The organism is Rhodococcus sp. 06-1474-1B (assembly GCF_002258885.1).
GTDB classification, from domain to species: domain Bacteria; phylum Actinomycetota; class Actinomycetes; order Mycobacteriales; family Mycobacteriaceae; genus Rhodococcoides; species Rhodococcoides fascians.
Genome location: NZ_NOYR01000008.1, coordinates 1 through 56,688, shown reverse-complemented (window position 1 = coordinate 56,688; position 56,688 = coordinate 1). Strand labels below are relative to the sequence as shown.

Here is a 56,688-nt window from a genome sequence, read left to right as displayed (position 1 = left end):
AGGACCCTGCGGTCCCTGCGGGTTCTTGCCCGACATTCCCGCGCTGCCCGACGAACCGAACAGCGGTGAGGAGCCCGGCCCACCCAGACCGCCGCACGGTTCTGCAGAGACGGTCGGCGCAGTCAATGCGCTCAGCCCGCTCACTGCCAATGCCAGGACAGCCCCGACAGCAATATGCCGACCACGTAAGCGCATGAACGAACCCACCGTTCCCCTTGTGAAGCACGATACGGATGTGACTGATGGGACGAGTGTTACGCAAATACACCTAGGCCGCAACAATTAGTTCGTGTCGATGCTTGACAAATCGAACGCGATGAGAATGACACCGATGTGATTAGTGCGCGATCAGGCGGGCGTGCGCGGTGTCGAGCAAGAACAGCGCCGCTCCCTGCACGACGACCGCCGTTCCGTGACCGATCGCCTGGTCAGCGGTGATTCGACGGCCGAAGCTGGGCTTCCGGACGGCGATGTGCGCACCGGCCGCGACGTAGAGCACGTCGAGCCCGGCATTGATCCACAGCAGCTTGCTCAAACTCTTCGACGTCGGGACCGAGGAGTTGAGCGCGCCCGCCCCGGCGATCGCCACGTCGATCGCACCCCAACCCGCCGTCTGCTGGCCGAATGCACGACGGGCAGGCGACGAGCCGCGCACCGCCAACACCGTTCCGGCAAGCACACTCACACCGCCCCACACGGCGAGACGCCGACCGAGTAGTTGGGCTACGGCGGGAGCTTCCATACGAGTCATCGCTCCAGTGTGCCGGGCTCGAACCCGAAGGCGATCCGTAACGCGCGGTCCGTTGCTGCCGATCATCGAGCACCGGGTATTCGTGCTCGAAACGAACGGAGTCACCATGCTGAAGAAGATCCTCGCAGGCGCTGCACTGACGATCGGCGTGGCGGTGCTCGCCGCACCGACGGCATCCGCCGCACCCGACGACAACCCGTTCGGCCCCAAAGACTCCACTTCGAGCTTCGTCAACGCATTCGACCCCGCGGCCTACAGCAGCGCGAGCGAGAAGTCATTGATCGTCAGCCCATTCGGGACCACACGACAAATCGACTGTTCCTCGTTCCATGCCCGCACCTGGTGCACTCAGAACGGCCACGCGCTCACCGACATCCGCATTCCGGCCGGATCGTCGGAATGGGATTACCGAATGCTCTACGTCTACAACCCGTTCTGACAGTCGAATAAGGCACAGCCGCGATTACAGCCCGAGCGGATGCGCGTCGGCCCCGGGCAACCAACTGTGGCCCGGCCCGACCCACCCTCTCTCCTTGATCATCTTCTTCGCCGCACGTCGGTGGCGGCCGAGCAGGCGGTCGAGGTAGAGGAGCCCGGCCAGATGGTCGGACTCGTGCTGCAGACACCGCGCCAGATAGCCCGTGCCTTCCACCGTCACCGGGTTGTTCTCCACATCGACACCTGTCACACGAGCCCAGTGGGCACGCCCGGTCGGGAACAGCTCCCCCGGCACGGACAGACATCCCTCGGTGTCGTCCGGGTCGGGCATCGTCTCCGGAATTCCAGAGGTCTCGAGCACCGGGTTGATCACGTGTCCGCGGTGACGGACCCCGCCGTCCCGCAGGTCGTAGACGAAGACCGAACGTGGGTCGCCTATTTGGTTGGCCGCCAGGCCCGCACCGGGTGCAGCCGTATTGGTCTCGAACATCTCCTCGACCAGCGCTGCGAGCTCGTCGTCGAACACCGTCACGCGAGTTGCCGGAGTTGTCAGCCGGGGATCACCGGCAACCAGGATCGGTCGAATCGCCATGAGATGAGGATAGTTTCGCTCCGAGAGCGGCGAAGCCCTGGGCGACGAGGTTACTGTCGATCTGTGGCCCACTCCCGTCGTACCTCCACCGCGCACCCCGCAGACAAGGTCTGCGCGTCGTGCGGTCGGCGGATCGAGTGGCGCAAGAAATGGGAGAAGAACTGGGATGACGTCAAATACTGCAGCGACACCTGCCGGCGGCGCAAGGTGAGTGCAACAGACAAGGAACTCGAAGACAAAATCCGATCCTTGCTCGACGCCCGATCACGCGACGCCACGATCTGCCCCTCGGACGTCGCACGAGCCCTGTCCGACGACGCCTGGCGCGACTTGATGGAGCCCGTTCGCCGCGCGGCCCGACGTATGGTCGACGCCGGCGAAGTCGAGATCACCCAGAAGGGGTCGGTCATAGATCCCTCGACCGCAAAAGGACCGATCCGGATCCGCTGGAAGCGTTGACGGAAACCTGTCGGTGGGTGGGTATAGCTTTCGTGGGGTGAAGACATGGGGGGATGTGTTCGGGCTCGGGGACCAGGAATTGGTCTCCGAGCTCGCCGATGTGACCTCCCTCGAAAACGCTCTCGCGGCAACGAGATTGACGTTGCTCGCCGAAGTAGACCGCCGCGGCTTGGCAATGAAACTCGGGCACTCGTCCGTCACCCGCTGGTACGCGAAGTCGGTGCGCATCACCGACGGATCCGCCGCCCGCCAGAACGCGCTGGGGTACTGGCTGTTCGATCACCCCACGGTGCTCGACGCCCTCGCCGATGGCCGCATCCATGCCGCGCACGCCGCCGCCATCGCGGAGGGATACGACGTCGTGCTGGTGGCCGACCCGACGTTGGATCAGGACCGCCGCGACGGAATTGTCGCCGAATTGCTCGACACCGCGATGCGCAACACCGCCGGCCACGTGACCTCCCGCGCGCAGGCTTTGGCGCATGCGGCCGCGGACGACGCCCGAGCACGACACGCGGAAGCCGAGAAACAACGCCGAGAGAAAGAACAGCAGGAACAGGAGCGTCGCGCCGTCGACACCGCCACGTCCTCCGACCGACACGGCGACCCGACACCGGATCCGGATCCGCCTGCGCCCGAGCCTGTTCCGCCGACACCTGCACCGCGACCGGTGTCGGAAAACCCGGACCTTAACCGATTCGACCTGCACCCGCTGGCCAACGGCCGCTTCCAGGTCGGTGGCGACATCGACCTGTTGCTCGCCGAGAAGCTGCTCACCGCTCTATCGCCGTTGACGGCACCGCGACCAGGTCCCGGCGGGGAGCGCGACCCACGCAGCCCGTCGAAGCGCCGAGCCGATGCACTCGATCAGATCCTCGACCGACACCTCCGCGGCAGCACTCGTGGGTCGGCGGGCGGGTCGCGGGCGTCGGTGCACCTGATCGTTCCCCTGCGCGACTTGCTCGCCCACGGCGCAAACAAGCAAACAGGCAGCACCGCAACGGAATCGGGCGACACCGGTACGGGCGCGGGGAGCTCCTCGAGCGGCGGCGAGAGCAACGGCTCGCGTCCGCATGGAGTGGCTCGAGGGGATATCGCTGCTCACGGCGAAGCGGCATCCGGATGTGGTGGTGCCGGGCAGAAGTCTGCGTCCGACCCGGGCGACGCTGGTTCTCGCGGCGGTGGCAGTAACGCCGGGGAGAAGTCTGTGCCCGAGAGGGGAGTCGCTGCTGCTTGCGGCGAAGCTTCAGCCGATGGTGATGGTGCCGGGCAGAAGTCTGTCCCCGAGCCGGGCGACGCGGACTGGCCGTTCCACCTCGACTGGACCGGCCCCATCAGCCGCTTCCTCGCCGAACTCGTCACCTGCGACGCCGACCTGACCCCCGTCATTATCGACCACCACGGCGTACCACTCGCGCTCGGACGAACCACCAGACTCGCCAGCGACGACCAACGCATCGCCCTGACCATCCGCGACACCTGCTGCGTCATGTGCGGCCGCCCCGCACAGTGGTGCCAAGCCCACCACATAAGATTCTGGGAACACGGCGGCCGCACCGACCTGAACAACCTCGCGCTCGTCTGCGGAGAATGCCACCGCCTCGTCCACCACGGCGACTGGCAACTGCTCATGGGCGACGACGGACACCCCTACGCCATCCCACCCGAATCCGTCGACCCCAGGCAGCAACCCCTCCCGAGCTACCGTCGACGAAAACAACGAGCAGCCTGAACAACTCAGGCGCGCAACGCGCGCTTGAGCAACTTTCCGCTCTGGTTGCGGGGCAACTCGTCCAGGAAAGTGACGGTCTTCGGCACCTTGAACGGCGCGATCCTGCCCTTCACGTGGTCGATCAACTCCTGCGCCGACACCTCACTTCCGTCCTTGAGCACGACGACAGCAGTCACCGCCTCGATCCACTTGTCGTCCGGAGTCCCGATGACCGCCACCTCGGCAACGGCGGGGTGGGTGTAGATCGCGTCCTCGACCTCACGAGAAGCAACCAGAATTCCGCCCGTGTTGATGACGTCCTTGATCCGGTCGACGACCGTGATAAACCCCTCGGCGTCCCGAGTCACCAGATCACCCGAATGGAACCACCCACCCGAGAACGCTTCCGCCGTCGCCTCCGGCTTGTCCCAGTAACCGTCGCACAATTGAGGCGAGCGGTAGAGAATCTCACCGGGCTCACCGTCCGGCACATCGTTACCGTCCGCGTCGACGACGCGTGTCTCGACGAAGAACACCGCACGACCACACGACGCCGGTCTGGCCTCGTGCTCGGACGGCTGCAGAACCGTTGCCAGCGGACCGATTTCGGATTGCCCGAAGCAGTTGTAGAACTCGATGTCCGGGTATCGCTCACGCAGCCGGGTCAACACCGTGACGGGCATGATCGACGACCCGTACTGCGCCTTCTTCAACGACGACAGATCACGAGAATCGAGGTCGGGGTGATTGGCGAGCGGAACCCACACCGTCGGTGCCAGGAACAACGACTTGATCTTCTCGTCCTCGATTCGCCGCAGAATCTCCGCGACGTCGGGCTTGCGCATCAGTCGCAAGGTCGCCCCGACCGACAGATACGGCAGCATGAACACGTGCATCCCAGCCGAGTGGTACATCGGCATCACCAACAGCGGGTCGTCGTCTTCGGTGAACCCCAGAGCGATCACACACGAGACGTACTCGGCAACGAGCGCGCCGTGAGACATCATCGCGCCCTTCGGTTTCGACGTCGTGCCGGAGGTGTAGAGCAACTGCGCCAGGTCCGTGGAGTCCACGGCCGGCTCGAAGACCGAATCATCCCCGGCAGCGTCGAGCAGATCCGGAAGCGACACCACGAACTCGACGGCGGTGCCACTCCGAACGGAATCGAGAGTGTTCGACAACTCCGGGTCGACGAGCACAGCCCGTGCGCCCGACTGATCGAGCAGATACAGCAGCTCGTCGCCCACGAGTGCGTAGTTGATGGGCACGTGCACCAATCCTGCTCGCGCACAGGCAAGAAATGCCACCACGTACGCGTCGGAGTTGACGCCGTACGCCGCTACCCGGTCCCCCTTGTTCAAGCCCATAGCAACCAGCCGACGGGCGACCCGCGTCACGGCAGTGTCGAGCTCGCGGTAGCTATGGCTGCGGCCTTCGAATGTCACGGCCGTACGGTCGGGAAATTTCGCCGTCGACCTGCGCAGAACGCCGTCGACGGTGCTGACTCGGGTGCCGTTCGTCATGACAACGACGTTATAGGACGTCCAAGCTTCTCGCCTCGACTTCGACGTCGATGGTTCGCTCGCCGATCACGGGGCATTCGGTGTTCCATGACAATCAAACAAGCACTCGACAGCCTCGAGACAGCCTCGTTTCTCGACGGACCGAGCGACGCGATCCATGGCGTACTTGCACCTGCGGTAGCGGACAGTGCCGTCGGATCAGCGCTGCACGGCCGGTGGATCGGGCACCCCATCCACCCCGCGCTGGTGACGGTGACCATCGGCAGCTGGACCAGCGCAGTCGCGCTCGACCTCGTCAAGAACCAGTCCAGGGCGGCGAAAATTGTCGTCACGCTCGGTCTCGCGTCCGCGCCGCCGGCGATAGCGACCGGGTGGGCCGACTGGTCGACGATGAACACAGTCCAGCGGCGGGTCGGCATCATCCACGCGGCCTCGAACGCGACCGGCGTGTTCCTCTTTCTGGGCTCCTACCTCCGTCGGCGGAAGCAGACCGACGGAGTTGCCAAAGCTCTGGCTGCGGCCGGCCTCGCAGCCGCAGGACTCGGCGGACTGATCGGCGGGCACCTCGCCTACAGCACCCCCGGCAGCGAGGCCGAGTCCGAAGCTCGACACCGCCTGCCGAGCTGAAAACCCGTCAACAGTTGTTCGGTTCTCCGATCTTGACCGCCGACAGCACGGCTTCGCCCTCGCCGATGAGGACACCGGGAGCCGGATCCTGTTCGACGACAATCCAGTTCGAATCGTTGACCTGCATCCGGCCCTCCCCCGACGCGTCAGCGCTGCGGGAGTAGAAGACACCGGCCACCTGGATCGCGTTCTGCGCAGACTGCAGATTCATACACACAACCGGAGGCATGTAGGCCGGGGCTGCGGGTGCGGGCCTCGCGACCGTCGGGGTATCGGGAATGACGATCCTCGGCACAACGGTAGAGCGCGTGAGGCCTCCCCCTGGCACCGCCTCGACCTCCGTGCCGACGTCTGCGCTCGGCGTGCTGCACCCCGCCAGCATCGGCAACACGGCAATGCAGGCCGCGAACACATGCCTTCTCGTCGACATTGAGACCTTTCGTAACGACAAACCCCCACCACAGCAGCCGTCTTTGATGGATCGCTCCTTGCGTCGATCCGTTACCGGTGGCGTTTCCGTACACCGTACGGTAGGCTGCGGCGGCACTGCGCGAACCAACGTGGGTGTACGCCCTTCGGGGCGCGGCGAAAGGCAATCGACAACGCGATGACCGAGCCCCAGCTAGTAGTACAAAACCAGCCACCTACCGATGCACTGTCCACGATCGTCGTGCGTGGAGCCCGAGAGAACAACCTGCGCGACGTCGACCTCGATCTGCCGAAACGCTCGCTGGTCGTGTTCGCCGGCGTCTCCGGGTCGGGCAAATCGTCACTGGTGTTCGACACCATCGCCGCCGAAGCACAGCGGCAGATCAACTCCACGTTCACCGCGTTCGCGCAGACGTTCCTACCGTCCTACGGCCGACCGGATGCAGATCTGATCGCGAACCTGTCGGCCGTCGTCATCGTCGATCAGAAGCGACTGTTCGGTGGCCCGAGGTCGACGGTCGGCACCATCACCGACATCGGAGACTGGCTGCGCATGCTGTGGTCCCGCGCCGTCACGCCGAGCATCGGCTACGCCAACGCCTTCTCGTTCAACGACCCCGCCGGGATGTGTCTCGAATGCGAGGGGCTCGGCGAGGCGAAGGTCGTCGACCTCGGCGAACTGGTGGACGAGTCGAAGTCGTTGCGCGAGGGCCCGTTCAAGCATCCCGACTTCGAGGTCGGCAAATGGCCGTACCGGGTGTTCGCCGACTCGGGCCTGTTCGATCTCGACGTCCCGATAGAGCAGTACTCGGCGCGCGAGCGTCACCTCTTCTTCGACGCCAAGCCCGGTGAGGTCGAGGTGACCAATCCCGACGCCGTCATGAAGAGCTACGAGGGCATTGCGTCCAGGTTCCGGCGAAGCTACCTCGCCAAGGACGCAGATGCGCTCAAGGGCAGGGCGAAAGCCGCGTTCGAGCGCATCGTCACGCGCGGCGTCTGCGAGGCCTGCGGCGGTTCCCGCTACAACGACACCATCCGCGGTGCCACTCTCGAAGGACTGTCCCTGCCCGACGCGTTCGCCATGCAGGTTTCCGAACTCGCCGACCGTATCGAACAATGGGACATCAAGGGCCTACGCTCCGTCACCGCCGAAATCGTTACGCAGTTGACCAGGCTCGTCGATCTCGGCCTGGGGTACCTCAGCCTGGACCGTGCGACGTCCTCGCTCTCGGGTGGTGAATCCCAGCGCATCAAGATGGTCCGACACCTCGGAGCCACGCTGAACGACATGCTCTACGTCTTCGACGAACCGACGACCGGTTTGCATCCTCGCGACGTCCACCGTCTGAACGACATGCTGCTCGCGCTGCGCGACAAGGGCAACACCGTCCTCGTCGTCGAGCACGACCCCGAGGTGATGGCCATCGCCGACCGTATCGTCGAGATCGGACCGGGCGCCGGAAAGTCTGGTGGCACAGTGGTGTTCGAGGGAACCTTCGACGAGCTCCGCCGAGCCGACACCAGGACCGGCTCCGCGCTCCGGCGTGATGACGCCGAGATACGGACTCCCCGTACGCCTTCGGGCTGGCTGAGTATCTCCGGTGCCACCACCCACAACCTGCGCGACGTCAGCGTCGACATCCCGCTCGGAGTTCTGACCGCCGTCACCGGTGTCGCCGGTTCCGGAAAGTCGAGCCTCATCCACGGACACCTGCGCGAGGCCGCGCCCGACGCCGTTGTCATCGACCAGGCACCGATCCGGGGCTCACGCCGTTCGTCCCCTGCGACCTACACCGGTCTGCTCGATCCGATCCGCGCGTACTTCGCCAAGAAGACCGGGCAACCGCCGTCGCTGTTCTCCCCCAACTCGGACGGCGCGTGCCCCGATTGCCAGGGCAGCGGTGTCATCTTCACCGAACTCGGATTCACCGATCCCGTGACGAGTACCTGCGAGACGTGCCAGGGCAGGCGCTTTCGCTCCGGGGCAATCCGGCACACCGTCGACGGCGTCAGCATCGCCGACATCTTCGAGATGTCCGTCGGGGATGCGCAGGACTTCTTCGAGGTCAAGAAGATTCGAGACATTCTGCGCCGCTGCCGGGACGTCGGACTCGGCTACCTCTCGCTCGGTCAGAACTTGTCGTCCCTGTCCGGCGGCGAACGGCAGCGGCTCAAACTCGCCACCGAACTGATCGGATCGTCTTCGGTCCTGGTGCTCGACGAACCGACGACAGGTCTGCACCCGTCGGATGTGTCGAACTTGATCGCGTTGCTGTCCGGGATGGTCGACGAAGGCAGGTCGGTGATCGTCATCGAACACAACCTCGACGTCGTCGCCGCGGCGGATCACATCATCGATCTAGGTCCCGACGGCGGCCACAACGGCGGTCTGATCACGTTCACCGGGACGGTCGACGAGTTGGTGGCCTCGGCCACTCACACCGGTAGGTACTTGGCACGGAGCCTGGGGCGTTGACCGCGCCCCGATAGTGTTGGCGTTCGAAGAGACACCGGACAACACAGGAGTGGCAGTGCAGCGTCGATCGGCACGAATGATCTCAGCCGGGTTCGCGGTCGTCGCGCTCGTAGCGATGGGATGCAGCACCACGGAAACGGACGCGCCACCCGCCGCCGATCCGGCACCCGCGGCGAGTGGCGAGTTTCCGAGGACGATCACGTCCGGCTCGGACGGCGGCTCGGTCACCATCGACGCTGCTCCACAGAAGATCGTGTCGCTGAGCCCGACCGCGACGGAGACGCTGTACGCCGTCGGGGCGGGCGACCAGGTGGTGGCCGTGGACGATCAATCGGACTTCCCCGCCGATGCTCCGAAGACAGGGTTGTCGGCGTTCACCCCGAGCCTCGAAGCGATCGTGGCGTACGACCCCGATCTGGTGATCGCCTCCACCGACCTGGGCCTCGTGACGTCGACACTGGCCGAGGCAGGCGTTCCGACGCTGGTGCTGCCTGCCGCGACGAGCATCGACGATGCCTACTCGCAGATCGAGCGCGTCGCGGACGCCACCGGCCACGACGCCGACGGCGATGCCGTCGTATCCCGGACTCGTGACCGGATCGATGCAGCCGTCGCGAGCGTCCCGACCCGCGAGGCGCCGCTGACGTACTTCCACGAACTCGATGACACGTTGTACACGGTGACGAGTGCGAGCTTCGTCGGGCAGATCTACGGTCTGTTCGGACTCACCAGCATCGCCGACGGTTCCGACGCCGGCGACTACCCGCAGCTCGCCGCCGAGGCCGTGATCACGTCGAACCCGGATGTGGTGTTTCTTGCCGACGCCCAATGCTGTGGCGTCACAGCCGCTTCCGTCTCGTCACGACCGGGTTGGGGATCGATGACCGCCGTCCGCGACGGCCGGATCTTCCCGATGGACGAGGACCTGTCGAGTCGATGGGGCCCTCGTATCGCAGACCAGGCAGAGGCCGTCGCTTCGGTGATTCGACAGCTCCCCGCCTGACCCGCGGCGGCGTTCCGACACCCGCTACCGCGGGATCGATCTACACCACGCTGTCGCGTCGCATGGCCTCGATCTCGTCGGCCGTACAGCCGAGTTCGGACAGTACGTCGTCGGTGTCGGCCCCGTGCCGTCGACCGGTGTGCCGAATTCGGCCGGGGCTACCGCCCATCCGCCACATGACATTCTGCATACGGACCGGCCCCAGATCGTCGTCTTCCACGGTCGTCACCATCTCGATGGCATTGACCTGCGGATCCGACAGCAGTTCGCTGGGTTTGTACACGGGAGCGACTGCCGCACCTGCCTTCTCGAACTCGTCGATGACGACGTCCCGCGTCCGCTCGGCGATCCAGCCCCCGACGTAATCGTCCAACAGATCCGCATGCGCGGCGCGCTGCCGGCCGGTCGCGAACCAGGGTTCGTCGAGCACCTCGGGGTGACCCACCAGCACCAGGACGCGTTCGGCTATCGAATTGGCGCTCGTGGAGATCGCCAGCCAATGGCCGTCCGCCGTCTTGTACAGGTTGCGTGGTGCGTTGTTGCTGGACCTGTTTCCGGTGCGCTCCTGGTCGATACCCAACTGGTCGGCGTAGATGACGCCCGGGCCCACCGCGGCCATGATCGGGCTCAACAGGTCGAGGTCGATGACCTGCCCCTTGCCGCCGTTGTTGGTGCGATGCAGCAATGCCATGGACACCGCCGACGAGCCCGCTATTCCGGCGAGGGAATCGGCGAGTCCGAATGCGGGGAGCGTCGGCGGGCCGTCGGCTTCGCCGGTCAGGTGGGCGAAACCACTCATCGACTCGACGAGTGTTCCGAACGCGGGCCTGGTGGAATACGGTCCGGTCTGCCCGAAACCGGTGACACGCAACAGAATCAGGCCGGGGTTCGCCTCGGACAGGACGTCGTATCCCAGCCCCCAGCGCTCGAGTGTGCCCGGCCGGAAGTTTTCGACCACCACATCGGCATCTGCCGCGAGACGCCGAAAGATCTCCGCTCCGCGCTCGTTGCCGAGATTCAACGTCATCGTCCGCTTGTTGCGGCTGATCATCGTCCACCACAGCGGGTGTCCGTCCTTGTCCAGACCGTGTCCCCGCATCCCGTCGGGCTTCGTCGGGTGCTCGATCTTGATGACCTCGGCACCGAAATCACCCAGGATCTGCGCGACGAGCGGCCCGGCAAGGATCGTCGAGATATCGAGTACCTTGACGCCCTCGAGCGGCCCCGTCACAGGTACGGGCGGTGCAGGTAGCGACCGGCGGGCGCGCCGGAGACGGCACCGTCAGCGAGCACACGCTGTCCGCGGACGAACGTGTCGGTCACCTTCGCACCGAGTTCGAAGCCCTGGAACGGCGTGTATTCCTGAGCCGACTCGGAGTCCTCGGGGCTCACGGTCCAGGTGTGATCGGGGTCGACCAGCGCGAGGTCTGCATCCATCCCGACGGCGATGTCGCCCTTGCCCGGCAGGCCGTAGCGCAACGCCGGGTTGAGGGACGTGAGCTCGGCGATCCGGCGCCAGCTCAGCCCGCGCTTGCGGCCTTCGCTGACCAAACCGGGGAGCAGGTACTCGGCCCCGCCGAAGCCGGACTTGGCGGCGAAGATGTCGCCGCGGTCCTCGGCGAACTTCTTCTCGTCCTTGCAGCACGCATGATCGCTGACAACCCAGTCGATATCGCCGGCCAGCAGGTGCTCCCACAACGCTTCGACGTCGTCTCGAGGACGCAACGGCGGGTTGACCTTGCCGCCGAGTCCGTAGGCGGTGTCGATATCTGCCAACAGGTGCCCGATGGTCACCTCACGACGGAAGTTCACGTGCGGGAAGGCTTTCGCCATCCGCATTGCCGCCGTCAGCGCCTTGCGCGAGGACAGGTGCAGCAGGTTGATGTTCGGCAGCTGCGTCTCGTCGGCCAGGAACGACGCGATCGTGACGGCGAGGCCCTCGGAGTGCGGTGGCCGTGACGCGCTGTAGGCGGCCAGGCCTTGCAATGTACCTTCTTCTTCGACGATCTTGGTGTACGCACTCATGATTTCGGCGGTCTCGCAGTGCAGCGACAGCGAGATGTGATCGGCCTTGTCCGGGAACTGTTCGCGCGCAGCCTGAATTCCGCGCATCACGAACTCGAAGTGCGCCAGATCGTAACGCTCACCCTTGGGCGTCATCAGGAACTCGCTCTGGTCGGTCGAGCGCCCGTGCAGGCCGTGGCTGCCGTAGAACATGAAGATCTTGAACGAGGTGACGCCGTGCTCGGCGATAAGTGCCGGGATTTCGTCGATGTGGCCCTTGGACATCGGTGCCAGGTGGTAGGCGTAGTCCACGTACGGTCGGCCCTCGGTGGCCTCGAGCACGGTCGGGAAGACGTCGGCGTAGGAGCCGCCGGTGTTCATGTAGTACTGCCCGGTACGCATGTAGGACAGCGAGGTGGTGACGCCGCCCTGCACGCAGGCCCGCGACTCGATCTCGGCGTCCTCACCGAGCGAGTTGTAGATACCCCAGTGCTGATGCGCGTCGACCACTCCGGGGAACGCAACCTTGCCTGCGGCGTCGATGACCGTGTCGATTCCGGCGGCATCGATTCCCGCTTCGATGCGGGTGAACTTGCCGTCTTCGATGAGAAGGTCGAGGAACTCCCCCTCGTCGGGAGCGTCCGATCCCGGTCGCACGATGCGGGCATTGGTGATCAACAACGTTGACATGATTGTCCTTTCGAGATTTTTCACTAGCTAGGAAGTTGTGAGAGAACTGGCCGCGAGGTACGCGAGCCCGAGCGCGGGCAACAACCCGTTGCCCGCCAGATAACCGGCGGCCCCGTGGCCCGAAATGCCCATTGCCGCGCCGCCGGAGGCGAACAGGCCGTCGATTGCAGACCCGTCGGGCCGCAGTACTCGCGCGTTCTCGTCGACGACGAGGCCGCCCTGCGTGTGAAACAACGCGGGGACGATTTTGATGGCCGCGTACGGTTCGGTCAGGGTGTGCTCGAAAGAGCTGCGGCCGAACGGATCCGGCACGTCGCCCTGTGCATACCCTGCCACAGCCGCGAGTTCTTCTGCCACCGCCTCGGCCGGCAGGCCGGTCGCGTCGGCCAGAGTTGCAGCGTCATCGGCCCACACTGCCGCACCGGAGGCCACCGTCTGCTCGAAGTCCTTGAACGACAGGCACTTGTCGTAGACCTCCCTGTCGATGACGACCCAGCCCTCGGATCCGGGCCGAGCCGCGAGAGCGGCGGCATTTTCGGAGTAGCCGGTGGTTTCGTCACCGAATCGGCGGCCCGTTGCGTCGAGCACGATTCCGCCGTGCATCACAGTGGCCCAGCCGACGAGCGTCGTCGCCTTCTTCGACAGTGCCGCGTGCCCCTGATAGGCGTCGAGGTACGCCGCATCCGCTCCCAGCTTGCGCCCGATGGCGAGAGCATCTCCGGTGGAGTGCTCGCTGCCGTGGTACCGCGCCGACGATATTTCCGGAGCGTGCTGCTCCACGAGAGCCTCGTTCGCGCCGTATCCGTTGGTGGCCAACAGTACTGCGCGAGTAGGGATGACCTCGGTGTTGCCGTCGGGCAGCGTGACAGTCACCGCGTCCACGCCACCGTCGAGGTCGACCGACACATCGGTGAGGCGCGCCGGAACCAGCATGTCGATCCGAGGCTCGGCCGCCACAGCGCGGGCGAGGTGATCGAGCATCGCGCTACCGTGTCGGCCTTCGACTGTGTGACAACGTAATCGGGAGTGCCCCGGGTACGCGAAGTCGGTCACCAACGCCAGCGGAAGATCCAGATGATCTGCCAACCATTCAACCAAGGGAGCGCTGACGTCGGCAAGCGCCGTGGCCAACCGAGCGTCGGCTGTGCCCTTGGTCTTGCGCATCACGTCGTCGACGAACTGCTGCGGTGAGTCGTCGATTCCCGCGTCGCGTTGCCACCGCGAGCCCGCGCCCGGGATCATCGCGGTGGACATCGCCGTGTTGTTGCCGCGCCGGAAGTGTTCGCTCGCCTCGACCACCAAAACGTCGAGACCGAGCTGAGCAGCCCTGAGCGCCGCGACGAGTCCGCCGCCCGCACCTGCAACGACGAGATCGGGGCCCTCCGCGCTCATGCGAGGACCTTCAATTCGCTGCGAAGTCCCAGCAGTCGTAGCGCCGTTGCTGTGGGGTCCACTACCCACGGAGACACCGGAGGATCCGTCAGGTCGACTGCCGAACAGGCGTTGATTGCGACGTCGCAGCGCAACTCGCGCGCGTGCTCGGACACTGCTCGTCCCCACGCCCGAGTATCGGCGATGTCGTGAACACCCAGTCCCAGAACAACAGTGGCCTCGGCGACGAGACCGTAGAAGCCGAGCCTGCGGTCCAGTTCGGCGGCGATGGCCTCGTTTCGGGCCAGAGCGCCGATGCGGCTTCCTTGGGATGCGTGGAACGACGCGGTCAGTCGAGTCAATCCGTACAGGGGTACAGCAAACGAGTCCGCTTCCTCTGCGCACGGATCCAGCACGCAGTCGGGCAGGAAGCCGTCTGCTTCGGTGTCGCGTAGAGCATGCAAGGCCGCAGACAGGACATCCTCGGAACGTCTGATGTCCAATTCTGTGTCGAGCGCATCGGGCGCGTCGGGTCCGATGTTGCGGAGTTCGACGGTGACGCCGGACGGGGCCAACTGGTCGTACCGACGCTGCCGACGAGCCAGTTCGGCCGAGTCGACGTCGATCGGGGTGAAAGCCAAGAGGTGCATGTGCGTGGGGCTCCTAAATGCCGAGGTACGCCGCTTTGACGCGTTCGTCGTGTGCCAGTTCGGAACCGCTGCCGGTCAACACGATCGAGCCGCTCTCGATTACGTAGGCGCGATCGGAGATCGCCAGTGCCTGCGCGGCGTTCTGTTCGACTATCAGCACCGTCACGCCGGAGTCGCGGATGCGCACGATAGCGTCGAGAACCTCCGCGGCGAGTTTCGGTGCCAGTCCGACGGACGGTTCGTCCAGCGTCAGCACCCGTGGACGGGCCATCATGGCTCGTCCGATGGCCAACATCTGTTGTTGCCCACCGGACATGGTGTCGGCGCGTTGTTCCCGGCGTTCGGCGAGGATGGGGAACAACTCGAAGACCGAATCCAACGACGAGCGTACGGTTCCGTGCTTCTGCGAGTAGGCACCCATCTCGAGGTTCTCTGCTACCGAGAGGCTACCGAACAGCGCGCGGTCCTGCGCCACGTGGACCAGACCCGCCTTGACGATTCGGTCGGCACGCATACCGTGAATGGGGTTTCCGTCCAACATGATTCGGCCACCCGAGGTGGTGACGAGGCCGGACAACGCACGTAGCGTCGTGGTCTTACCCGCACCGTTGGCACCGATGAGCGAGACGATCTCGTTCTTGTCGACCCCCAGCGTCAGTCCGTGCAGAATCTCCAGCCTGCGGTAGCCGGCGTGGAGGTCGTCGATTTCGAGCATCATGCGGTCTTCTCCTCACCGAGGTAGGCCTCGACGACTCGTTCGTCGGCGACGACAGTGCGCGGGTCGCCCGAGGTCAACACAGCGCCCTCGTGCATGACGACCAAACGCTCGGACAACGCCATCACCGCTGCCATGATGTGCTCCACGAACATCACCGTCTGGCCTTGCTGATGTACGCTGCGCAACAGCTCGATCATGGGTGCGCGCTCGGCGGGGACGAGCCCGGCCAGTACTTCGTCGAGCAGAACGACCCGCGGCTCCATCGCGAGAGCCCGCGCGAGTTCGAGTCGCTTCAACCCCGCAGTGGACATGGTCGAGACCTTGCCGCCCACCTGATCCGACAGTTGGACCCGGTCGAGCACTTCGAGCGCGTGGCGTCGAGCATCTTTGCGCGACTTACGCTTCGACAGTGCGGCAATGGTGACGTTCTCGAGTACCGACATCGACTCGAAGGGGCGCATCAACTGGAACGTACGCACCAGACCGGCCCGCGCGATCTTGCTCGCCGGCCATCCGGTGATATCCGTTCCGTCGAAGATCACTCGGCCTGCTGTCGGGGGCTGCTCACCCGACAGCAGGGAGAACAGGGTCGTCTTACCTGCCCCGTTGGGGCCGATGATGCCGAGGAATTCGTGCTCGGGCACGTCGAGGCTGACCTCGCGTACCGCGTGGATTCCCGAGAAGGACTTGCTCAGGTTCTCGATGCTCAACAGGCTCATCGGTTCCACCTCTCACGGATCGTCCCGAAGATTCCCTTGGGCAGGAAGATCACGATCAGAATCAGGATCACCGAGTAGGCGGCGACGTCCAAACCGATTGTTCCTTGCAGAAATTCGAGGAATTGCGGCGGATTTCTGAGCAACTGGTTGATCAACTCGGACAGCGGCCCGATGACGGCGGCACCGATCACCGGACCCCAGATCGTTCCGATTCCGCCGATGACCGCCGGCACGATTGCTTCGACGGATACCGCCGAGCCGAAGGCCTGCTCGGGGCCGACGAAGAAGTAGTACTGCGTGTAATAGACGCCGGCGACGGCGGTCAGTGCGCAGCTCGCGGCCACGGCAATGAGCCGATATTTCATGGTATCGATACCGAGCGATGCTGCGGCTGTCTCGTCGTCGCGGGTGGCCTGGACGAACTGGCCTGCGCGAGAACGCGTGTAGAAGATGGTGCCGAGAACTGCGAGAGCAAGTATCACCAACGGGATCCAGAGGTAGTTGGCGCTGCCCTTCTCGAATTGCAGCATCCACCACGAATCACGAGGCAGGATCGGCACATTGAAGCCCTCGGTCTTGTTGAAGACCTCGAGGTTCTGTACCAACAGCAGGAACATCTGAGCGAAGGCGAACGTGGCCAGCGCGAAGTACGAACCGGCAAGCCGGTAACGCAGGCACAGATAGGCGATCAGTGTGCCCACCACAGCGGCGATACACGCGGCCACGATCATCGAGATCCACGGCGACACATCGTGTTCGACGAGCAGGAACGCACCGGTGTACGCACCGATGCCGAAGAACGCGGCGTGGCCGAAGCTGAACATGCCGCCGAAGCCGCTCATGATGTTCCAGGCCACTGCCATGATCGCGAAGATCAACGTGCGGACGGCCACCGTCTGCGCCTGCTCGCCCAGCATCAACGGCAATGCCGCGACGACGACGAATCCTATTGCCAGCGTGATCAGTTGGCGACGAAGCCACGTGTCCTTCAGTCGTGAATCGTCGTGCACCGGGGTGGGTGCGGTACCGGTCGTTGTCATCGGCGAGCTCCGTACAATCCTTCGGGCTTGAGAAACAGGACGAGGACGAACACCGCGAACACGAGGATCAGCGACCCCGTTCCGGGTAGGTAGAGCGCGCCGACCGTCTGGACGAGCCCGATGATCAGCCCGCCGACCACGGCACCGACGACGCTGCCGAGTCCGCCGAGAACGACGATGACGAACGCCAGAATCGTGAACTGCTCGCCGACCGACGGTGTGAGGCTGGTGAACGGCGTCATCAATCCTCCGGCCACAGCCACACAGGCCGCGCCGATTCCGAAGGTGAGAGCGTAGACCCGGCCGATGTCGACGCCGACGAGCTTGGCCCCCTCCGAGTTCGACGCAACTGCCCTGATCGACAAGCCGAGCGGCGTCCGCTTCAACACGGCGGTCAACGCAACGGCGACGAGCGCAGCACCGATGAACGCCACCACACGTGGCCATGATGCGACGGCCCCGAGCACGTTCAGCGAACCGTCGATCGGTGCCTGCACCGACTGTGGACGTCCGCCGAAGATCATCAGCAGCACGTTGATGATCAACAGCGACAGACCGAGAGTGACCAGCAGCGGGCCGTCGTGGCTCCCGCTGATCGTCAGCTTGGTCAGCAACGTCGCCTGCACGATCATGCCGAAGACGAACATCAGCGGAACCGCCACGAGTGTCGCAACGTAGACCGGAAGGCCTGCCGTGGACAAGGCGTAGACGATGTACATGGCCATCGTCAGCATCGCTCCCTGGGCGAAGTTGACGATGCCGAGAACGCCGAAGATGAGCGTCAACCCGACCGAGATCAGCGCGTAGACGCCGCCGAGCAGCAGACCGGAGACGACCGCCTGGGTGACCAGTCCCTGGTCCTTACCACCGACGAAATAGATGACCGCCATGACGACGACGATCGCGGCCAGCACGGGAGCACCGGGGCCGAGACCCGAGAGTCCGCGCTTTCCCGCCTTGTCGACGGTTGGGGCCGTGGACGTCATTGTCCCGCCCCTACCGGGAACTCGATTGCGTCCGTTGCGAATTCTTCGGGGAAGACCTGGGCGATCGCACCGTCGCGTACCTGGGTGACGATGACGGTCGCGTTCTTGTTCTCACCGGTTTCGTCGAACTCGATCGGCCCACTGAACGCGAGCAACGGATCCTCGATCGAGACGCCCGCAATCGCGTCCCGCAGATCCTCGGGGTCGGTCGAAGCGCCGCCTTCCAGGCCTGCCGCGATGACCTCGACTGCCTGGTAGGACAACATTGCTGCCGTTTCCATGGGTCGCCCATACTGAGCCTCGAAGCGTGCACGGATGTCGGTGACGCGGTCGCTGGTGGCATCGAAGTGGTAATTGGCACTGAGAACGCCTGCGCCGGCAGCACCGGCATCGCTCGGGAAGGAGCTGTCGTCGAACGCGCCGTTGGCAATTCCGTACACGCCCTTGACGTTCAGGTTCAACTGCTCGACCGCGCGAGCGATCAACAACCCGTCCGGGTAGTAACCGGTGGCGACGATGACATCGGGATTGGACACGGCTGCCTCCCGAACCTGGGTGGTCGCGTCCGAGAAGTTCGTTGCCGGATAGGTGATTTCCTGCACGGAGGAGATTCCCTGATTTGCTGCTTCGGCCTCGAAGGCGTCGAAGACGCTGTCGCCGAACGAGCCTTCGATGTGCAGATACGACACTCTGTCGATGGCCTGGCCGGTCTGCTCCTCGATCGCGGCGAGCGCCTTGGCACCGTCGGTGCCCATGCTCGAGGCATTCGGCTGCATACGGAACGAATACTGGTAACCCTGTTCGAGAATCTTGTCGTCCACCGCGACGTCGATGACCAGGGGCACACGAGACCGTTCGGCGACCGACGCGACGTTCTGCGTCACGTCGCTCTGGTACGTACCGACGAGGGACACGGCACCGTCGTCGATCAAGCGTTGCGCCTCGCTCTGGCCGACTTCGGCCTTGCCCTGGCTGTCACCGGACACCAGTTCGAGTGACCGCCCGTCGAGGGCTGCGATGCCGCCTGCCGCATTGATGTCGGAAACTGCCAGCGCTGCACCGTCGTTCATCAGACCACCCACACCGGCGAGCGCACCGGTGGTGGGGTGCACCGAGCCGATCTTGATCGGCCCCGAATCGTCCGAACCCGATGAGGATCCACACGCTGCCGCACCCACGACCGCAACCGCTGTCAGCACACCTACGAGCTTCTTCATTGTTGTGTCTGCCTTCCGCACCCACCGGTGCCGAGTCGAACAAGAGGGCGGAACTCGATCGTTCCGCTGAGCGCACCATCAGATTGATGACTTTTCTCGCTGGAACCGAGTATGTCATGCATCACGCGCTCAGAACAGGACCTTTCGTCAAATTCTTGTTACGGGTATGGTTCGCCCAGCGGAACGCAGGCACATCCGAAAGGTGACACATATGGTCAGCAAGCCGGTACTGGAAACATCGACAGGCACGGAGTCGGCAGATCGCGTCGCCGATGTGCTCATTGCTTTCGCACAATCCGATCGGGCCCTGGGGGTTTCGGAGATCGCGCGCAGACTCGAACTGAGCAAAGCTGTCGTTCACCGAATACTGCAATCGCTGGCGTCACGCTCGATCGTGCAGCCGGTCGTGGGAGAGTCGACATACGCCCTCGGTCCTGCGGCTATCGGCCTCGGAACCAAGGCGTGGAGCCAGCTGGACGTCAGGTCCGTCGCTGCCCCGGTCCTGCGTTCCCTGCGCGCTCAAACCCGTGAGACCGCAACTCTGTCGGTCCTCGTCGGACATCGACGCGTGTACCTCGACCAGTACGAGAGCCCGCAAGAGGTGAAGATGGTGGTCGAGATCGGGCCCCAGTACGCTTTGCACTCAGGAGCATCGAGCCGCGCGATATTGGCCTTCCTGCCCGAACGCTTTGCGGTGGAAGCCTTCCAAGAGCTGCGGGCACACTCCCCCGATGCCGACGAAAGTCGCTTCCACGCAGGACTTCAGGACATCCGAACCAATGGGTACGCTACCTCCACGAACGAGCGGAACACCGGAGCTGCCTCCATTGCGGCACCGTTCTTCGACGGGGCCGCACATGTACTCGGCTCTGTCAGTTCGTCCGGTCCGGCCTTCCGCTACTCGTCCTCGGCGGACGACGAACACATGATTCATGCCCGCCAGGTGGTCGCCGCCGCGACATCGATCACCCAGATCCTGGAAGCTCGTACAAGCCGATGACACTGTCCTCCGCCCGGTCGTTTCTCTATGTTCCTGCGGTCAAGCCCAAGCTGTTCGACAAGGCAGTACGAGGCGCGGCCGACGCCGTTATCATCGACCTCGAAGACGCAGTTCCGTTGCCGTACAAGGAACGAGCTCGCCACGACGTCGCGCAGTGGCTCGACATCACAGAGCCGACCGCCACCGAAGTGTGGGTTCGCGTCACCCCCGAATTCCTCGAGGAGGATCTCGACGCGGTAGGCAGGGTGGGGATCACCGGCATCATGGTTGCAAAATGTTCGGTGGATTCGCTCACCCATGCCGACCGAATCCTCTCCGAGAGAGGGCTCCCCGATGTCGAATTGATCGGTCTCGTCGAAACCGCCCACGCACTGCGTGCCTTGCCGGAGATGACCCACTGCAACCGAATTCGCACGTTCGGGATAGGCGAGGTCGACCTCTTGGCAGACCTGCGCATCACCCGCTCCGAGGACACGGCGACGGTGATCGACGGAATCCGCACGAGCATCGTGATCGACTGCGCTGCAGCTGGTATCGCAGCCCCGATCGCACCCACCTCGACGGACTTCCGAGACCTCGCCGGCTTCGAGACCACCACCGCACGGTTTGTCGAGATGGGCTTTCGAGCCCGAACAGCACTGCACCCCAGCCAGGTGCCCATCATCAACGCCGCACTCACACCCACCGACGAAGATGTGAACGCCGCTCGGAGGTTGCTCGAGCTGTACGACGCAGCTCACGGAGGACCGACGGTCGACGACTCCGGCCGATTCGTCGACGAAGCCGTGGTTCGTGGAGCTCGGGAAGTCCTGGCTCGCGCGTAATCAGCCGAACTACTGCACCGCCCAGCCGAGAACTGGGCGGTGCAGCGCCTCTACTGATTCTTCGATACCGTCAGAGGCGCAAGCAGTTCGGTGATGTTCGACAAGTCGCCGAGTGCATGGCACCGACCGGCCAACGCATCGAGCTCGGGCTCGCTCAGGAACTGTTGCGCGTTGCTGGTGAACTTGGCCGACACCTCCTCGAACGACAGCGGCCTCTCCGGACCACCGCGAGTCGTCAGGACTTCTTCGAAGAGTACGGAACCGTCCGTCATCGTGGCCGTCAGGACCGCAGGGAACTGATGGGGGAAAATGGCGTCGCACCGCGAATCCGGCACCACCGAGACCTTTGCCATCAATTCTCGCCGCTGCGGATCGTTGGCCAACTCGTCTGAGTAGTCCTCGAGAGCGGCACCGAGTCCCCCACCGCCCAGCAGTCCGACGACCACGGCGTACGGGCCGCTGAACTGAGCCATGTAACCGGTTGCAGGAGTGCGCTTGACCTCGATCGGTTCACCGATCGTGCGCAGGTTTGCGGCCGGGACACCCAGCTCCAATGTGCCGATGTCCTCCAACACGATTCCGCGCTTGCGTAGCGCAGCCCCTGCGTCGATGGCGGCATGGGTGAAGTGGTTGGCGGGATACGGTTTGAAGAATATGCCCGGAACCGCCCACTCGGTACCGAGTCCGGCGACTATTTCGTTTGCCCGGCCCGGTTCGTGCAACCAGGCTTGGAAGAACCCGAACCGGCCTTCGAGGACCGTCGGCGGGCCGGTGATCCCGTGCCTGGACAGTCCCGCGGCCGACAGTGCGGAATGCGCGGCCCACCCGCAGTGCATGCGCTTGACGGTTCCGCCGGTGCGGTTGGCTTCGATGATGCCCGATGCCATCGACGCCGCAATGCCCATGGTGTCGACGATCCCGGTCTCGGAAGCACCCCCGATGACGGCAGCCGCTACGGCACCACCCATCGCGCCGCAAATGGAGGTTGCGTGTTGGCCGTGCTCGAAGAACACCGAGTTCTTGGCGTCCGGGTCGAAGCCTGCCATGCCGAGCCGAACGCAGACCTCGAGGCCGATTGCGATGCCGCGCACCAGGGCGCGGCCGTCGGCACCGTGTTCCTGGGCAGCAGCCAAGGCAGCGGGAACCACGCTGGCGCTCGGATGCAGGATAGAGGGCAGATGTGTGTCGTCGAAGTCCAAGGAGTGCGCGAGCACCCCGTTGACGAATGCGGCGAGCATGGGCGGTAGCGCGACGTCGACTCCGATGGCTGTCGCCGTCGCAGTGCCACCCTGTTCGCACGCCCATGCGATGGCGGCGCGGCTGGTATCGAGGTCCGTGGCCGCGACCGCGATTCCGAGGGTATCGAGAACGCGCATACCGACCGAGGCCACCACATCTTCCGGCAGATCCTCGTATCGCGTGTTCACAGCGAACCGCGCCACCTGCTGCGCGAGGGTGAGTTCACTCATGCGGACGTCACCGCCAGAGGGCGAACCGGCGAGCCGGTTGCACCGAAGATGTTCAGCGGCACCAGCAGGAACGTGAACTCGAAGATCTCCTGACGCGACAATTCTTCGAGGTCCAACGCTTCGATGATGTAGATTCCGCTCTCCACCAACAGCACTCGGTGTGCGGGCAGGAGAGCGTGACCTCCGCCGGGGGCGAGTCGTTCGAACGCGATGGTGTCGGCACCAGCCGCGTGCACCTGCAGGGCAGCGAGCCACTGAGCCCCGGCTTCGCTGACCCCCGGCACGCCGGAAGGGCCTCCGACGTAGGGCAGGCCTTCGTCGAAGAGCTGACCCCAGCCGCTGCGAATCAGCACTACGTCGCCGGTACCGATCTCGACCGACTGTGCAGCGCAGGCAGATTCGAGATCGTCGACCGTGATCTCGTAACCTCCGTCGCAGCGACCGACACCGAGAAGCCTGGGGATGTCCAGCAGTACACCGCGCCGGATCATCGGTGCGATGGTGTGCACGCCGTGCTCCACGTACTTTCCACCGAGGCAGGACTGGCCCGCGTCGGCACCGCCGTGCAGTTTCCCGTTGTGACTCACGTGCGCAAGCGCGTCGATGTGGGTTCCGACGTGGGTACCCGTCGTGATCATGTCGTTGGCTGCACTACCGCCGTCCGACCGTGTCATGTCCCCGTGTCTACGCGGCAGCGTGTGCCAGAACTGCGGGTGATTGGGCGACTGCGGCATTCCCACTCGCAATTGTCTCCCGAGATCCACCGTGTGCACGCCCTGCTGGACGGCATCGAGGAGTTGATCGGACATTGATTGTCTCCTTCTACTCGCTGAGCGCGCCGATCACGTCAGCAATGCATTCGTTTCGCCAAGCGGAACATTGTGGAGCGACCCAGTTCACGGCTAAGCGATGTAGTCAGAGTAACAGTCCAGGCAATATCAGTTGTGTCATTGACGATCAGAGCCATCTGCTTCTAACCTTCACCGATGGACGGTTCATTGTCGTTTCGCTCAACGGAACACGTCGCCTCCGTCGCGCGGCTCGCCCAAGCAGTCGACATACTTCGCGGCCGGCCCCTGCCGGACAACCTCGTCGAGCGCGCACGGCTCGTTCTGTTGGACCTGCTGGGCGTGACACTCGCCGGGGCGCGCACCACAGAGATGACACGAGTACGCGCCCACTGGAACGCCGAGCCCGGCTCGACGCACCCGCTCGGCGGACCCCACGGCACCACGGTCGAATCGGCTGCCGAACTCGACGCTATTGCCTCGTGCTGCCTCGAACTCGACGAAGGCAACAAGTACGCCGCTGGACACCCCGCCGCGCACGTGGTGCCTGCAGCGATTGCAGCAGCGCGACGTGCACCCCAGCGGATCTCCGGTCCCACCTTCCTCACCGCCGTTGTCGCCGGATACGAAGTGGCGGCCAGGTTCGGCTATGCGCTGACGCGGAACAGTGCATGGCACACCCACGGGCATTGGGGTGCGACCGGTGCGGCGACTGCGGCCGCCGTCGTTCACGGATGCGACCGCGATGCCATTGCTGCAGCGATCGATTCGTCCGCGGCGTTGGTGCAGGTAGCGCCGTGGGCTGTGGTGCTCGACGGTAACTTTGCACGCAACCTCTGGATCGGCGGTGCGGCGCGGGCCGGTACGAACGCCGCACGACTGGCCAGTGCGGGTGTGGTGGGCAACACCGGTGCGATCGAGCATTCACTGGGCTCGATCATCGGCACGCTGGATCTGGCGAAGCTCACCGAGAATCTCGGTGAGCGATGGCTGACTCTCGAAGGTTATTCCAAGCAGCATGCGAGTTGCTCCTACACACATGCCGCCATCGACACCGTGCAGAGTCTGCGCAGCCATGCCGACTGGTCAGCCGACGACATCGCAAGGGTCGTCGTGCGTACACATTCACTGGCGGAGCCGCTGTTCCAACGCAATCCGAGCACTCGCCTCGGCGCGATGTTCTCGCTACCGTTCGTCGTCGCTGCTGCGTTCTTGTCCGACGCGATCGACGTCGACGCGCTCGATCCGGATGGTCCCACTTTCTCTCGCGCGCAACAATTCAGCGCCCGGGTCGATATCTCCTCGGCCGGCGAGTTCGATGAGCTTCTACCCGAGCGCCGGGCTGCCGAGGTGACGATCGAATTCCGAGATGGAACTGCCATGTCTGCCTCGACCCCGAATCCCGTCGGAGATGTCGACCACTTCCCTATGAGTTACGGCGGGATCAGAGCCAAAATTGCCCGCCTGGTGGGAAAAGAGGATGCAGCAGAGCTCGAAGGCATCGTCGAATCCATCTGCACGACGGATGACGTTGCTGAGGAACTGCGCAGGCTACCTACGACCTAATTTCTCCCGATACGAACTTCGTCCACGAATTCGTCTGCTGCCCATGCCAACCGAGACCTAATCCGGTCTGGCAAGGTGACCGTCAACTGGACGAGGTACTGATCGACGATGTGGTGGACCACGACATACCTGGTCCGAGCGAACAGCGTCCGACCGTCCCAGTCGTACCGACCCGCAATCGAAACGGACGGTAGACCGCAGAACGGGTCACGGTCGTAGCTGACGTCGATCCATTTCGGAAGTGCCCGGGAGTCGCCGAACCCACAAGCCAGCAGGGTCTGCGGATCGAGTGACCGCGTCAACTTTCCGGTCAAGACTGCCGCGTTGGGAACGAACCCGTCGACCGCATCTGCCGGAGAACACAGCACCGCGGTGGCGTGCGGAAACAGATGCGCAGGAACGAGATCCCACCCCGGCAGCGCAGGGAGCTCCAGACCGAACCTTGCGCATTCGTCGAGATGTACGGGCGCGAGCTCGACACCACGCTGTTGCAGAACGCCCTGCATCGATTGTTCCCGAGTTGTCACTGGACGTCCCGTCGACCCGACATCGACGCCGCTCGGTCTGCTTCGATGCGATCGAGGAATCGAGGCGGGCGCAGTAGCTCTCGCGCGTCGTCATGGGCAAGCTGCGCACGGCCCCAGGGATTGTCCCGACACCACTGCAGTACGGACAGCAGCGCGTTGGGCTCTACCTTCTTCTCGCACGCCATCAGGACCAGCACCTGATCCGTTCCACCGGCAGGGTCGCGATACACGACTCGGATGGTGGGGTACCAATGTGAATGCGACACCGCAGGATTCGGATGCGTCTGCGGCTGCAGCTCGACGATCCCGTCCCACGGGACAACCGTGATTGCAGTGGTGGCCTTCCATCCGCGGCGCCGATAGATCTCCTCCACGAGGCCATCGGGATGCAGTGAAATTCGGGTCCGGTTGACGACGAGCACACTCAGTGCGAAAAACAGCAGACATATCGGAGCGCCGAAGTGCGACATGACTACGACGCTCAGGTCGTGACGCGTTGTACTTACCCGTGCGTCTCCTCCCCAGTGGATGTAGGACAGGCCGGACACCAACGCGAATGCGAGTATTCCGCTGCGATACAACACAGTCCCCCGCCCTGGCACTGCCACGCCTCGGCCGACTCCGGCGACAGTCACCGGTCGCACGAACAGCGACAGCCGCGCAGAACCGATGCCGGACAACACCACGGCCGCTGTGAGCGGTATCAGCACCGCGAGCACCAGCGGCGACACGAGGAGAACGGTCTCCCCGGAAAGCGTCCCGAACAGGAGAACCGGAGCCACGATCGTCGCGGCAAGGACTGCAGACGAAACCCCGAGAGCTACCAGCCAACCCAGGTGAACACTGCGCCACGTCCGCACCCACAATGGATACTTCTGCGCTACCAGGCTCTTACGCAGCACGTCCTCGGTCTGGGGCGTGCGATCGTCTCTGATCTCGCTCATTTTCCTGCCGCCTCGAACAACTTCTCCACGCCGTAGCTGACGACTTGGCCCAGTGCGATCCCGGCAGCAGCGCCGGCCACCGTGCCGGGCCCCGGAAAAATGGAACCCGCCATGCCACCCACGGCTCCGAACGCCCAGGTCGTAATTGCTCCCGCGACTATCGGCGTCGCCTCGACGATCACGGCCTCGGCCGGGTTCACGCCCTCGTCGATTTTTCCCGCAATTCCGGGAATCGCACCGGCAACGACTCCGAAGACCCCGAGCCCGCGTCCGATGTTCTTGGCAACGTCGTCGACGGATTCGACACCGGGTATTTCCAGCGCCCGCCTCGTCACGGCGGCCATGCCTCCGACGACCGACGCTGCGATGGTCGACGGCCAGTCCGGCATCCAGGAGAACGACCCGTCCGGGTTCTCGACGAACTTTCCGGTGGGATTGTCGAGGGCGAGCGCGGTCAACCGCTCGGTGGGCTCGGCCAGCTGCTGCGCAGCGTCGAGAGCGACACTCTCGGCCTGGCGCAGAGCACTCTGGATGTCCTGGGTCAATTGATATGCTGCAGAACGGAGTTCGTCGGCTCGACGTGTCTTCTCTTCACCCAGGCTGTCTGGGATCAGCGCGATCATCCCTTCGGGATTCACCACACCGTCGGCCCGTACCGCGAACCCGCTCGTCGTAGCCGCGGACACCTGAGCCCGCACGTGCGCTTGGGCGGCCTCGACGATGTCGGCCGCACCTTCGAATGCGGCTCCGAGCGAGTCGATTTCACTGCAGACGGAGCTCATCCGGGAGCATTCGGCCACCACGCGATCGGCTGCGGCGCGTGCCGCCTCGCCGGTCCACGTCTCGGCCAGTGTGTCCTGCTCTTCCAAGACCCCGGTTCGTTGGCCGTTGACGCGTTCGACTATCTCGGCCAGTTCGATCATCGTCTTGCGCATCGACTGCGGCTCCCAGCCGGCGACGTGCGGCACGGTCGGGGTCATTTCGGCTGGTCTATCGCAGCGAGGCGGCGGGCAAGGTCGTCGTCGGTGATCTCGTAGTTCTGCGCGACACCACGGGCGATGTCCGCAACGCATTCGGCTCGGCCTGCCAGAGCGGCAACAGCTCCCGCAGCCGCTGCGGACGCTGCCGCACACGCTGCGCGAAAGTCGGTACCCTGCAGCGCATTCTCGGATGCTCGGAACGGGGCGAGGGTGTCCAACTCGGCGATCACCTCCCCCGTTCCCGACAGCACATTCGAGAACTGCCGCAGGATCGATGGATCCACATTCACTGTCATGACGCTCCCCCGAGTCGCACCGTATCGACGCCCGGTGAATCGGCGTCATCGGGTTTGACGCAGCGAGCCCGTGATCGGTTCCGTGCCGAAGCTAGGACCGCGACAGTTCCAGGCGCTCACGAAGCGGTGGTGGCACCAGCAGGTTGGGTGAGTCGTAGCCGGTCATGCGGATCCGGTTGACCGGGCCGTCGGTGCACCACTTCATCAATGCCAGAACGGCATTCGGCTCGGCTGCGAGCAAATGGATGCGAATCGCCATCCGGTCCGGTTGATCCAGCCGGTCGCGGGGACGCTCGATATCGAGCCCAGTCGCTCGGACATACAGCACGGGCTCGGTGAACCCACTCCCCCGCTTCTCTGACGTTCGGTACGTCGAGGCCTCGTACTGCTCCACATCGTCCCAGCGCACGAGGATGTCGTGAGTGCGCGGAAAGAAGAACACGCACGACCGTCTGCGTCTGACAAATCCGTCCGCGAACAAACGCAGTTCGACGCTGCTGCGGAAGCCGAGCGTCGCCACCAGTACAACGATGGCAATTCCAGCAATCGGCATACCGGCCGCGCCGAACACGTCACTCTTCGACAGGGCGACCCCCATTCCTGATACCGAGATGGACGCGACCGTGATCAACCAGAGCTTGGCGGTCCGAGGCGGAATGGAGACGCCGCTACCGAGCGCGTGGTCCTCGACGCGCCGAACGAATCGGACGGGGATTACCCATCGAATCACGTTGTCGTTGACGCCGATCCAAACGCAGGCCATGAGGGCAAGTAGAGCGATCGATCCGATCGTGTGCCCATTGTCGCCTCCTTGCACCTCGAGCCGTCCGCGATAGATCGCAATGCCTACCACCGCGACAATCGCGATGACGGCCTGCCACAGGCGGCCCAACGTGTTCGGCCAGTACGGGACCCAGATAGGTCGTTCTGCGTCGGTGTACTTCGTCTCACTCATGCGTCCCCCACAGTCGGTATCAGGTATTGGACGCACCGGTGGTGCGATCGGTTCCCTGCTGCTCGGTTCGATGAGACGGGGATCCAACGCGTACCGTTGGCGCGGCTAACGACTTAGGAGGGCGATCGCAATGAACGGCTGTCGATTATCGTTCGCTGCCGCGGCCGGACTCGCGGCCGCGATGGGCGTCGGACGATTCGTGTTCACGCCGCTGCTACCGATCATGGTCGACGCGGCGGAGGTGACCCCGAGCAGCGGTGCCGTCATCGCAACCGCGAACTATGCCGGCTACCTCGTCGGCGCGATCGTGTTGTCGGTGCGCCCGTCGATCAATACGACGACGTCGTTCAGGCTGTGGACGCTCGTGCTCATCGCAAGCGAATTGGCGATGGCTGCAGTGCATTCCACCGCAACGTTTTCGGCGCTGCGGTTCCTGGCCGGCCTGGCGAGTGCCGCCGTGTTCATCGCCTGCGCGAGCACCGTCACCGAGCACAGAGCCGACGGTGCGTCACCAGGAATCGCATTCGGCGGCGTCGGTGCAGGTATTGCAGCGTCGGGCATTCTGACGTTGCTCGCCGGACCACATCTGTCGTGGGAGGCGCTGTGGTTGTGCTCGGCGATACTGACCGCGGTGCTAGTCGCCCCGGCGTGGACGCTTCGGGTACACCCCGAGCCTGCAGGGCGGTCCGAGGCGGGCGAGGTGAACGCCGGAACCCGCACGGTGTGGCGGACATTGCTCGTCGCGTACTTCCTCGAGGGCCTCGGTTACATCGTCGTCGGCACGTTTCTCGTGGCAGCGGTCGGTGGCCACGGCAGCACGTCGGTGGGTCCAGCGGTGTGGATCGTCGTGGGATTGGCTGCGGTGCCGGCGACGGTGCTGTGGCAAGGGGTGGCACGCCGAACCAGCCTGCGCAAAGCTCTGGTAGCAGCGTTCGCATTGCAGACCGTGGCCGCAGTGCTTCCCGCACTGACCGGGAACACCGTTGCCGCCGTATGTTCAGCGTTGTTGTTCGGGGGAACGTTCATGGGCATCACGATGCTGACGATGAGCACAGCGCAAACACTTCCCATCGGCCGTACCGCGGCGACGCTGACGGCGGTCTACGGCGTCGGGCAGGTGGTGGGTCCATTGGTCGTCGCGCCGGCGATCGGGGACTCCTACTCGATCGCCTTCGCCATCGCGACCGGAGTGCTGATGCTCGGAACTGCCGGCGCAGTGCGCGTATCGCAGTTGACCGCGCCACGCTGAGCCTCGCTGCCACGGTCGGCGCTGCCGTGCAACGGACCGGTGCCGTCACGCAAACGCCCGCCCGATCGCCCGTTGGACACCGCAACCATTTCGGCGACGATCGACAGTGCGGTCTCCCCAGGGGTGCGTCCGCCGATGTCGAGACCGACGGGCGACGACAACCGCGCGAACGCGTCCTCTCCGACACCTCTGTCGACAAGACGTTCACGTCGGTCCTCGTGCGTTCGGCGGCTGCCCAACACACCGATGTAACCGGCAGGGGTGCGCACTGCGACGTCGAGCAACGGGACATCGAACTTCGCATCGTGTGTGAGCACGCACAGGGCGGTGGTGTCGTCGATCGACCCCTTGTCCCACTGGGCCGTCAGATACTCGTGCGGCCACGCCACGACAACCTCGTCGGCGTGCGGAAAGCGCTCCTCCGTAGCGAATATCGGCCGGGCATCACACACCACGGTGCGGTAGCCCACGATGGTTGCTGCGTGGGCGACGGCGTCGGCGAGATCGAGCGCGCCGAAGACGATCAGGAGCGGTGGGGCCCGAAACGATCGCACGAAGACCTCGACGATGTCGTCGTCGACGTCGATTTCCCGCAGTCCACTTGCACCGTCCGCCAACATCACCCGAGCGAGCGATACAGCTCGCTCATCGAGCACCGGGTGTCCGATGGAGCCGGACGAGCCGTCGGCAGTCACCACGAGGTGTCCGCCCGCAGCACCGGAGGCGACCGTGACCTCGGCAACCGACGATCGCGATGTTATTCGCGCCAACAGTTCTGCGTAGTGCGGGCGACTGTCTCGATCGACCCTGTCGACCACAACGTCGACCGTTCCGCCGCAGGTGAGGCCTATGGCGAACGGGTCGTCGGCCGCGACGCCGAACCTCAGGCGGTCGACGAGTCCACCCGTCGCCGCCGACACTGCCGCATCGAACACTGCACCTTCGACGCATCCGCCGGACACCCCGCCGAGAGCGGTACCACCGGCGTCGACGGCCATGACCGCACCGACGTCCCGCACCGCGCTGCCTGAGGTTGCCACGACAGTAGCCACACCGAACGGTCGTCCGTCTACGAACCAATCGTGCAGTGTGCCGGCGAAGTCGAGCATCGCGAACCTACCGACGTCCGAAGGCTCTGGAGACCAACCAGCCCTCGACCATTCCGGCGAGAAAGATCCCCGCGACCGGTGCGTACTTGCGCACCGGTTCGGGCATCAGAGACATCGCATTCAATTCGCCGCCCATCGGACTCGGAACAGCGGTCTTCACTGCTGCAGGCGCGGTGGGATCGGCCGTAACCGAACCACTGAGCAACGCACCGAGATTGACGGCGAACTGTTGCAACACCTTGTTCGAGACCGCCACGATCGCGCCCTTGCCGAACGAGACGATCTTGCCGCTGATCACCAGATCGGTGTTCAGGGTCAACCGCGAACGGTCACCGATCGACTCGACCGCGAGATCGACCTGAGCCTCGGCATCGCCGTTTCCGTGCGAGTCCGCACCCTTGGCTTCGAGGGTGAGCGTGCGGGTCTCGGCGTCGACTTCGAGGAACCGAATCGTGCCGGCGTACGACGCGCTGATCGGCCCGACCTTGACCTTGACTCCGCCGAGGAACGTCTCACCGTCCTTGCCGGTGATTGCGGCCCCTGGTACACAGGTCGCCACTTTCTCGACGTCGTTGATCAGCCTGAAAACGTCGTCCGCGGACGCGTCGATGTCGAGGGTGTTGGTCAGTATCACGGGGAAACTCCTTTCGCGCAGCCGACGCAGCGGCGCTGTTCGGCGCACGAGTCGATGGCCTCGACGATGGTCTGGTATCCGGTGCAACGGCAATAGTTCGAGGCAACCACCTCGCGGATCTGTTCCTTGGTGGCATCGGGATTGTCGGCAAGATATCCCTCGGCCAGCATCAGGAATCCCGGCGTACAGAATCCGCACTGCAGTCCGTGGTGGTCCGCGAACGCTTGTTGCAGATCGTTCAATTCGCCGTCGATGCTCAGTGATTCGACGGTCCGAATCTCGGAGTTCTCCACCTGCGCGGCAAACGTCAAGCATGCGCGCGCCGGCTTGCCGTCGATCAGGACAGTGCAGGCCCCGCAGACGCCGTGCTCGCAACCCACGTGAGTTCCGGTCAACTGCAGGTCGTGCCGTAGTACGTCGACCAGGGTGCGGCGTGGTTGGGTGATCACCTCGTGCTCGGTACCGTTGACGGTCAGTTCGATCAGTTGCTTGTTGCTCATGGCCTTCCCTTCGCCAGCGCCGCATGTACAGCAACGGGAGTGATCGGTGTGTCGTTCAGTTCGACTCCGGTGGAACGTAGTCCATCGTTGACCGCGTTGAGCACCGCGGCCGGTGCGCCGATAGTTCCACCCTCACCGGCTCCTTTGGCCCCGGATTCGGTGAACAGGCAGGGAGTTTCGAGGTGGTGGATCTCGATGTCGGGAATCTCGCACGCGGTGGGCACCTTGTAGTCGATGAAGCTCGCGCACAGTGGGTTTCCGTGGTCGTCGTACGAGACCTGCTCGAACAACGCGCCCGCGATACCCTGGGCGATCCCGCCGCGACACTGGCCCTCAACGATCTTGGGGTTGATGGCGACGCCACAGTCCTCGATGCACACGTACTTCAGGATCTCCACTTGCCCGGTGCCCTCGTGTAATTCGACGACGACGCCGTGTGTGGCGTTGGAGAACGTGCCGTCGTTGAACACGTCGAAGCTCGCCGTTGCGGACAACCCCGGCTCGACCCCCTTGGGCAGCAGCTGCGCCTTGAGGTACGCGACGTCGGCGATGTCCCGGTAGGTGACGTACTTCGAGTGGTCGTCGCGCTGACGGACACGCCCCGACGCCAGCTCGACGTTGTCGTCACGTGTCTCCATCAGGTGCGCTGCGATCTCACACAGTTTGTCTCCCAGCTTGTTCGACGCCAACGCCACCGCACTGCCGCCGATGGTGATCGAGCGGGAGGCGAACGACCCGAAGCCGTACGTGATGCGGTCGGTGTCGCCCTGCACGATCTTCACCTGTTCGACGCCGATGCCGAGACGATCTGCGACGATCTGCGCCATGGTGGTCTCGTGACTCTGCCCGTGGCTCATCGTTCCGGTCGTCACGACGACGGTGCCGGAAGTATCCATCCTGACCTCCGAGATGTCGAACCCCGGCACCACGTTCATCTTGCGGGCGGCGAACGCGCTACTTCCGTAACCTGTTCGCTCGCTGAAGCAGGAGTATCCGATGCCGACGTGTCGACCATCTGCGGTCGCCCGCTCCTGAAGGTCGTACCAACCGCCGTCCCGCAGCGTCTGCTCGCACAGGTTCAGGGCCTCGAGGTACGAGCCCGGGTCGTAGGTGATGTTGTTGACGCCGGTGTACGGGAAGGCCGTGATGACGTTGCGGCGTCTGATCTCCACCGCATCGAGCGCCAGTTCGCGAGCCGCTCGCTCGAACAGCCGCTCCATCACCATCACGTACTGCGGGCGTGACACTCCGCGGTACGGCGCGGTCGGTGCCTTGTTGCTGAACACCGAGCGCCCTCGTACCCGGTACGCCGGAACCTGGTACACCCCTGGCATTTCCGCCGACGCCATGAGCGGCTCGATACCCGCGGTGAACGGGTAGCAGGAGTACGCGCCCATGTCGCACACGACATCCGCGTCCAGGCCCAATATGTGTCCCTCGGAGTCGAACGCTGCCCGCACGTCGTACTGCTGTTCGCGCGCCAGGAACGAGGCCGTCAGTGCGTCCTTGCGGTCCTCGATCCATTTCACGGGACGACGGAGCTTCAACGCTGCCGCGGCGACTGCAATTTCCTCGCGACCGACGACGCACTTCTGCCCGAAGCCGCCGCCCATGTCGGGTACCACGACGCGCACCTGGCGCTCGTCGAGTCCGAGGCAGAGCGCGGTGACGGTGCGAACCTGGTGTGGGACCTGCGTGCAGATGTAGACGATCAATTGCTCGTCGCGGTCGTCCCAGTACGCGATGCATCCGCGGGTCTCGAGAGGCAGTGCGTTCTGACGTCCGGTTCTGGACTGCACGGACACCACGGTGTGCGCGTCGTCGAATATCTCGTCGATGCCGTCGGTGGCAAACATCTGCACGTCCACGACGGTGTTGTTCGGAACCGAATCGTGAACCAGCGGCATGCCCTCGGACATGGCCTGATCTGCGGAGGTGACAGCGGCGACAGTCCGGTACGACACTCGTGCCGCTTCGAGTCCGTCCTCGACGCTGTAGGCGTCGGCGGCGACGACGATGGCCAGCGGCTCACCGACGTAGCGCACGACGTCGTGCGCCAGCACGGGCATGTCGGTGGGCACGAATTCGGTCAGAGGACGGGACAATTCGGCTCGGATCGGCCTCAAGTCCAGGTCCGCCGCGGTGAACACACCGCGCACTCCCTCGACTCCGGCGACATCACCGACGTCGAGACCGGTGATGGCTCCGGCCGCGACGGTGCTGCGGACGAACTGCGCGTGCAGCATGCCCGGCATCGCGATGTCGTCGACGAATCTGCCACGGCCGGTGAGCAACCGTGGATCTTCCCGGCGTGCGACCGAGGTACCGACGAATTTCGGCGTGAGAACCTGATCGACGCTCACGTGGGCACCCCCTGCGACACCAGCGCGTCGCTGCAGGCTTCGACGACCAACGTGCGCACCAGGGCGCGGCGGTACTCGGCGGTGAACATGCCCTCGTCCTCCAGTTCCAGTGCTTCGGCTGCGGCGTCCGCGCAGTCGGCGAACGTTCCACCGGCGGCGAGCGCGGCTTCTCCTGCGGGCGATCGCATCGGGGTCGCGCCGACCCCCGCAAGGGCGACGCGTCCGCCGACCACGGCCACGCCGTCGAGATCGAGGGACACTGCTGCGCCCACGATCGCGAAATCTCCCTGCCGCTCGGCGTATTCGGTCACTGCGGCATGCGGTGCCGGGTTCGGGAACACGATCTCGACGATCATCTCGTCGAACGCAAGATCGGTGGAGTAGTACCCGAAGAAGAACGAGTCTGCCTCAACGGTGCGCCGTCCCCGCACACTCTCGACGACGATGCGGGCGTCCAGCAGGATGGCGAGCAAGCACCATTCGGCGGTGGCGTCCGCATGGGCGATGCTGCCACCGACGGTGCCGCGGGTACGGATCGGGTAGTGCCCCACCCACCGCATGGCATCGCGTAGAACAGCGAAGTCTGTTCCCACGTCGCCGGATTCGACGTCATGGTGGGTGGTGAGCGCTCCGATGTGCAGGCCGTCGGATTCTCGGCGGATGTAGCTCAGAGTGTTCAACCCACCCACGTCGACCAGATGCCCGGGCCGGGCGAGGCGGAAGTTCATCATGGCAACCAGGGACTGGCCTCCGGCGATGATCTTCGCGTCCTCGCCCAGCTCGGCCAGCAGGCGCACTGCACCCGAGACATCGCGCGCCCGGTGGTAGTCGAACTGTGCGGGCTTCATCAGACCCGAGCCTCGCCTGCGACTACCTCGGTGGGTTCGTCGACCAGGGTGTCGAGTTCGCGGCCCTTGGTCTCGGGTGCGAAGTACGCCATCCAGATCACCGCGAACAACACGAACGCGGTGACGATGCCGAAGGTCAACGGCAGACCCAGGATCGGCCACATGACGGAGCCGAAGAGCAGAGGCGCAAAGCCGGTCGCCACCCGACTGACCGAGGAGGCGTACCCGAATCCCGAGGCGCGGATATTGGTGGGGTACAACTCGGAGACGTAGCAGTACAGCACGGGGATGGTCAGCTGGATGACGAATCCGAAGATGCCGAGCCAGATCAGCGCTGCCGATTGAATGTCGAGCATGACGGCGAACATGACCAGCGCACTGCCGGCGATCGGTCCGGACAGTCCGATGACCCACTTGCGTCCGAAGATCTCGACGATGAACGCGGAGGTGAGCACACCGACGATACCGACTCCGGTCATGAGCGTCGTACCGGCGAAGGCCGCGAATTCCCCGTAGCCCTCGGCCCGCAGGATGGACGGCATCCAACTCAGCGCGGCGTAGTACAGCAGCATGATCGACACGAACAGCATCCACGCTGCGGCAGTGATACGTGGGCTGTAGCGCCACACCGATTTCAGCTGCGTCAGAGCAGCTTTCATTCCACCCGGACCCTTCGGAGAGGTGTCGGCGACGATGACGTACTCGACGGCGTCGGATCCGGTACGAGTCACCATGTCGTCGATGACGGCGCGGGCCTCGGCTTCTCGGCCGACCTTGGCGAGGTAGATCGGCGACTCCGGGATGCCGCGCCGGACCCAGAACAGCAGCAGCGCAGGCAGAACCATGAACAACAGCATGTAGCGCCAGCGAACATCGCCGTCGATCGGGACGAGCAGTGTTGCCACGACGCCGCAGATGGTGGCACCGATCGGCCACCAGACGTCCATCGCGGACAGAATCTTGCCGCGAATGCGGCGGGGCGAGAATTCGCTGACCAACGCGTAGTCCACCGGGATGCAGCCGCCGAGGCCGAATCCTGCGAGGAACCGCAGAACGATGAAGATCTCGAAGCTCGGGGCGAAAGCACCGAGGACCGAGAACAGCGCAAAGATCAACAGCGTCAACGAGAATGCGCGTTTTCGCCCGACGCGGTCGGCGATCGTTCCCCACACGACGGCTCCGACGGCCATACCGATCAGGTTGCCGGTGGCGACGAGACCGCGCTCGGCCTGGGACAGATCCCAGTAACTTCCGAGCAGGGGGGTCAAGAAGCCGTTCAGCGCCACGTCCCAGGCGTCGAACATGTAACCCAGCCCGCCGATGATGAAGATCTTGCCCTGCACTCCCCATTTCCAGGGGAGCTCCTGTACTACCTGATCACCAGTCTTCATCGCAGCCTCCGGCGCGGTGTTGTGGTCCGAGGTCGTCATCGGACGAACGAGTAATGGAATTTCTCGTCGTCGCTGTCGTCGAGCGGTGTACCGCTCCACAGCCAGTCGTACGAGATGTCGGACTCCCCATCGAACGACGCCAGTGTCGCGTCCCGCTTCTGCTGCTCGGGTCCATCGGGTATGTGGTAGAAGGTCTTGTTCTGCAGGCTCGCGTCCTGCACCATCCGCGCGTGCCGGGCCCGGCGAAAGACGTAGCGCGCCAACGCGTCGTCGATTCCGCTCGAGGTCACCTTCGCGAGTTCCTCGGCGAGCACCGCCGCATCTTCCATTGCCTGCGATGCGCCCTGCGCCTGGTACGGCAGCATGGCGTGGCACGCATCGCCCAGCAGCGCGACGCGGCCGTCGGTCCAACGCGGGTCGGGTCTGCGGTAGTAGAGCGCCTGGCACAGCACGTTCTCGTCGGCCTTGGACAGCATCGCGTGGGCGCGGTCGTCCCAGTCCGGGAACGTCGCCATCAGTTCCTCGGGCCCGACGAGCCGCGGTCCGCCGTCACGTACTTCATCCGTACACGGTGCCAACGCAACGACATTGAGGTACTCGCCGTTGCGGATCATGTAGTGCACCAGGTGACGGTCGGGTCCGTACCAGATGGTGCTCTGGTAGCGATCTACGAGCCAGCGGGTTGCCGGATCCTTGACGATACGGTCGCCGGGAATGAGTGCGCGATACGCCATTTCGCCGGAGAACACCAGCGTGTCGGGCAGGCCGATGAGATCGCGTACCGTCGAGCGGATTCCGTCGGCTCCGATGAGCAGATCCGATTCGTACCGTCGTCCCGCTCCGGTGACTGCGACGGGCCGCATCGGGTCGGTGCGGTCGACCTCGACGACCTTCGCGTCGGTCTCGAACACCACAACCGGGCCGGGGCCGTCGGGGTCGAGGCACTGCGCATGAATGGCAGAGTGCAGGTCTGCGCGGTGGTAGTGCCAGTACGGCGCGTTGAACGTCTTCTTGCAGTATTCGCCGAGCGCGGTGAGCGCGATGACCTTCCCGTTCTCCCAGCGCCTGCGCACCTGATCCATCGGCTCGGTTTTGATCTCTTCGAGTTTCTCTCGCATACCGAGGGCGATGAGAATGCGGCTGGCGTTCGGTGCGGTCTGGATGCCTGCTCCGACCTCGCCGAGCTCGGCGGCGGCTTCGAGTACCGTTACCTTGATTCCTCTGTGCCGCAGCGAAAGCGCTGCGGTCAGCCCGCCCAGGCCGCCGCCGGCGACGACCACTTCGATCGGAGCCATGTCAGTTCTCCACCAATCGACCTTCGGTGACGACGTCGATGCCGTCGATGGATACCGTGCAGGCGCGCATTCCGATGTCGAGGTGTGCGTATGAGTCTCGGCCGAGTACAGGGTGCGGGCCGGTGGACCACAGGAAGCTGCCGGCGAACGCTCGCGCGTCCATACCCATGATGTCATCCTTGCCGTACATCGCGGCCGCGAACCAGTCGCCGGTCTTCATCAAGCCCCAGCCCATGTGGGACAGGTAGCGCGCCCACTTGTCGTTGGAGTCGGCGAAGAACATGTTGAGCAGTGCAGCTTCACCGCCGCCGGTCACCTCGTCGATGTGGCCGTTGGTGACCGTCAGCGTCGTCTCGTACCGGACGTATTCCTTGAACGGCAACAAGATATCGCCCTCGGACAGCACGATCTTTCCGTTCGAGATCTCCGGCCAACACAACACCATGGTGGACGGCCAGTGATCCCAGCGGCCCTTGTCGTCGGCGAAGCCCACCTGGAACTCGGGCTGCGAATTGCTCAGTTGCACGGTGAGATCGGTACCGGCTTCGTTGGTGATGCGCATGGTCGAACCGTTGCGGATCAGATCGACGCCTGCCTGGACCCGCTCCTTGTCGCCGTCCTGCGGCATATTCCTGATAAGCACGTCCGGGGCGTCGCACACGAAGATGATGCGTGTTCCGGCGGCCAGGATCTCTTGCTGGATAGGCGCGTGAATGAAGCCCTCGCTGGTCAGATCGACCACGAGATCAGCTCCCTTGAGCATGTCCTGTGCGACCGAACTGTTCATGACCGACACAAGACCGGGGCCCGCACCGGTGTGGGTGCTCGGCATCGGTGCCGGACTGCCGCCGGGAACGGTGGCCGAAAGTACCTGTGCCCCCAAACTTTGAGCCGCTCCGAAGGCAGCCGAGACGTAATCCCCACGGCTCGAAGGCTCCGCGAGAATCACCACCTGCTCTCCTGGCTGCACTTTGCACAGCTCGAGCTGACGGGTGAACGCGCGCAGGAGATCAGCTGATCGCAGATCGAACATCTCGGTTCCTCTCGTGAGGGTTCTCGGTTGAATCGTTCTCGGTGATTCCGCCCAGGCGGGCAAGGTCTTTCAGATAAGGAATTTCGTCGCGTGCGTCGAGCAACTCACGGCGAGTCACTGTTGCCGAGACCGATCCGACGCTCTCGTCCATCTCGACGATGGTGCGTCCTTGCGGTCCGACGATGACGCTGTGGCCCGCGAACCGTGGGCCGTCGCCGGTCTGTCCGGTGAGTCCGGCGGCCGCGACGACGACGCCGTTCTCGAGTGCTCGGGAACGGGTGAGCAACTTCCACACGTGCAAACGGACGTGTCCGAATGCCGACGGTACGGCGATCACATCGGCTCCTCGCTGGACGAGGTCGCGGACCGTCTCGGGGAACCCTGCCTCGTAGCAGATCACGACGCCGATGGTGCCGAACGGAGTGCTGACCAGCAGTCCGCTCTCAGCGCCAGGAGTGAACACCGATTTCTCTCGGTCCCACAGAAAGCGCTTGTGTCCCAGAGCGATCAGGCCGCCCGGGCCCACGACGAGCGAGCTGTCGAAGACGATTCCGTCGGCATCACGAAACGCGATGGCCGTCACCAGAACGGTGTCGGTTTCGGCGGCGAGCGCTCCGAGCGCGGTCGACGTTCGACCGGGTACGGACTCGGCCATCGTGTCGATGCTGTCGAGATCGTAACCGCTGGCGAACAATTCGGGCAGAACGATCACCTTCGATCCGCCCGCGGCGAGAGCCTGCACCTCCGAGCGCACCGCGTCGATGTTCTGCTGCCAGGCTCCCACCCGCGAACCGGTCTGCACCACAGCGATGTCGAAGGTGTCGACAACCGCCTCGGTGTCGACACCGCGCAGACGGGCCGAGGCAGTCACTGCGCCACCCGGTTCATGTCGGTGGTGTAGAACGGGCCCGCCAGTCTGCCGAGGAAACGGTGTTCGAGAGTATCGACGTGCAGGTCGGCGGTGAGCAGGCCAGGCCTGCTGGTCACCGCCGTGACGGTCCCCAACACCAGAGTGTCCGTGCCGAGCGCAATTTCCTGCATCGTGCGACATTCGAGAGACACCAGGGATTCGAGCACCGACGGGGCCGCGACGGACACCGACGGCACTGCGGTCATGTGCGAGAGCTCGAACTCGTCGACATCGGCATCGACGGTGGCGAAACTTGCGGTCACCGCATCCACGGTGTCCGCGGACGGAATGTTGACGACGAATTCGCCGGTGTCGCGAATGTTGACCAGTGTGTCCTTGAACTCTCCGGGGAATCCGATGCGTTCACCGATGGAGATCATCAGCGTCGCCGGGTTGCGCGACGCGACATTGAAGAAGCTGAACGGTGCCAGGTTGAGGACGCCGTCGCCGGAGACCGTCGAGATCCAGGCGATAGGACGTGGCTGCACCGCACAGGACAGCAGTTTGTACACATCCCCCGACGACATCGATTCGATGTCGTGGCGGGTGCGATCCGTGAGCTCCAGAGAGTCGCCTACCTGGGAAGTCATCGAAACGAGCCTTCTTTCGCTTGCTGTGCAACCGGTCGTGCAACCGATTGCGTTGTCATGACGATAGAGGGGTTTCTCGGTCGATGTCGAGCTTTGGGCCACAAATCCGAAACCAATTAATGGCACCGTTACACGGGCACCGGCTGCGTAACCTGCGCCTTACTCGCCGCGCATCCCGGCCCTGGCCGTATCGATCGGACTACCGTCTCGACGCGGCGGCCCGTATCCCTCCGAAGACCCGTCGACAATGCGAACCTCGTCCTCCCACGGAACTCGGTAGGTTCCGTCGGCGAGATCGCGGACGTAGGTGTACGGGCAGTCACGCGCCCCTCCATCGAGCGCGGTGTACCCACGATGCCCCAGTTGATAGATGTTGTTCTCCACTCCCCACTCGCGACGTGCCGCGTCGGCCCTGGCCGGCTCGATCGACACGGTCACCACCCGATCGGGTGTGGAATCGCCGCGCTCGATGATCGTTCCTTCGTAGTCGCACACCATCGCCTCCCCCATCGACGGGATGCCGTTGCCGTCCTCCCCCGCCAAACAGACCGAGGCAGTGTACGCCAGGTTGTGGAATGCATTGGCCTCGTTGGTGATACGCCAGGACTGCCGAAGAGGGAACTTGTAGCCGGCCGTGCGCAGCAACACGTTGGCACCGCGGTAGCTCGCTTCACGGGCGACTTCGGGGAACATTCCGTCGTGACAGATCAACAGCGACAGCACCGAACCCTTCGGTCCCGGGCAGACCGGCAGACCGATGTCGCCGGGCTCCCAAGGCTCCTTGGGCGTCCAGGGGTGAAGTTTGCGGACGTACAGGGCAATCTCACCCTGATCGTCGACGATTATTCCTGAGTTGAACGGCGCTCCACCGGGGTTGCGTTCCATGATGCTGAAGCACCCCCACACCGTCGACTCACGGCACGCGTCGCGCAATCGCTCCACCTGCGGACCGTCCATGTCGCACATCACCTCGTCGGACGCCCACGACGATTTGCGTAGACCGTGCAGCGAGTACTCCGGGAAGACCACGAGGTCGAGCGCCGCGAACCCGGCCTTCGCCTCGCGCAGCTGCCTGCACACGCGATCGGTCGTCGCGTCGACATCGTCCAAGCTCGTGATCAGCGGAACCTGCTGCTGAACCAGGCCAAGCGTGAGTGACGTCGGCGACGGATTGAGACCACCAAGACCTGTCATCTATTGTCCGTTCCTAGGGGCAACTTGTTGCGCAAACGATTGCGCACGGTGCTAGCTTAGGGGTCATCAGGGGTCGGGGCAGCGCCGACGGAGGATCGAGGGGAACCGCCAGTGGACAGCACCAGTTCGGGGAGCGTCACGCTCAAAACGGTCGCAGCGGCTGCGGGAGTGCATGTTTCGACCGTCTCTCGTGCTCTGCGACGCGTTGCGCTCGACCCGGCAGGTGCGAGCGCCGGAGATCTGCGATTGTTCGAGCTGGCCCGCGATATGGACTACGTCCCCAACCCCAACGCGGCGAGCTTGACCACCAAGAAATCCACTGCGTTCGGAGTACTCGTCCCGCGATTGACCGATGTGGTGCTCTCTGCGATGTACGACGCCATCGAGGAAACAGCGAATCGTGCCGGGTACGAGACCTTCGTCGCCAACACCCACGACGATCCGATTCAGCAGCGTCGACGCATCGACCTGTTGCTCGGCCGCAACGTCGACGGCCTCATCTTCGGTGATGCTCGCCTCGACAGCGAGAACCTCGAAAACCTCCAGCGCCGAGGGATCAAGTTCGTGCTCATCAGCCGCAGATACCCGGGCATGACCTCCGTGACGTGCGACGACCATCGGGGCGGCTACCTCGCCGGTGAGCACCTGGCCGGACTGGGCCACACCCGAGTGGGGATCGTGTCCGGCCCTGCGTGGGCCAGCACCGGAATCGACCGCTTGGAGGGCTGCCGCGCTGCCCTCCGCGACGCAGGCATCGACGTTCCGGACGAGTACGTACGGGAAGAGGGGTTCGATCCCGATGCCGGAAGGCGCGGGGCGAGCGCCCTTCTGTCGCTGCCGACTCCCCCGACGGCGATCTTCGCGACCAACGATTTCAGCGCCATCGGAGTGCTCGGCGTGCTGCGTCAGTCGGGTCTGCAGCCAGGACGCGACGTAGCCGTCGTCGGCTACAACGACATCTCGATCTGCAGCGAGTTGACCGTTCCGTTGACGACGATTCACAGCCCACACCGCGAAATCGGCACGCGCGCAGCAGAGATGCTGCTGGCGGTCACCCATGGACTTCCGGTGTCCTCGATGGCGTTGACACCGACCCTCGTCGTGCGCGACTCGACGGTTCCAGGACGGAGTCGTCTCTCACCCGTCGAGAGGACGACCGCGGATCAACGCGTCGGTACGTGACCGAGGCGGAGCCGTCGCCGGTCCTCGCTCGGTGACCGCAAGTGCTGCAGCAGCATTGGCCCGCAGCGCCGCGTCGTACAGACCGAGCCCACGGGACAGCCCTGCCAACAACACCCCGGCGTGAGCATCGCCCGCGCCGTTCGAGTCCACCGCCTGCACCTCGAACCCCGGAACCGATTGCGACGTCCGTCTACCGCCCGCGATTCGACAACCGTCCGGACCGGTACGGAGTACCACCGCCGCATCGGGCCGCACCCTCGTCACCAATTCGGCCGCGATGGAATCGATATCGACCTCATCCGTCATGAGCATGCCCTCGCGTAGATTCACGCTCACGACGTCGGCACGGGCGAGAACGGCGTCCACCACGTCGCGGTTCAGCGTGGCGATCAATGGAGACGGATCGAACAGCACCGTGACGTCCGCGGGAAGCGTCGGCAGCCACGCGGTCAATGCTGCGGCGTTGCTCTCGTGCGCCAGCCCGTAGCCGGTGACGTACACCAAGTCTGCACTCCGCACCCCTGCCGCCTCGAGGTCCCCGACACCAAGTTCCGCCTCGGCCCCCGGGTAGGTCACGAACGTGCGCTCGGTGTTCGCATCGACGAGGGCGATACAGAACCCCGAGTCCTGTTCAGACGGTGCGGTATTGACTATGCGGGCACCGCTGGCGGACAGAGCTTCGCGGACGATCGAACCATAGTGACCGGACCCGTATCTGCCGGCGAAGATCACCGGCAGATCATCACGAATCGCGGCGACCATCACGTTGAGTCCACCGCCCGCGGTCTCGTTCAGTGACGTCGCTACGACGTCACCTCCCGGAACCGGCACTTCGGGTACGGCCATCACCACGTCGACGATCACCTGACCGGTATGGATCAGTCGCGGACTCACCGAGAGACCGTCTCGGTCCGCCGCGCTCCACCGGTGACGAGATAGAGCCCGGCGGCGATCACGAACGACGCCACCCAGCCGAGTCCGTTGTCACCGATCCAGCTGCCGGACAGCGGTCCGGTGTAGATCACGTCGCCGTCCACCGTGATCGCAGTGAACAGGAAGCCCACCACGATTCCCGCCGCCCAGCTCGCGAAGGCGTACCAGTTGACTCCGCCGGTGTACCAGTAGCGACTGGTGTTGCCCACGTTCATGATCGATGCCGCGTCGTACGTCTTCCGTTTGATCATGTCCGTCATGAACACACCGAGCCATGCCGTCAGAGGTACGGCGAGAACCGAGATGAAGGTGATGAACGGTCCGTAGAAGCCGTCGGAGATCAGCATGAAATAGATGGCGCCGACGAACGTGACGAAGACGTCGACTCCGACCGCATAGACCCGCTTGATCCGGAAACCGAGGGTCAACGTGGTGAGACTGGCCGAATACACCGAAAGATGGTTGGACAACAGCAATCCACCGAATGCGGTGATCAGATACGGAACGGCCATCCAGGCCGGCAGAATTTCTCGGATTGCCGCAACCGGATCCGATGCGGACGCAAGGCTGTTGTCGCCTGCCGACAGCAGCGCGCCGAGTCCGATCAGCAGAACGAGGGGAATTCCGGCTCCGGCCGCGCTGGACAGCACCAACGAGCCGGCTCCCACACTCTTTCGTTGATATCGCGACATGTCGGCTCCGGCATTCGCCCAACCGATACCTGTTCCAGCAGCTATGGTTCCGACACCGATGACCATCGCACTGATGGATCCGGCCGGGGTACTGGTCACTGCAGTCCAGTCGACGGTGGCGATCAGGAAGATTGCGACGAAGATGTTCAGCGCACCGAAAATCCACGTGGACCAGCGTTGGATGACGAGGATCGCCGCATGCCCCAGACCGCTGACCACCAGTGTGAGCACGATGAAGACGACGATGGAGACGATCGTGACGACGGCATGATCCTTCGCGACGCCGGATCCACCGAAGATCAGTGTGAAGATCGACAGCAACACGAATGCCGCGGTCGTGGTGTTGACGGTTTCCCAGCCGAGTCGCGACATCAGCGAGACCAGTGTGGGGCCGATGTTTCCGCGAACCCCGAAGGTGGCTCGCGACAACGTGAGACTCGGTGCCCCGCCACGTTTACCGGCAATCGACACGATTCCAACGATGGCGAACGAACCCGCCGCGCCCACCAGGGCGACAATCAATGCTTGCCAGATATTCAGACCGGTGAAGACCACCAGGGTAGCCCCGAGCGGTAGACCGAGAATGGAAATGTTCGCGGCGAACCACACCCAGAACAACTGCAGCGGATTACCGTTGCGCTCGTCGTCCGGGACTGGCTCGATCCCCCGAGTTTCCAGGGACAATACGTCGACTGTCGTGTCCGATGCAGACGTGGAAGCGGATGAGGTCATGGTTGTGCTCCAAGGGTGAGTCGAACTGTGTCAGTTCGTGTTACGGAGAGCAAGCAGTCGGTCGACGATGGGCTCCAGATCGAGCTTGTTCACGTCGGTTACCGTTCGTATCGCTTCGCCGGGCCACGCTGCCAGGCCGCCGACGGCACCGCGAATTGCGCCGGCTATTGCTGCGATCGTGTCGGTGTCGCCGCCGATGGTGGCGGCTGCCAGTACGACGTCCCAAGGGTCGTCGTACGCAACGGCCAGAGCGAAGGCCGCTACCACTGATTCCTGTGACGCGACGGACGTGCCGATGACGTCTGCCACTGTGTCCGTGATGGGCCGGTCGGCGGACTTGCCGACCAGCTCGACTGCCCAACGAATACGGGCTGCGATGTTTCCACCGGCGACCCAATATCCCCGGGTGGCCCCCTCGGTGGCGGCGGCGACACCGATGTCGACCGCCTCGTGCAATTCCGCACCCGCGATCCCGGCGCTGATGGCTCCGGCAACCGCTGCGGCGGAGGCTATTCCGAGTGACGTGTTGTGGGTGACGAAACTGCAACTGTAGATCGCGTCGACGAACGGCGCGATACCGCCGTCCAACGATGCCGCAATTGCCGCAGGTGTGATTCGCATGGCCGCACCGTTGGTGCTGCCGAACTTGCCCGCCTCGTTCGGGTCGGAGCCGTCGAGTATTCGTTCCACAGCTCGCTTGGTGGACGGCCCGAGCAGATCCAAAGATCCGCGCGCGGACATCTCGGACTCCCACGCGATCAAGGCGCGGGCGAAAGCCGAGGGATCGACCCTACCGTCACCGTCGATGATCAACTGGGCCAACATGATCGCCTGCTCGGTGTCGTCGGTGATCGAGCCCGCCGACATGCCGTGCGCGATCCGCTGACGGGGACCGGCGGCGACGAATCCGCGTAGTTGGCCGTAATCCTCAGCAATGTCCCCGCGACACATCGATTGCGTCGGCATTCCCAGCGCGTCTCCCAGCGCCAGGCCATAGAAAGCCCCGAGGGCGCGATCGCGTGAAGCAGACATCGAAACAGTCCTCGCAGAGAGTGGGGTCATCGGTCAGGAATTGAAAGTGAGATGGAGCCGAAATCGGTCGGGCGCGAGCAGGCTGACGACCTTCTCGACGAACCGACCCGACGCGTCTCGACTGACACGAATGCTGTGCAGGTACGGGGTGCCCACCGGCACTTCGAGAACGGCTGCATCGGCCGCGTCGACGGGAACCACCGAGACCCATTGCTCGCCGCTGGCAGCCACGAGCCCCGCAGACCTCAAGGTTGCCGTCAGCGATTCTTCTACCAATCCGTTCTCGGGCAGGTCCGCAAGCGAACCGAGCGCCGGAACACGGCTACGCTCCAGCGACACCGGTCGCCCGTCGACCACGTGCCGCACTCGGTCGACGGCAACGAAGTTCAACGTGGAAGTACCGGCCTCGGCTGCCAACTCGGGGTCGACGATGCGCTCGACCCGGAGAGTGCGGGTGTGCATCTCGACGCCCGCGGTGGACAGGGCCCGCGCCCATCCGTCCGCAGTCTCGATCTGATGACCATCGAAGGTGACGAGTGATCCTATGCCGCTTCGCTTTTGGATGAGGTTCTGTTCTTCCAATTCGCTGAGCGCCGATCGGATGGTTCCGCGACTGACCGAGAACTCGCGGGCAAGGTCGTTCTCTCCGGGCAAGAACGAGCCTGAGGGGATGTCGCCGGACTCGATGGTGTTCTTGAGCGAGGCGAGTACCTGTTGGCGCTTGTGCCGTGCGCGTTCCGGTGTGCGCTGAGTCATAGCGGGCTCGGTCATGTCAGTACCGTACATCCCAAGAATGAACCTGTACAGAGCCTGTTCATTTGAATGTCGCCATCGGCAGACAGCACGTCAGGACAGCCCCAGTCTTCGATGAGTGCTGGCAGGAATTTCGCCACGTGACGGAGATCGCGTCGGGCCTCTACCTGGGCTTTGCTCTTGCGGTAGCGATCGCGCTGCACTTCTATGTTTCGTACACCCTCGGCGCCGGGAAGGCGTCGAGAATGCGCACAGGGCACATCGACCCCGAGGCGCGCTACTACATCCGAGGAGAAAAACTATGTCCACCACAGTGGCCGATCAACTCGTTCGCGGACTCGTCGACGCCGGAGTTCGGCGCATCTACGGAATCGTCGGCGACAGTCTCAACCCGGTGGTCGACGCGGTGCGTCGGACCGGAGGGTCGGCCAAGGGCGGCATCGACTGGATCCATGTTCGCCACGAGGAAGCCGCGGCGTTCGCGGCATCGGCGGACGCGCAGACCACCGGCACCCTCGCCGTGTGCGCCGGCTCCTGCGGACCGGGTAACCTGCATCTGATCAACGGGCTGTTCGACGCACACCGTTCCGGCGCACCGGTTCTCGCGATCGCATCCCACATTCCCAGCAGCGAGATCGGGTCGGGGTACTTCCAGGAGACGCATCCCGATCGCCTGTTCGTCGAATGCTCGCTGTACAACGAGTTCGTCTCCACCGCCGAGCAAGCACCGCGCGTCTTCCGCGCCGCGATCAACGCAGCGATCACCGGCGGCGGAGTATCGGTGGTGACGCTCCCCGGTGACATCGCCGAGCTGTCCGCTGCCGGCGCAATGGATCCCATCGCCATTCCGTCGACTCCCGTCGTCACTCCGCCCGCCGCCGACATCCAACAGCTGGCCGACGCCATCAACAAAGCCGAGAAGGTCGCGATCTTCGCCGGCTACGGCGTCAAGGGTGCCCATGACGAGGTCGTCGCATTCGCCGACACCATCGGCGCTCCCGTCGGACATTCGTTGCGCGGCAAGGAGTTCATCCAGTACGACAACCCGTACGACGTCGGCATGACCGGCCTGCTCGGCTACGGAGCTGCGCACGCCGGTATCCACGACGCGGATCTGTTGATCCTGCTCGGCACCGACTTTCCGTACCAACAGTTTCTTCCCGAGGATGTCGCGACCGCGCAGATCGACATCGATCCGACCAAGTTGGGCCGCCGTACCTCGGTGAAGTACCCCATCCACGGAGACGTGAGTGCAACTCTGAACGCGTTGGCTCCGTTGGTCACTCGCAAGACCGATCGCCGCTACGCAGAGAAGTGGTTGGACAAGCACAACGACCTGATGGGCAAGACAGTCGGCGCGTACACCCGCAATGCCGAGAAGCTCGTGCCGATCCATCCCGAGTTCGCCGCGTCCGTGCTCGACGATCTGGCCGACGACGATGCCGTGTTCACCACCGACACCGGTATGTGCAACGTGTGGACCGCCCGATACATCAACCCCACCGGCAGAAGAGCTTTCGTCGCGTCGATGCTGCACGGCTCGATGGCCAACGCGCTACCGCACGCCATCGGGGCGCAGTTCGCGCACCCGGGCCGTCAGGTCGTCTCCATCTCGGGTGACGGTGGATTCTCGATGATGCTCTCCGAACTCCTCACCGTGGCGATGTACAAGTTGCCGGTGAAGATCGTCATGTTCGACAACTCGACCCTGGGCATGGTCAAGGCCGAGATGCTCGTCGACGGCCTCCCCGACTTCGGTGTAGACGTGCCACAGGTCGACTACACCGGAATCGCCAAGGCTGCGGGCATTCACGCGCAGCGCGTAGACCAGTCGGGTGATATTCGCGGCGCACTCGAAACCGCGTTCGCCACGGACGGGCCTGCCCTGGTGCAACTGATCACCGATCCGCTGGCACTGTCGGTGCCGCCGACCCTCACAGGCGAGCAGCTCAAGGGCTTCGCGCTCGCGATGAGCAAGGTGGTTCTCAACGGCGGTGTAGGAGAAGCAGTTCGGATGGCGAAGTCGAACCTGCGTAACGTTCCGCGTCCCTGATCGAGACCCAGCACCGGTGGTACGGCATGTACCACCGGTGCTGTCGTCTACCGGATCTTGTCCCACAGCTCCCGCTGCGCCGCACGAGGATCCTGCACCGAAGCCGACACCTCGTCGAATGTCATGACCGTTCGCTCCGCCCCGTACGGGGCCCAGCCCGGGTCGCCTGCCGTGACAAAGTCCACCCAGGCGCGGTGAGTCCGGTCGGCGAGTTTCTGCGGAGGGTTCGGCCCGAGGAGCAACCCTCCGGTGCCCTCGGCGAGGTTGTCGAAGACGAACGGGATCTCGATTGCATGGCAGGCACCCAGCTTGCCCTCGTACGACGGTGACGGCCAAGCGAATTCGTACATATACGTCGCGGAACCCGAACGAGCCTCGGCGATACGGATGACAGGAATTCGGAAGAACCAGTCGGTCATCGCGGCCATCATGACCTCACCTGCGGTGGCGTCGGGTGTGTCGGCGCGGTAGAGCTCGAGCACCCGGTCTGCGTCGGCGCCCATGCCCGCCACGGCCATTCGCAGCAGATTCTCGTCGATGTGCCGGAACACCCCGCTGGGTACGAAGAACAGCGCATGTTCGTCGGAGTTGGATCCGACCATGATCTCGACGTCTGCGGCGGAGCCGGCGGCGATCGCATCGATCGGCCGGGCCGGCACCACATCCCCGTCGATGTGCGGCTCGTACGCCATGACATTGAGGACCAGCTCGCCCCACAGACGCGGATCGGGTTGCTTGGCAATACGATTCGACAGCGCGGTCTGCGCGGCCGTCAAGTCCGCCACCGGCACCGAACCGAAACCGTCGACGGTGGGTTCCACACCGAGGTCCGACGCCAACGCCGCGGTCACCTTTTTCGCGGTCTCCTCCGTCAGCACATGGTGCCCGCCGCCGCTCTGCAGGATGGCGCGGCGGAACAGCCCCTTCGCGCGAGGCATCGACAGCAGAGTGCCCACACTCATCGCGCCCGCCGACTCCCCCGCAACCGTCACCTGGGCGGGGTCGCCGCCGAACGCCGCAATGTTGGCGGCCACCCATTCGAGCGCCGCAACCTGATCCAGCAGACCGCGGTTGGCGGGCGCTCCGTCGATCGCCAGGAATCCGTCGACGCCCAATCGGTAGTTGATGGTGACGCACACGATTCCGTCGCGGGCGAACGCGGTGCCGTCGTACGTGGGTACCGCGCCGCTGCCGTTGGTGAACGACCCACCGTGAATCCATACCAGTACCGGCAACCCCGCAGCCTCGACGTCGGGCGTCCAGACATTCACGTTCAGGCAATCGTCTCCGTCGATCGCCACCTCGGACAGAATCTGGTCGATCGGGCTGGGAAATCCGGGCTTGGGAGCCGTCGGGCCGAATTCGGTGGCCTGCCGGACGCCCTCCCACGACTCGGGTTGCTGTGGTGCCTGGAAGCGGTGTGCACCGAAGGGCGGTGCCGCGTACGGGATTCCCTTGAAGGCGCTCACCCCCGCAACTGTGCGACCACTGAGTTTCCCTTGCGCGACCTCTACGACCGGGTTCATCGGTTCCTTTCGGTTTCGAACGTGAGAACTCCATAGTGCACTCCCGGCCCACGTCGTCGACCCCGGTTGCGGTTATTCTCGACGGACCGCCCAAACCGGACATCGCGATCCGGAACTCGACCGTTTCGGAAGGCTCCACGATGGCCATCGACTACACCCGCAAGCCCTCCCAGCCCGCCCAGCCCGCCGCGTCGGTCAACCTGAGCAAGGTGACGCTGTCCAAGGCGTCGCCCACCATCAGTTTGACCAAGTCCGGTGAGAAGCAGGGGTCGATGCGGGTGAATCTCAACTGGTCGAGCGGGGCACCTGCCGCGCAACCGAAGAAGAAGGGCTTTCTGGCGAAGCTGGCCGCCGCGTCGTACGGCACCGGAGGGGTCGACCTCGACCTCGGCTGCCTCTACGAGCTGCGCGACGGTTCCAAGGGCGTCATTCAGGCACTGGGAAACAGCTTCGGGTCGTTGCAGCAGCCGCCGTTCATCGCGCTCGACGGCGACGACCGCTCGGGCTCGGTCAGCGGCGGAGAGAACATGCACATCAATCTCGCCGACCCCGACAAATTCACACGCATTCTGATCTTCGCGATGATTTACGACGGCGCGCCCAACTGGGCTGCGGTCGACGGCGTGGTGACCCTGTACCCCACCAGCGGTCCACAGGTGGAGGTTCGCCTGGACTCGGCCGAGAACTCGGCACGGATCTGCTCGATCGCGTTGCTGCAGAACACGTCCGCCGGGATCACCGTGACGCGCGAGGTGGAGTACATCCAGGGCAGCCAAGCCGATCTCGACAAGAAGTACGGCTGGGGAATGAAGTGGGCTGCCGGCCGAAAGTGACCTAGGACGCTGGTTTCGGTTGCGGCGGAACCATTTCCAGTCGCACACCGATCAAGCGAACCTCTCGACTGTGGTCGAGCCGGTCCACCAGGGCCACCGCGGCCGACGTGAGAGTCGCTGCATCGAAGGTTGGCGGGCCCGCGATCGGCGCGCTGACGGTATGCGTCTCGAACGGGGCATACCGGATCTTCAATGCTGCGCGGACCGCAGGTCGGTTCTCGCTTTCGATGTCTGCGAGCACCTTCGACGTCAAATTCGCGACCTCGTCCCTGATCACGGTCCAGTCGGCGACGTTGGTCTGGAACGTGACTTCCCGACTATGAGATCGCGCGACCCACGGTTCGGATGTCACCGGGGACAGCTCGATCCCCCTACCCTTCGTACCGAGCCACGGCCCGATCTTCGGCCCGAACGCCGCGGCAAGGTCTGCGTCGTCCGCATCGGCCAATTCACGGACGGTGGTGATACCGAGTGCAGCAAGCCGGGTGGAGATCTTCTTGCCGATTCCCCACAGCGCATCGGTGCCGCGCTCTCCCATCACCTCGTACCAATTGTCCTTGGTGAGTTGGTAGATACCCTGAGGCTTGTCGAAATCGGTGGCGATCTTCGCTCGAAGCTTGTTGTCCCCGATCCCGACCGAGCAATGCAGCCCGGTCGCATCGAACACCGCGTCGTGCACGGTCCTGGCGAATGTCCTCGGATCGTCGGTCTCGACGCCCAGGAAGGCCTCGTCCCAGCCGATCACCTCCACCACCACCCAGAGGGAACGCAACGTGTCCATCACCGTCGCCGACGCCTCGTCGTATGCCGGCTTGTCGACGGGAAGAAAGACGGCGTCGGGAATCTTCTTCGCTGCGATCCGCAGCGGCATTCCGGATCCGACGCCCTTCGCCCGCGCCTCGTAGGACGCCGTCGACACCACCCCACGCTCGGTCGGATCTCCCCTGCCGCCGACCACGACGGCTTTGCCCACGAGGTCGGGGTTCCTCAGCACCTCGACCGCTGCGATGAATTGGTCGAGATCGACGTGCAGTACCCAGCGCCGCCGAGTGGCATCGGTCGACGCATGCTCGGTCGTGGTGGTCCCGGTCATGGTCACCAGTGTGCCCGTGGTGTCTCATGGCGCAATGACGAAATCGATATCTCGGACCATCGGCCGGATCGTGCTGGGAGCATTTCTCGTCTTCGCCGGTCTGAGCCATCTGTTCTGGGCACGCAGCACCTTCGCGGCCCAGGTACCGATATGGATGCCCGTCGACACCGACTTCGTCGTCCTGGCTTCGGGCGTCGTCGAGATCGTTCTCGGTCTTGCTCTCCTGTTCTGGACTGCTCGCTCAGCACTCGTGGGATGGGTGGTGGCCGCCTTCTTCGTCGCCGTCTTCCCAGGAAACATCTCTCAATTCGTCACGCACACCGACGCGTTCGGTCTCGACTCGGATGCCGCACGCGGCATCCGACTGCTGTTCCAACCCCTTCTGATCGTGTGGGCGCTGTGGTGCACCGGTGCCTGGGCACAATGGCGCGCCTCGAATGAGGGTCGCAGCCAGCGTCACTGAGCGGAGCTGTGCCCGGCGGGAACGATGCCGTGGTGTAACAGAGCCACGTCGGGATGTGCGCGCGTACGGGATTTCCAGGCGTTCGCCCCGTAGGTGTCGTAGATGGGGTTGGCGGGATCGTCCTCGACGCCACGTGAGTGCCGTGCCAGTTCCGGTGGCAGCGTGATGATCGGTACGACGGCATCGAGTGCGGGACTGAGGAAGTACGGCACCGATACCCGGTCGGTACCCGGCCCGGGGGCGATCACCCGATGCCGCGTCGCGCGGAGGTAGCCGCCCGTCGCCACTTCCAGCAGCTCACCGATGTTGACGATGAATGCGCCCTCCAGAGGCGGCACATCGACCCAGCTATCCGCGGTCGTCTCCACCTGCAAACCGGCCGAGTCGGGTTCGACCAGGAGCAGCGTCAACACCCCAGAATCCTTGTGCGCACCCACACCCTGTGAGTGATCCGGCGTCCCCGGGTAGCGCACGACTTTCATCAACGTTGCCGGCGCCGTGCCGAACGCGTCGTCGAACACGTGGTCGTCCGCGCCGAGAGAGGCCGCCCAATGTCTGAGCAGCGCGAGTCCGATCTGCGACACCGATCGCTCCCACTGCTCGAACGTCTCGCGGAAGCCCTCGGGCTCGGACGGCCACAGGTTCGGTCCTTGCAGATTCCAGTAGCCCTGCGCATGCTCGATCGCCGGCCGCTCGGGACCGATGTCGATCTGCTCGCGCCAATCGACCCGACCGTTGGTCAGCTCGCCGCCCACTCGCGAGTAGCCGCGAAAGTGTGGGCTCTTCAGTTGACTGATCTCGTCCTTGACGGCGTCGGGCACCGCGAAGAATGCCCGCGCCGAACGCAACACGTCGGCCATCCGGTCGGTGCCGATGCCGTGTCCGACGAGGTAGAAGAACCCCGAGTCGTGGGCTGCCTCGCGCAGAGCTCGTCGGAAGGTCTGTGGGTCGTGTTCGGACGACTCGAGATCGAGAACAGGGAGCATGACCCGATTGTCCTCCGCACCTGACGCGTCGGCCAGCAGTGTTGAGATTCGATGAATCTCCGTGCCCGGATGCCAGACTGGACGCCATGAGCCCGGAAGCACTCGACATCACCGTCGTCGGTCACGGCGAGGTGACCTACCCACCCGAACAATGCACGTTGTCCCTGACGGTGCGTACCGACGGCCGCAGCGCCGAGTCCGCGTCGGAGCCGGCGGGGCAACTCGTACGTGAGCTCACTCGCCTCATCGAACCCCTCTACAACAGTGAACACGGGCCGATCGATCGATGGACCATCGATCAGGTTCGGCGTTCCCGTCACCGCCCGTTCAATCAGGACGGCGAACAACTTCCGTACGTCTATCAGGCCGAAGCGTCCGTCGAAGTGAAGTTCAGCCAACTCGACCTGGTGGATGCCTTCGTGTACGCGGCATCCGCTCTCGACGGGGTCTCGATCGACCACTTCGACTGGGACCTCACCGAACCGAGCAGGAAAGCCCACACCCATGAGGTCCGCGAACGTGCAGTGCAGGATGCTGTGTCCAAGGCAGAGGCCTATGCGTCGAGCCTGGGAAGGGTGAATGTGACGGCCGTGGCCGTTGCCGATCCCGGACTGCTGACGGGGTCTGCCGAACGCGGCGTCACCGAGCCGACCCACCGCATGCTTGCCGCACAATCCGGGCCCGCCGCGTTCGCCCTGAAGCCCGAGAACATCACGATCTCCGCCAGCGTGCACGCCAGATTCACCGCCTCCTGACGTGGCGCGCCTACCCTCGAATACATGAACCGCGACGATGCCCGACGCCTCTGGCCCCGGCCACCGCTGTTGCCTCGTCCGATTCTGATGGACCAGCGGTGGGAACGACTCGTCTTCCTACACTGGCGAGTACCGAGTTCGGTTGTAGCGCCGCTGTTACCGGACGGGTGCGTACCGGACGAGTTCGACGGTTCGTCGTGGGTCGGTCTCATCGGGTTCCACATGGTCGGTGCTGGTCTCGGATATCGGCACCCGGTGCCGTACTTCGGGACCTTCGGCGAGATCAATGTACGGCTGTACTCGATCGACGCAGAAGGCCGACGCGGTGTCGTCTTTCGCTCCCTCGAGGCGACCCGACTCGCAGTCGTCGTGGGCACCAATGCCGCACGTATCCCCTACCGGTGGGCATCGATCGATATCGACGACGACAAGCGAGCAATTTCCTACCGAAGCCGGCGGCTGGCACCGCCGAAACGCGGTGCGACGACGGACTTCGGCATCGTCCGGGGCACACGCGACATGTCCGACGACCCGCTGGCGGTCTTCCTCACCGCACGCTGGGGACTGCACACCGCGCTGGGCGGACGCCTGCTGTACGTGCCGAACGTGCATCGACATTGGGCCCTGGTGGACGCGGAACTGACCCACTGCTCGGATCAGTTGGTTGAGGCTGCGGGTCTACCGGGGGTCTGTACTCGAACACCCGACTCGGTGCTGTACTCGGACGGGGTCGCAACTCAGTTCGGCAAGCCCTATGTGGTGCGTGGTCGGTAGAAGATGACGTGCCCGGACGACAACTCGACGACCCAGTCCCCGCCCGCGTCGGAACTGACAGTAACGCTCTCCCGAAGCACCAAGTAACCCGCGTCGAGCGGTAGATCGAAATTCAGGCAAGTTCCGTCGGAGAATTCTACTGAAGCATCGTCGCCGGTAGATATCCGAACGACGGTCGCACCGATCGAGGGCAGACCCTCCCGAGTGGATACTTCGTCGCTTCGGTGCGGCGGTGCCGGCCACGATTCGACGGTGCCCTCGGCACCACACAGCACGGTCGACCCGTCGGCCGCACAGAATTCCCACGACTCGACCTCGGGTCGTGGATGGGCCACAACTCGCGTCCGTCCGTCGAATGTCAGACGGAGAACACCGGATTCGTCGAACTCGGCATCATCGCAGACGAGACCGAGCAACACGGCGAACGCCCTGAGTCCCTCGAATTGATTGTCTTCGTCGACGACAAGATCATCTACGACGACTTCACTGAACGCGACAGTGGCACCGCTGTCGAATTCGATGGTCAGATCGAAATCGAGCAGAACCTTGTGGACGCGCTGGCCGTCTACGGGAAGTTTCATCGAACACGACTGTGCCACACGAATCCAGCGCGGTACACAGTGCGCACGCGTTCTTTCGATCGTGCTGTGTGGGTAGTGGTTTCGAATGCAAAATGCCCCTGACCGTGAGGTCAGGGGCATTTTGGGATGTTGTGTTCGGCGGTGTCCTACTCTCCCACACCCTGTCGAGTGCAGTACCATCGGCGCTGGAGGGCTTAGCTTCCGGGTTCGGAATGGGACCGGGCGTTTCCCCTCCGCTATGGCCGCCGTAACTCTGCGAAACAGTGTCACGAGCGAACCTCTCACCCACACTCGTGTGGGGTGGCGGATTCGTGTATTCGGTTGTGTTATCGAACTACTCGTGTGTTGTTTCAGATATTGCACAGTGGACGCGTAGCTTCTTTGTGGTAAGTCCTCGGCCTATTAGTACCAGTCACCTGCATACATTGCTG

Annotated in this window: 56 protein-coding genes, 1 rRNA gene and 1 pseudogene (1 of these 58 only partly in view); 17 read left to right on the top strand and 41 right to left on the bottom strand. The window is 64.2% G+C overall.

What is annotated here, in order from left to right:
- On the bottom strand, positions 1-195 hold the 5' end (the start) of the coding sequence (locus CH266_RS01790) for a DUF4185 domain-containing protein (RefSeq protein ID WP_176456977.1). The gene continues 1,074 nt to the left of window position 1, outside the view; only the first 195 of its 1,269 coding nucleotides appear in the window; it begins with the start codon at positions 193-195; the stop codon falls past the left edge of the window.
- A 142-nt stretch (positions 196-337) separates the two neighbouring features.
- Positions 338-751, bottom strand: a complete 414-nt coding sequence (locus CH266_RS01785) for a DUF6992 family protein (RefSeq protein WP_205024809.1) — start codon at positions 749-751, stop codon at positions 338-340.
- A 106-nt stretch (positions 752-857) separates the two neighbouring features.
- On the opposite strand from CH266_RS01785, the gene CH266_RS01780 reads away from it, so the two are divergent.
- Positions 858-1,190 carry a hypothetical protein gene (locus tag CH266_RS01780; RefSeq protein WP_094714643.1) on the top strand — a complete coding sequence of 111 codons (333 nt, stop codon included), beginning with the start codon at positions 858-860 and terminating at the stop codon, positions 1,188-1,190.
- Between the two features lie 24 nt (positions 1,191-1,214).
- On the opposite strand, the gene CH266_RS01775 is transcribed toward CH266_RS01780, so the two are convergent.
- A complete protein-coding gene (locus tag CH266_RS01775) occupies positions 1,215-1,781 on the bottom strand; it encodes a peptide deformylase (RefSeq protein WP_094714529.1) in 567 nt (188 codons plus the stop codon).
- 3 nt (positions 1,782-1,784) lie between these two features.
- Between CH266_RS01775 and CH266_RS25710 the strand changes: the two are divergent.
- From CH266_RS25710 to CH266_RS25700, 3 genes and pseudogenes are all read left to right on the top strand, one after another.
- A pseudogene (locus CH266_RS25710) lies at positions 1,785-1,973 on the top strand (DUF2256 domain-containing protein); the annotation flags it as partial.
- A gap of 15 nt (positions 1,974-1,988) precedes the next feature.
- Positions 1,989-2,240, top strand: coding sequence for a DUF3253 domain-containing protein (locus CH266_RS25705; protein WP_228139420.1), 252 nt, complete (start codon positions 1,989-1,991; stop codon positions 2,238-2,240).
- A gap of 37 nt (positions 2,241-2,277) precedes the next feature.
- Positions 2,278-3,972, top strand: a complete 1,695-nt coding sequence (locus tag CH266_RS25700) for an HNH endonuclease signature motif containing protein (RefSeq protein ID WP_255175807.1) — start codon at positions 2,278-2,280, stop codon at positions 3,970-3,972.
- Between the two features lie 5 nt (positions 3,973-3,977).
- Here CH266_RS25700 and CH266_RS01755 read toward each other — a convergent pair whose 3' ends face one another.
- Entirely contained in the window at positions 3,978-5,474 is a 1,497-nt protein-coding gene (locus CH266_RS01755; RefSeq protein WP_094714528.1) for an acyl-CoA synthetase, read from the bottom strand.
- An 87-nt stretch (positions 5,475-5,561) separates the two neighbouring features.
- Here CH266_RS01755 and CH266_RS01750 point away from each other — a divergent pair, with 87 nt between their 5' ends.
- A complete protein-coding gene (locus tag CH266_RS01750; protein WP_094714527.1) occupies positions 5,562-6,101 on the top strand; it encodes a DUF2231 domain-containing protein in 540 nt (179 codons plus the stop codon).
- Between the two features lie 7 nt (positions 6,102-6,108).
- Here CH266_RS01750 and CH266_RS01745 read toward each other — a convergent pair whose 3' ends face one another.
- The gene (locus CH266_RS01745) at positions 6,109-6,312 is read right to left on the bottom strand and encodes a calcium-binding protein (RefSeq protein WP_094714642.1); all 204 of its coding nucleotides are present in this window, start codon (positions 6,310-6,312) and stop codon (positions 6,109-6,111) included.
- 396 nt (positions 6,313-6,708) lie between these two features.
- On the opposite strand from CH266_RS01745, the gene CH266_RS01740 reads away from it, so the two are divergent.
- The gene (locus tag CH266_RS01740) at positions 6,709-9,006 is read left to right on the top strand and encodes an ATP-binding cassette domain-containing protein (RefSeq protein ID WP_094714526.1); all 2,298 of its coding nucleotides are present in this window, start codon (positions 6,709-6,711) and stop codon (positions 9,004-9,006) included.
- A gap of 76 nt (positions 9,007-9,082) precedes the next feature.
- Positions 9,083-10,009: an ABC transporter substrate-binding protein gene (locus CH266_RS01735; protein WP_094714641.1), complete on the top strand. Its 927-nt coding sequence runs from the start codon at positions 9,083-9,085 to the stop codon at positions 10,007-10,009.
- 40 nt (positions 10,010-10,049) lie between these two features.
- On the opposite strand, the gene CH266_RS01730 is transcribed toward CH266_RS01735, so the two are convergent.
- The 9 genes from CH266_RS01730 to CH266_RS01690 are packed head-to-tail and all read right to left on the bottom strand — an operon-like array spanning position 10,050 to position 19,404.
- Positions 10,050-11,240, bottom strand: coding sequence for a CaiB/BaiF CoA transferase family protein (locus CH266_RS01730; protein WP_094714525.1), 1,191 nt, complete (start codon positions 11,238-11,240; stop codon positions 10,050-10,052).
- Positions 11,237-12,703, bottom strand: coding sequence for a dihydroorotase (locus CH266_RS01725; protein ID WP_094652292.1), 1,467 nt, complete (start codon positions 12,701-12,703; stop codon positions 11,237-11,239). The genes CH266_RS01730 and CH266_RS01725 overlap by 4 nt, the downstream gene beginning before the upstream one ends.
- A 27-nt stretch (positions 12,704-12,730) precedes the next feature.
- Positions 12,731-14,095, bottom strand: a complete 1,365-nt coding sequence (locus CH266_RS01720) for an FAD-dependent oxidoreductase (RefSeq protein WP_094714524.1) — start codon at positions 14,093-14,095, stop codon at positions 12,731-12,733.
- Positions 14,092-14,724, bottom strand: coding sequence for a hypothetical protein (locus tag CH266_RS01715; protein WP_094714523.1), 633 nt, complete (start codon positions 14,722-14,724; stop codon positions 14,092-14,094). The genes CH266_RS01720 and CH266_RS01715 overlap by 4 nt, the downstream gene beginning before the upstream one ends.
- A gap of 13 nt (positions 14,725-14,737) precedes the next feature.
- Positions 14,738-15,442, bottom strand: a complete 705-nt coding sequence (locus CH266_RS01710; protein ID WP_032369048.1) for an ABC transporter ATP-binding protein — start codon at positions 15,440-15,442, stop codon at positions 14,738-14,740.
- The gene (locus tag CH266_RS01705; RefSeq protein ID WP_027497863.1) at positions 15,439-16,161 is read right to left on the bottom strand and encodes an ABC transporter ATP-binding protein; all 723 of its coding nucleotides are present in this window, start codon (positions 16,159-16,161) and stop codon (positions 15,439-15,441) included. The genes CH266_RS01710 and CH266_RS01705 overlap by 4 nt, the downstream gene beginning before the upstream one ends.
- Positions 16,158-17,201 (bottom strand): branched-chain amino acid ABC transporter permease, encoded by a 1,044-nt coding sequence (locus CH266_RS01700; protein WP_052056402.1) that lies wholly within the window; start codon positions 17,199-17,201, stop codon positions 16,158-16,160. Before CH266_RS01700 ends, CH266_RS01705 begins: the two co-directional genes overlap by 4 nt.
- The gene (locus tag CH266_RS01695) at positions 17,198-18,187 is read right to left on the bottom strand and encodes a branched-chain amino acid ABC transporter permease (protein WP_027497865.1); all 990 of its coding nucleotides are present in this window, start codon (positions 18,185-18,187) and stop codon (positions 17,198-17,200) included. Before CH266_RS01695 ends, CH266_RS01700 begins: the two co-directional genes overlap by 4 nt.
- Complete coding sequence (locus tag CH266_RS01690; RefSeq protein ID WP_027497866.1) at positions 18,184-19,404, bottom strand: ABC transporter substrate-binding protein; 1,221 nt, start codon at positions 19,402-19,404, stop codon at positions 18,184-18,186. Before CH266_RS01690 ends, CH266_RS01695 begins: the two co-directional genes overlap by 4 nt.
- 211 nt (positions 19,405-19,615) lie before the next feature.
- On the opposite strand from CH266_RS01690, the gene CH266_RS01685 reads away from it, so the two are divergent.
- Together CH266_RS01685 and CH266_RS01680 are read left to right on the top strand one after the other, a co-directional pair.
- Positions 19,616-20,404, top strand: coding sequence for an IclR family transcriptional regulator (locus CH266_RS01685; protein ID WP_032384779.1), 789 nt, complete (start codon positions 19,616-19,618; stop codon positions 20,402-20,404).
- The gene (locus CH266_RS01680; protein WP_094714522.1) at positions 20,401-21,228 is read left to right on the top strand and encodes an HpcH/HpaI aldolase/citrate lyase family protein; all 828 of its coding nucleotides are present in this window, start codon (positions 20,401-20,403) and stop codon (positions 21,226-21,228) included. Before CH266_RS01685 ends, CH266_RS01680 begins: the two co-directional genes overlap by 4 nt.
- 50 nt (positions 21,229-21,278) lie before the next feature.
- Here the strand turns inward: CH266_RS01680 and CH266_RS01675 are convergent, their stop codons facing one another.
- Positions 21,279-22,697, bottom strand: coding sequence for an MmgE/PrpD family protein (locus CH266_RS01675; protein WP_094714521.1), 1,419 nt, complete (start codon positions 22,695-22,697; stop codon positions 21,279-21,281).
- Positions 22,694-23,506: a cyclase family protein gene (locus tag CH266_RS01670; protein ID WP_027497869.1), complete on the bottom strand. Its 813-nt coding sequence runs from the start codon at positions 23,504-23,506 to the stop codon at positions 22,694-22,696. The genes CH266_RS01675 and CH266_RS01670 overlap by 4 nt, the downstream gene beginning before the upstream one ends.
- 177 nt (positions 23,507-23,683) lie before the next feature.
- On the opposite strand from CH266_RS01670, the gene CH266_RS01665 reads away from it, so the two are divergent.
- The gene (locus CH266_RS01665) at positions 23,684-25,051 is read left to right on the top strand and encodes an MmgE/PrpD family protein (protein ID WP_094714520.1); all 1,368 of its coding nucleotides are present in this window, start codon (positions 23,684-23,686) and stop codon (positions 25,049-25,051) included.
- Here CH266_RS01665 and CH266_RS01660 read toward each other — a convergent pair.
- The 5 genes from CH266_RS01660 to CH266_RS01640 all read right to left on the bottom strand — a co-directional run bounded on the left by CH266_RS01660 (position 25,048) and on the right by CH266_RS01640 (position 28,753).
- Positions 25,048-25,578 (bottom strand): LpqN/LpqT family lipoprotein, encoded by a 531-nt coding sequence (locus CH266_RS01660; protein ID WP_094714519.1) that lies wholly within the window; start codon positions 25,576-25,578, stop codon positions 25,048-25,050. The two genes, CH266_RS01665 and CH266_RS01660, sit on opposite strands and share 4 nt — an antisense overlap.
- Positions 25,575-26,522, bottom strand: a complete 948-nt coding sequence (locus CH266_RS01655) for a hypothetical protein (protein ID WP_094664495.1) — start codon at positions 26,520-26,522, stop codon at positions 25,575-25,577. Before CH266_RS01655 ends, CH266_RS01660 begins: the two co-directional genes overlap by 4 nt.
- Positions 26,519-27,502: a hypothetical protein gene (locus tag CH266_RS01650; protein ID WP_094643757.1), complete on the bottom strand. Its 984-nt coding sequence runs from the start codon at positions 27,500-27,502 to the stop codon at positions 26,519-26,521. The genes CH266_RS01655 and CH266_RS01650 overlap by 4 nt, the downstream gene beginning before the upstream one ends.
- A complete protein-coding gene (locus tag CH266_RS01645; RefSeq protein WP_094714518.1) occupies positions 27,499-27,798 on the bottom strand; it encodes a type VII secretion target in 300 nt (99 codons plus the stop codon). The genes CH266_RS01650 and CH266_RS01645 overlap by 4 nt, the downstream gene beginning before the upstream one ends.
- Before the next feature lie 91 nt (positions 27,799-27,889).
- On the bottom strand, positions 27,890-28,753 hold the full coding sequence (locus CH266_RS01640) for a hypothetical protein (RefSeq protein ID WP_094643759.1): 864 nt from the start codon (positions 28,751-28,753) through the stop codon (positions 27,890-27,892).
- Positions 28,754-28,883: 130 nt separating this feature from the next.
- Here CH266_RS01640 and CH266_RS01635 point away from each other — a divergent pair, with 130 nt between their 5' ends.
- Positions 28,884-30,002, top strand: coding sequence for a YbfB/YjiJ family MFS transporter (locus CH266_RS01635; RefSeq protein ID WP_094714517.1), 1,119 nt, complete (start codon positions 28,884-28,886; stop codon positions 30,000-30,002).
- Here CH266_RS01635 and CH266_RS01630 read toward each other — a convergent pair.
- The 11 genes from CH266_RS01630 to CH266_RS01580 form a co-directional block, all read right to left on the bottom strand.
- A complete protein-coding gene (locus CH266_RS01630) occupies positions 29,912-31,111 on the bottom strand; it encodes an XdhC family protein (RefSeq protein WP_094714516.1) in 1,200 nt (399 codons plus the stop codon). The two genes, CH266_RS01635 and CH266_RS01630, sit on opposite strands and share 91 nt — an antisense overlap.
- Before the next feature lie 7 nt (positions 31,112-31,118).
- On the bottom strand, positions 31,119-31,745 hold the full coding sequence (locus CH266_RS01625) for an SRPBCC family protein (RefSeq protein ID WP_094714515.1): 627 nt from the start codon (positions 31,743-31,745) through the stop codon (positions 31,119-31,121).
- Positions 31,742-32,245 carry a (2Fe-2S)-binding protein gene (locus tag CH266_RS01620; RefSeq protein WP_094714514.1) on the bottom strand — a complete coding sequence of 168 codons (504 nt, stop codon included), beginning with the start codon at positions 32,243-32,245 and terminating at the stop codon, positions 31,742-31,744. The genes CH266_RS01625 and CH266_RS01620 overlap by 4 nt, the downstream gene beginning before the upstream one ends.
- Positions 32,242-34,608 (bottom strand): xanthine dehydrogenase family protein molybdopterin-binding subunit, encoded by a 2,367-nt coding sequence (locus tag CH266_RS01615; protein ID WP_027497875.1) that lies wholly within the window; start codon positions 34,606-34,608, stop codon positions 32,242-32,244. The genes CH266_RS01620 and CH266_RS01615 overlap by 4 nt, the downstream gene beginning before the upstream one ends.
- On the bottom strand, positions 34,605-35,456 hold the full coding sequence (locus tag CH266_RS01610; protein ID WP_027497876.1) for an FAD binding domain-containing protein: 852 nt from the start codon (positions 35,454-35,456) through the stop codon (positions 34,605-34,607). Before CH266_RS01610 ends, CH266_RS01615 begins: the two co-directional genes overlap by 4 nt.
- Entirely contained in the window at positions 35,456-36,886 is a 1,431-nt protein-coding gene (locus CH266_RS01605) for an MFS transporter (RefSeq protein ID WP_255175806.1), read from the bottom strand. The genes CH266_RS01610 and CH266_RS01605 overlap by 1 nt, the downstream gene beginning before the upstream one ends.
- Positions 36,883-38,142, bottom strand: a complete 1,260-nt coding sequence (locus tag CH266_RS01600; protein WP_027497878.1) for an FAD-dependent monooxygenase — start codon at positions 38,140-38,142, stop codon at positions 36,883-36,885. Before CH266_RS01600 ends, CH266_RS01605 begins: the two co-directional genes overlap by 4 nt.
- 1 nt (position 38,143) lies before the next feature.
- Positions 38,144-39,175 carry a hypothetical protein gene (locus CH266_RS01595; RefSeq protein ID WP_094714513.1) on the bottom strand — a complete coding sequence of 344 codons (1,032 nt, stop codon included), beginning with the start codon at positions 39,173-39,175 and terminating at the stop codon, positions 38,144-38,146.
- Positions 39,153-40,046 carry a carbon-nitrogen hydrolase family protein gene (locus CH266_RS01590; RefSeq protein ID WP_051365238.1) on the bottom strand — a complete coding sequence of 298 codons (894 nt, stop codon included), beginning with the start codon at positions 40,044-40,046 and terminating at the stop codon, positions 39,153-39,155. Before CH266_RS01590 ends, CH266_RS01595 begins: the two co-directional genes overlap by 23 nt.
- On the bottom strand, positions 40,043-40,675 hold the full coding sequence (locus CH266_RS01585) for a flavin reductase family protein (protein ID WP_081701649.1): 633 nt from the start codon (positions 40,673-40,675) through the stop codon (positions 40,043-40,045). The genes CH266_RS01590 and CH266_RS01585 overlap by 4 nt, the downstream gene beginning before the upstream one ends.
- A 159-nt stretch (positions 40,676-40,834) precedes the next feature.
- Entirely contained in the window at positions 40,835-41,869 is a 1,035-nt protein-coding gene (locus CH266_RS01580) for a formamidase (protein WP_027497880.1), read from the bottom strand.
- A gap of 111 nt (positions 41,870-41,980) precedes the next feature.
- On the opposite strand from CH266_RS01580, the gene CH266_RS01575 reads away from it, so the two are divergent.
- Positions 41,981-43,051, top strand: a complete 1,071-nt coding sequence (locus CH266_RS01575; protein ID WP_051365239.1) for a LacI family DNA-binding transcriptional regulator — start codon at positions 41,981-41,983, stop codon at positions 43,049-43,051.
- Here the strand turns inward: CH266_RS01575 and CH266_RS01570 are convergent.
- From CH266_RS01570 to CH266_RS01555, 4 genes are read right to left on the bottom strand one after another with little or no spacing between them, the layout of a single operon-like run.
- Complete coding sequence (locus tag CH266_RS01570) at positions 43,007-43,945, bottom strand: PfkB family carbohydrate kinase (protein WP_027497881.1); 939 nt, start codon at positions 43,943-43,945, stop codon at positions 43,007-43,009. The two genes, CH266_RS01575 and CH266_RS01570, sit on opposite strands and share 45 nt — an antisense overlap.
- Entirely contained in the window at positions 43,942-45,408 is a 1,467-nt protein-coding gene (locus CH266_RS01565; protein WP_027497882.1) for a purine-cytosine permease family protein, read from the bottom strand. The genes CH266_RS01570 and CH266_RS01565 overlap by 4 nt, the downstream gene beginning before the upstream one ends.
- Positions 45,409-45,438: 30 nt before the next feature.
- Positions 45,439-46,440: an ADP-ribosylglycohydrolase family protein gene (locus CH266_RS01560; RefSeq protein ID WP_027497883.1), complete on the bottom strand. Its 1,002-nt coding sequence runs from the start codon at positions 46,438-46,440 to the stop codon at positions 45,439-45,441.
- Between the two features lie 33 nt (positions 46,441-46,473).
- Positions 46,474-47,211: a GntR family transcriptional regulator gene (locus CH266_RS01555; protein WP_217900979.1), complete on the bottom strand. Its 738-nt coding sequence runs from the start codon at positions 47,209-47,211 to the stop codon at positions 46,474-46,476.
- A 283-nt stretch (positions 47,212-47,494) separates the two neighbouring features.
- Here CH266_RS01555 and CH266_RS01550 point away from each other — a divergent pair, with 283 nt between their 5' ends.
- Entirely contained in the window at positions 47,495-49,246 is a 1,752-nt protein-coding gene (locus CH266_RS01550; RefSeq protein WP_094714511.1) for a pyruvate dehydrogenase, read from the top strand.
- A 47-nt stretch (positions 49,247-49,293) separates the two neighbouring features.
- Here CH266_RS01550 and CH266_RS01545 read toward each other — a convergent pair whose 3' ends face one another.
- Positions 49,294-50,772 carry a carboxylesterase/lipase family protein gene (locus CH266_RS01545; protein ID WP_032384068.1) on the bottom strand — a complete coding sequence of 493 codons (1,479 nt, stop codon included), beginning with the start codon at positions 50,770-50,772 and terminating at the stop codon, positions 49,294-49,296.
- 140 nt (positions 50,773-50,912) lie between these two features.
- Between CH266_RS01545 and CH266_RS01540 the strand changes: the two genes are divergently transcribed.
- Positions 50,913-51,605, top strand: a complete 693-nt coding sequence (locus CH266_RS01540) for a TerD family protein (RefSeq protein WP_027497887.1) — start codon at positions 50,913-50,915, stop codon at positions 51,603-51,605.
- 1 nt (position 51,606) lies between these two features.
- On the opposite strand, the gene CH266_RS01535 is transcribed toward CH266_RS01540, so the two are convergent.
- Positions 51,607-52,698, bottom strand: a complete 1,092-nt coding sequence (locus tag CH266_RS01535) for a DNA polymerase IV (protein ID WP_094714639.1) — start codon at positions 52,696-52,698, stop codon at positions 51,607-51,609.
- Positions 52,699-52,732: 34 nt separating this feature from the next.
- Here CH266_RS01535 and CH266_RS01530 point away from each other — a divergent pair, with 34 nt between their 5' ends.
- Positions 52,733-53,161, top strand: coding sequence for a DoxX family protein (locus CH266_RS01530; RefSeq protein ID WP_094643785.1), 429 nt, complete (start codon positions 52,733-52,735; stop codon positions 53,159-53,161).
- Here the strand turns inward: CH266_RS01530 and CH266_RS01525 are convergent.
- The gene (locus tag CH266_RS01525; protein WP_027497890.1) at positions 53,155-54,147 is read right to left on the bottom strand and encodes an isopenicillin N synthase family dioxygenase; all 993 of its coding nucleotides are present in this window, start codon (positions 54,145-54,147) and stop codon (positions 53,155-53,157) included. The genes CH266_RS01530 and CH266_RS01525 overlap by 7 nt on opposite strands.
- A gap of 86 nt (positions 54,148-54,233) precedes the next feature.
- Between CH266_RS01525 and CH266_RS01520 the strand changes: the two genes are divergently transcribed.
- Together CH266_RS01520 and CH266_RS01515 are read left to right on the top strand one after the other, a co-directional pair.
- Positions 54,234-54,902, top strand: coding sequence for an SIMPL domain-containing protein (locus tag CH266_RS01520; RefSeq protein WP_027497891.1), 669 nt, complete (start codon positions 54,234-54,236; stop codon positions 54,900-54,902).
- A 24-nt stretch (positions 54,903-54,926) separates the two neighbouring features.
- Positions 54,927-55,676, top strand: coding sequence for a YqjF family protein (locus tag CH266_RS01515; RefSeq protein ID WP_230074967.1), 750 nt, complete (start codon positions 54,927-54,929; stop codon positions 55,674-55,676).
- Here the strand turns inward: CH266_RS01515 and CH266_RS01510 are convergent.
- Complete coding sequence (locus CH266_RS01510; RefSeq protein ID WP_051365240.1) at positions 55,655-56,257, bottom strand: DUF6188 family protein; 603 nt, start codon at positions 56,255-56,257, stop codon at positions 55,655-55,657. The genes CH266_RS01515 and CH266_RS01510 overlap by 22 nt on opposite strands.
- A 133-nt stretch (positions 56,258-56,390) precedes the next feature.
- Positions 56,391-56,507: ribosomal RNA gene (gene rrf, locus CH266_RS01505) — 5S ribosomal RNA — on the bottom strand.
- Between the last annotated feature and the right edge of the window lie 181 nt (positions 56,508-56,688).

Bases quoted from the DNA above. Each gene is read 5' to 3' on its own strand.
- CH266_RS01785 (WP_205024809.1), bottom strand. From the start codon at position 751: ATGACTCGTATGGAAGCTCCCGCCGTAGCCCAACTACTCGGTCGGCGT.
- CH266_RS01780 (WP_094714643.1), top strand. From the start codon at position 858: ATGCTGAAGAAGATCCTCGCAGGCGCTGCACTGACGATCGGCGTGGCG.
- CH266_RS01775 (WP_094714529.1), bottom strand. From the start codon at position 1,781: ATGGCGATTCGACCGATCCTGGTTGCCGGTGATCCCCGGCTGACAACT.
- CH266_RS01755 (WP_094714528.1), bottom strand. From the start codon at position 5,474: ATGACGAACGGCACCCGAGTCAGCACCGTCGACGGCGTTCTGCGCAGG.
- CH266_RS01750 (WP_094714527.1), top strand. From the start codon at position 5,562: ATGACAATCAAACAAGCACTCGACAGCCTCGAGACAGCCTCGTTTCTC.
- CH266_RS01745 (WP_094714642.1), bottom strand. From the start codon at position 6,312: ATGAATCTGCAGTCTGCGCAGAACGCGATCCAGGTGGCCGGTGTCTTC.
- CH266_RS01740 (WP_094714526.1), top strand. From the start codon at position 6,709: ATGACCGAGCCCCAGCTAGTAGTACAAAACCAGCCACCTACCGATGCA.
- CH266_RS01735 (WP_094714641.1), top strand. From the start codon at position 9,083: ATGATCTCAGCCGGGTTCGCGGTCGTCGCGCTCGTAGCGATGGGATGC.
- CH266_RS01725 (WP_094652292.1), bottom strand. From the start codon at position 12,703: ATGTCAACGTTGTTGATCACCAATGCCCGCATCGTGCGACCGGGATCG.
- CH266_RS01720 (WP_094714524.1), bottom strand. From the start codon at position 14,095: ATGAGCGCGGAGGGCCCCGATCTCGTCGTTGCAGGTGCGGGCGGCGGA.
- CH266_RS01715 (WP_094714523.1), bottom strand. From the start codon at position 14,724: ATGCACCTCTTGGCTTTCACCCCGATCGACGTCGACTCGGCCGAACTG.
- CH266_RS01710 (WP_032369048.1), bottom strand. From the start codon at position 15,442: ATGATGCTCGAAATCGACGACCTCCACGCCGGCTACCGCAGGCTGGAG.
- CH266_RS01705 (WP_027497863.1), bottom strand. From the start codon at position 16,161: ATGAGCCTGTTGAGCATCGAGAACCTGAGCAAGTCCTTCTCGGGAATC.
- CH266_RS01700 (WP_052056402.1), bottom strand. From the start codon at position 17,201: ATGACAACGACCGGTACCGCACCCACCCCGGTGCACGACGATTCACGA.
- CH266_RS01695 (WP_027497865.1), bottom strand. From the start codon at position 18,187: ATGACGTCCACGGCCCCAACCGTCGACAAGGCGGGAAAGCGCGGACTC.
- CH266_RS01690 (WP_027497866.1), bottom strand. From the start codon at position 19,404: ATGAAGAAGCTCGTAGGTGTGCTGACAGCGGTTGCGGTCGTGGGTGCG.
- CH266_RS01685 (WP_032384779.1), top strand. From the start codon at position 19,616: ATGGTCAGCAAGCCGGTACTGGAAACATCGACAGGCACGGAGTCGGCA.
- CH266_RS01680 (WP_094714522.1), top strand. From the start codon at position 20,401: ATGACACTGTCCTCCGCCCGGTCGTTTCTCTATGTTCCTGCGGTCAAG.
- CH266_RS01675 (WP_094714521.1), bottom strand. From the start codon at position 22,697: ATGAGTGAACTCACCCTCGCGCAGCAGGTGGCGCGGTTCGCTGTGAAC.
- CH266_RS01670 (WP_027497869.1), bottom strand. From the start codon at position 23,506: ATGTCCGATCAACTCCTCGATGCCGTCCAGCAGGGCGTGCACACGGTG.
- CH266_RS01665 (WP_094714520.1), top strand. From the start codon at position 23,684: ATGGACGGTTCATTGTCGTTTCGCTCAACGGAACACGTCGCCTCCGTC.
- CH266_RS01655 (WP_094664495.1), bottom strand. From the start codon at position 26,522: ATGAGCGAGATCAGAGACGATCGCACGCCCCAGACCGAGGACGTGCTG.
- CH266_RS01650 (WP_094643757.1), bottom strand. From the start codon at position 27,502: ATGACCCCGACCGTGCCGCACGTCGCCGGCTGGGAGCCGCAGTCGATG.
- CH266_RS01645 (WP_094714518.1), bottom strand. From the start codon at position 27,798: ATGACAGTGAATGTGGATCCATCGATCCTGCGGCAGTTCTCGAATGTG.
- CH266_RS01640 (WP_094643759.1), bottom strand. From the start codon at position 28,753: ATGAGTGAGACGAAGTACACCGACGCAGAACGACCTATCTGGGTCCCG.
- CH266_RS01635 (WP_094714517.1), top strand. From the start codon at position 28,884: ATGAACGGCTGTCGATTATCGTTCGCTGCCGCGGCCGGACTCGCGGCC.
- CH266_RS01630 (WP_094714516.1), bottom strand. From the start codon at position 31,111: ATGCTCGACTTCGCCGGCACACTGCACGATTGGTTCGTAGACGGACGA.
- CH266_RS01620 (WP_094714514.1), bottom strand. From the start codon at position 32,245: ATGAGCAACAAGCAACTGATCGAACTGACCGTCAACGGTACCGAGCAC.
- CH266_RS01610 (WP_027497876.1), bottom strand. From the start codon at position 35,456: ATGAAGCCCGCACAGTTCGACTACCACCGGGCGCGCGATGTCTCGGGT.
- CH266_RS01605 (WP_255175806.1), bottom strand. From the start codon at position 36,886: ATGACGACCTCGGACCACAACACCGCGCCGGAGGCTGCGATGAAGACT.
- CH266_RS01600 (WP_027497878.1), bottom strand. From the start codon at position 38,142: ATGGCTCCGATCGAAGTGGTCGTCGCCGGCGGCGGCCTGGGCGGGCTG.
- CH266_RS01595 (WP_094714513.1), bottom strand. From the start codon at position 39,175: ATGTTCGATCTGCGATCAGCTGATCTCCTGCGCGCGTTCACCCGTCAG.
- CH266_RS01585 (WP_081701649.1), bottom strand. From the start codon at position 40,675: ATGACTTCCCAGGTAGGCGACTCTCTGGAGCTCACGGATCGCACCCGC.
- CH266_RS01580 (WP_027497880.1), bottom strand. From the start codon at position 41,869: ATGACAGGTCTTGGTGGTCTCAATCCGTCGCCGACGTCACTCACGCTT.
- CH266_RS01565 (WP_027497882.1), bottom strand. From the start codon at position 45,408: ATGACCTCATCCGCTTCCACGTCTGCATCGGACACGACAGTCGACGTA.
- CH266_RS01560 (WP_027497883.1), bottom strand. From the start codon at position 46,440: ATGTCTGCTTCACGCGATCGCGCCCTCGGGGCTTTCTATGGCCTGGCG.
- CH266_RS01555 (WP_217900979.1), bottom strand. From the start codon at position 47,211: ATGACCGAGCCCGCTATGACTCAGCGCACACCGGAACGCGCACGGCAC.
- CH266_RS01550 (WP_094714511.1), top strand. From the start codon at position 47,495: ATGTCCACCACAGTGGCCGATCAACTCGTTCGCGGACTCGTCGACGCC.
- CH266_RS01545 (WP_032384068.1), bottom strand. From the start codon at position 50,772: ATGAACCCGGTCGTAGAGGTCGCGCAAGGGAAACTCAGTGGTCGCACA.
- CH266_RS01540 (WP_027497887.1), top strand. From the start codon at position 50,913: ATGGCCATCGACTACACCCGCAAGCCCTCCCAGCCCGCCCAGCCCGCC.
- CH266_RS01535 (WP_094714639.1), bottom strand. From the start codon at position 52,698: ATGACCGGGACCACCACGACCGAGCATGCGTCGACCGATGCCACTCGG.
- CH266_RS01530 (WP_094643785.1), top strand. From the start codon at position 52,733: ATGACGAAATCGATATCTCGGACCATCGGCCGGATCGTGCTGGGAGCA.
- CH266_RS01525 (WP_027497890.1), bottom strand. From the start codon at position 54,147: ATGCTCCCTGTTCTCGATCTCGAGTCGTCCGAACACGACCCACAGACC.
- CH266_RS01520 (WP_027497891.1), top strand. From the start codon at position 54,234: ATGAGCCCGGAAGCACTCGACATCACCGTCGTCGGTCACGGCGAGGTG.
- CH266_RS01515 (WP_230074967.1), top strand. From the start codon at position 54,927: ATGAACCGCGACGATGCCCGACGCCTCTGGCCCCGGCCACCGCTGTTG.
- CH266_RS01510 (WP_051365240.1), bottom strand. From the start codon at position 56,257: ATGAAACTTCCCGTAGACGGCCAGCGCGTCCACAAGGTTCTGCTCGAT.